At 66.8% G+C, this 56,179-nt stretch carries 60 protein-coding genes, 1 pseudogene and 1 riboswitch (1 of these 62 cut by a window edge); of the genes and pseudogenes, 8 read left to right on the top strand and 53 right to left on the bottom strand.

Translation table 11 applies throughout. The features are described from left to right. The 17 genes from RDU83_11215 to RDU83_11135 form a co-directional block, all read right to left on the bottom strand. Positions 1-1,105, bottom strand: the 5' portion of a protein-coding gene (locus RDU83_11215; protein MDQ7841579.1) for a carboxyl transferase domain-containing protein. Its footprint begins 389 nt before the window's first position; 1,105 of the gene's 1,494 nt are visible here — the first part of the coding sequence; the start codon lies at positions 1,103-1,105; the stop codon falls past the left edge of the window. A gap of 60 nt (positions 1,106-1,165) precedes the next feature. Continuing rightward, positions 1,166-2,263: a hypothetical protein gene (locus tag RDU83_11210; GenBank protein ID MDQ7841578.1), complete on the bottom strand. Its 1,098-nt coding sequence runs from the start codon at positions 2,261-2,263 to the stop codon at positions 1,166-1,168. 90 nt (positions 2,264-2,353) lie between these two features. Then, the gene (locus RDU83_11205; GenBank protein MDQ7841577.1) at positions 2,354-2,863 is read right to left on the bottom strand and encodes a GerMN domain-containing protein; all 510 of its coding nucleotides are present in this window, start codon (positions 2,861-2,863) and stop codon (positions 2,354-2,356) included. A 31-nt stretch (positions 2,864-2,894) separates the two neighbouring features. After that, on the bottom strand, positions 2,895-4,910 hold the full coding sequence (gene ligA, locus RDU83_11200; protein ID MDQ7841576.1) for an NAD-dependent DNA ligase LigA: 2,016 nt from the start codon (positions 4,908-4,910) through the stop codon (positions 2,895-2,897). Positions 4,911-4,996: 86 nt separating this feature from the next. Beyond that, positions 4,997-5,710, bottom strand: coding sequence for a creatininase family protein (locus RDU83_11195; protein ID MDQ7841575.1), 714 nt, complete (start codon positions 5,708-5,710; stop codon positions 4,997-4,999). Between the two features lie 47 nt (positions 5,711-5,757). Beyond that, the gene (locus RDU83_11190) at positions 5,758-7,053 is read right to left on the bottom strand and encodes an amidohydrolase family protein (GenBank protein MDQ7841574.1); all 1,296 of its coding nucleotides are present in this window, start codon (positions 7,051-7,053) and stop codon (positions 5,758-5,760) included. 12 nt (positions 7,054-7,065) lie between these two features. Next, positions 7,066-7,893 carry a carbohydrate ABC transporter permease gene (locus RDU83_11185; protein ID MDQ7841573.1) on the bottom strand — a complete coding sequence of 276 codons (828 nt, stop codon included), beginning with the start codon at positions 7,891-7,893 and terminating at the stop codon, positions 7,066-7,068. A 2-nt stretch (positions 7,894-7,895) separates the two neighbouring features. Further along, the gene (locus tag RDU83_11180; GenBank protein ID MDQ7841572.1) at positions 7,896-8,855 is read right to left on the bottom strand and encodes a sugar ABC transporter permease; all 960 of its coding nucleotides are present in this window, start codon (positions 8,853-8,855) and stop codon (positions 7,896-7,898) included. Continuing rightward, the gene (locus RDU83_11175; GenBank protein MDQ7841571.1) at positions 8,845-10,104 is read right to left on the bottom strand and encodes an extracellular solute-binding protein; all 1,260 of its coding nucleotides are present in this window, start codon (positions 10,102-10,104) and stop codon (positions 8,845-8,847) included. Before RDU83_11175 ends, RDU83_11180 begins: the two co-directional genes overlap by 11 nt. 70 nt (positions 10,105-10,174) lie before the next feature. Continuing rightward, positions 10,175-10,963 (bottom strand): SDR family NAD(P)-dependent oxidoreductase, encoded by a 789-nt coding sequence (locus RDU83_11170; protein MDQ7841570.1) that lies wholly within the window; start codon positions 10,961-10,963, stop codon positions 10,175-10,177. Beyond that, positions 10,953-12,440, bottom strand: a complete 1,488-nt coding sequence (locus RDU83_11165) for an FGGY family carbohydrate kinase (protein ID MDQ7841569.1) — start codon at positions 12,438-12,440, stop codon at positions 10,953-10,955. Before RDU83_11165 ends, RDU83_11170 begins: the two co-directional genes overlap by 11 nt. Positions 12,441-12,444: 4 nt before the next feature. Further along, positions 12,445-13,257 (bottom strand): BtpA/SgcQ family protein, encoded by an 813-nt coding sequence (locus RDU83_11160; GenBank protein MDQ7841568.1) that lies wholly within the window; start codon positions 13,255-13,257, stop codon positions 12,445-12,447. A gap of 2 nt (positions 13,258-13,259) precedes the next feature. Beyond that, positions 13,260-14,015, bottom strand: coding sequence for a DeoR/GlpR family DNA-binding transcription regulator (locus RDU83_11155; protein ID MDQ7841567.1), 756 nt, complete (start codon positions 14,013-14,015; stop codon positions 13,260-13,262). A 56-nt stretch (positions 14,016-14,071) separates the two neighbouring features. Further along, on the bottom strand, positions 14,072-15,367 hold the full coding sequence (locus RDU83_11150; GenBank protein MDQ7841566.1) for a hypothetical protein: 1,296 nt from the start codon (positions 15,365-15,367) through the stop codon (positions 14,072-14,074). Positions 15,368-15,386: 19 nt separating this feature from the next. After that, on the bottom strand, positions 15,387-16,241 hold the full coding sequence (gene panB / locus RDU83_11145) for a 3-methyl-2-oxobutanoate hydroxymethyltransferase (GenBank protein ID MDQ7841565.1): 855 nt from the start codon (positions 16,239-16,241) through the stop codon (positions 15,387-15,389). Positions 16,242-16,280: 39 nt separating this feature from the next. Then, complete coding sequence (locus tag RDU83_11140; protein MDQ7841564.1) at positions 16,281-17,948, bottom strand: M1 family aminopeptidase; 1,668 nt, start codon at positions 17,946-17,948, stop codon at positions 16,281-16,283. A gap of 3 nt (positions 17,949-17,951) precedes the next feature. Further along, on the bottom strand, positions 17,952-18,503 hold the full coding sequence (locus tag RDU83_11135; protein MDQ7841563.1) for a peptide deformylase: 552 nt from the start codon (positions 18,501-18,503) through the stop codon (positions 17,952-17,954). Positions 18,504-18,606: 103 nt separating this feature from the next. Here RDU83_11135 and lgt point away from each other — a divergent pair, with 103 nt between their 5' ends. Beyond that, positions 18,607-19,350: a prolipoprotein diacylglyceryl transferase gene (gene lgt / locus RDU83_11130; GenBank protein MDQ7841562.1), complete on the top strand. Its 744-nt coding sequence runs from the start codon at positions 18,607-18,609 to the stop codon at positions 19,348-19,350. Here lgt and RDU83_11125 read toward each other — a convergent pair. The 15 genes and pseudogenes from RDU83_11125 to RDU83_11055 all read right to left on the bottom strand — a co-directional run bounded on the left by RDU83_11125 (position 19,347) and on the right by RDU83_11055 (position 33,803). Next, a complete protein-coding gene (locus tag RDU83_11125) occupies positions 19,347-20,804 on the bottom strand; it encodes an NADH-quinone oxidoreductase subunit N (GenBank protein ID MDQ7841561.1) in 1,458 nt (485 codons plus the stop codon). The genes lgt and RDU83_11125 overlap by 4 nt on opposite strands. Beyond that, the gene (locus tag RDU83_11120; GenBank protein MDQ7841560.1) at positions 20,801-22,288 is read right to left on the bottom strand and encodes an NADH-quinone oxidoreductase subunit M; all 1,488 of its coding nucleotides are present in this window, start codon (positions 22,286-22,288) and stop codon (positions 20,801-20,803) included. The genes RDU83_11125 and RDU83_11120 overlap by 4 nt, the downstream gene beginning before the upstream one ends. A 4-nt stretch (positions 22,289-22,292) precedes the next feature. Then, complete coding sequence (nuoL, locus tag RDU83_11115) at positions 22,293-24,203, bottom strand: NADH-quinone oxidoreductase subunit L (GenBank protein ID MDQ7841559.1); 1,911 nt, start codon at positions 24,201-24,203, stop codon at positions 22,293-22,295. 3 nt (positions 24,204-24,206) lie between these two features. Beyond that, positions 24,207-24,509 (bottom strand): NADH-quinone oxidoreductase subunit NuoK, encoded by a 303-nt coding sequence (gene nuoK / locus RDU83_11110; protein ID MDQ7841558.1) that lies wholly within the window; start codon positions 24,507-24,509, stop codon positions 24,207-24,209. Between the two features lie 3 nt (positions 24,510-24,512). Next, on the bottom strand, positions 24,513-25,025 hold the full coding sequence (locus RDU83_11105; GenBank protein ID MDQ7841557.1) for an NADH-quinone oxidoreductase subunit J: 513 nt from the start codon (positions 25,023-25,025) through the stop codon (positions 24,513-24,515). A gap of 7 nt (positions 25,026-25,032) precedes the next feature. Continuing rightward, positions 25,033-25,506, bottom strand: a complete 474-nt coding sequence (nuoI, locus tag RDU83_11100; protein MDQ7841556.1) for an NADH-quinone oxidoreductase subunit NuoI — start codon at positions 25,504-25,506, stop codon at positions 25,033-25,035. A 3-nt stretch (positions 25,507-25,509) separates the two neighbouring features. Beyond that, positions 25,510-26,496 (bottom strand): NADH-quinone oxidoreductase subunit NuoH, encoded by a 987-nt coding sequence (gene nuoH / locus RDU83_11095; protein ID MDQ7841555.1) that lies wholly within the window; start codon positions 26,494-26,496, stop codon positions 25,510-25,512. Continuing rightward, on the bottom strand, positions 26,493-28,793 hold the full coding sequence (gene nuoG, locus RDU83_11090) for an NADH-quinone oxidoreductase subunit NuoG (GenBank protein MDQ7841554.1): 2,301 nt from the start codon (positions 28,791-28,793) through the stop codon (positions 26,493-26,495). The genes nuoH and nuoG overlap by 4 nt, the downstream gene beginning before the upstream one ends. Further along, entirely contained in the window at positions 28,783-29,994 is a 1,212-nt protein-coding gene (nuoF, locus tag RDU83_11085; GenBank protein ID MDQ7841553.1) for an NADH-quinone oxidoreductase subunit NuoF, read from the bottom strand. Before nuoF ends, nuoG begins: the two co-directional genes overlap by 11 nt. A gap of 78 nt (positions 29,995-30,072) precedes the next feature. Further along, positions 30,073-30,534 (bottom strand): NADH-quinone oxidoreductase subunit NuoE, encoded by a 462-nt coding sequence (gene nuoE / locus RDU83_11080; protein MDQ7841552.1) that lies wholly within the window; start codon positions 30,532-30,534, stop codon positions 30,073-30,075. After that, entirely contained in the window at positions 30,531-31,709 is a 1,179-nt protein-coding gene (locus RDU83_11075; GenBank protein ID MDQ7841551.1) for an NADH-quinone oxidoreductase subunit D, read from the bottom strand. Before RDU83_11075 ends, nuoE begins: the two co-directional genes overlap by 4 nt. A gap of 15 nt (positions 31,710-31,724) precedes the next feature. After that, positions 31,725-32,252, bottom strand: a complete 528-nt coding sequence (locus RDU83_11070; GenBank protein MDQ7841550.1) for an NADH-quinone oxidoreductase subunit C — start codon at positions 32,250-32,252, stop codon at positions 31,725-31,727. A gap of 2 nt (positions 32,253-32,254) precedes the next feature. Further along, positions 32,255-32,692 (bottom strand): annotated as a pseudogene (locus tag RDU83_11065) (NADH-quinone oxidoreductase subunit B family protein). 55 nt (positions 32,693-32,747) lie between these two features. Further along, positions 32,748-33,101: an NADH-quinone oxidoreductase subunit A gene (locus RDU83_11060; GenBank protein MDQ7841549.1), complete on the bottom strand. Its 354-nt coding sequence runs from the start codon at positions 33,099-33,101 to the stop codon at positions 32,748-32,750. A 102-nt stretch (positions 33,102-33,203) separates the two neighbouring features. Next, on the bottom strand, positions 33,204-33,803 hold the full coding sequence (locus tag RDU83_11055) for a CoA pyrophosphatase (protein MDQ7841548.1): 600 nt from the start codon (positions 33,801-33,803) through the stop codon (positions 33,204-33,206). Positions 33,804-33,954: 151 nt separating this feature from the next. On the opposite strand from RDU83_11055, the gene RDU83_11050 reads away from it, so the two are divergent. Together RDU83_11050 and RDU83_11045 are read left to right on the top strand one after the other, a co-directional pair. Further along, complete coding sequence (locus tag RDU83_11050; GenBank protein MDQ7841547.1) at positions 33,955-35,493, top strand: FAD-dependent thymidylate synthase; 1,539 nt, start codon at positions 33,955-33,957, stop codon at positions 35,491-35,493. After that, a complete protein-coding gene (locus RDU83_11045; protein ID MDQ7841546.1) occupies positions 35,481-36,341 on the top strand; it encodes a fumarylacetoacetate hydrolase family protein in 861 nt (286 codons plus the stop codon). Before RDU83_11050 ends, RDU83_11045 begins: the two co-directional genes overlap by 13 nt. Here RDU83_11045 and RDU83_11040 read toward each other — a convergent pair. After that, complete coding sequence (locus tag RDU83_11040; GenBank protein ID MDQ7841545.1) at positions 36,338-36,781, bottom strand: GAF domain-containing protein; 444 nt, start codon at positions 36,779-36,781, stop codon at positions 36,338-36,340. The two genes, RDU83_11045 and RDU83_11040, sit on opposite strands and share 4 nt — an antisense overlap. 123 nt (positions 36,782-36,904) lie before the next feature. Here RDU83_11040 and RDU83_11035 point away from each other — a divergent pair, with 123 nt between their 5' ends. Both RDU83_11035 and RDU83_11030 read left to right on the top strand, forming a co-directional pair. Next, positions 36,905-37,336 carry a cupredoxin domain-containing protein gene (locus RDU83_11035; protein MDQ7841544.1) on the top strand — a complete coding sequence of 144 codons (432 nt, stop codon included), beginning with the start codon at positions 36,905-36,907 and terminating at the stop codon, positions 37,334-37,336. Positions 37,337-37,426: 90 nt separating this feature from the next. Further along, positions 37,427-38,053: an exopolysaccharide biosynthesis protein gene (locus tag RDU83_11030; GenBank protein MDQ7841543.1), complete on the top strand. Its 627-nt coding sequence runs from the start codon at positions 37,427-37,429 to the stop codon at positions 38,051-38,053. A gap of 9 nt (positions 38,054-38,062) precedes the next feature. Here RDU83_11030 and RDU83_11025 read toward each other — a convergent pair whose 3' ends face one another. The 6 genes from RDU83_11025 to RDU83_11000 form a co-directional block, all read right to left on the bottom strand. Next, positions 38,063-39,040 (bottom strand): GTPase, encoded by a 978-nt coding sequence (locus RDU83_11025; protein ID MDQ7841542.1) that lies wholly within the window; start codon positions 39,038-39,040, stop codon positions 38,063-38,065. Between the two features lie 28 nt (positions 39,041-39,068). Next, positions 39,069-40,385, bottom strand: coding sequence for a hypothetical protein (locus RDU83_11020; protein MDQ7841541.1), 1,317 nt, complete (start codon positions 40,383-40,385; stop codon positions 39,069-39,071). Between the two features lie 64 nt (positions 40,386-40,449). Next, on the bottom strand, positions 40,450-41,205 hold the full coding sequence (gene cofE, locus RDU83_11015; protein ID MDQ7841540.1) for a coenzyme F420-0:L-glutamate ligase: 756 nt from the start codon (positions 41,203-41,205) through the stop codon (positions 40,450-40,452). Further along, positions 41,202-41,864 (bottom strand): NADPH-dependent F420 reductase, encoded by a 663-nt coding sequence (gene npdG / locus RDU83_11010; protein ID MDQ7841539.1) that lies wholly within the window; start codon positions 41,862-41,864, stop codon positions 41,202-41,204. The genes cofE and npdG overlap by 4 nt, the downstream gene beginning before the upstream one ends. Continuing rightward, positions 41,861-43,129 carry a pitrilysin family protein gene (locus RDU83_11005; GenBank protein MDQ7841538.1) on the bottom strand — a complete coding sequence of 423 codons (1,269 nt, stop codon included), beginning with the start codon at positions 43,127-43,129 and terminating at the stop codon, positions 41,861-41,863. Before RDU83_11005 ends, npdG begins: the two co-directional genes overlap by 4 nt. Next, positions 43,126-44,433 carry a pitrilysin family protein gene (locus RDU83_11000; protein MDQ7841537.1) on the bottom strand — a complete coding sequence of 436 codons (1,308 nt, stop codon included), beginning with the start codon at positions 44,431-44,433 and terminating at the stop codon, positions 43,126-43,128. Before RDU83_11000 ends, RDU83_11005 begins: the two co-directional genes overlap by 4 nt. Positions 44,434-44,536: 103 nt before the next feature. Here RDU83_11000 and RDU83_10995 point away from each other — a divergent pair, with 103 nt between their 5' ends. Continuing rightward, positions 44,537-45,385, top strand: a complete 849-nt coding sequence (locus tag RDU83_10995) for a crosslink repair DNA glycosylase YcaQ family protein (GenBank protein ID MDQ7841536.1) — start codon at positions 44,537-44,539, stop codon at positions 45,383-45,385. 11 nt (positions 45,386-45,396) lie between these two features. Here the strand turns inward: RDU83_10995 and RDU83_10990 are convergent, their stop codons facing one another. From RDU83_10990 to RDU83_10980, 3 genes are all read right to left on the bottom strand, one after another. Continuing rightward, on the bottom strand, positions 45,397-45,708 hold the full coding sequence (locus tag RDU83_10990; GenBank protein ID MDQ7841535.1) for a HigA family addiction module antitoxin: 312 nt from the start codon (positions 45,706-45,708) through the stop codon (positions 45,397-45,399). 15 nt (positions 45,709-45,723) lie between these two features. Further along, complete coding sequence (locus RDU83_10985; GenBank protein MDQ7841534.1) at positions 45,724-46,005, bottom strand: type II toxin-antitoxin system RelE/ParE family toxin; 282 nt, start codon at positions 46,003-46,005, stop codon at positions 45,724-45,726. 78 nt (positions 46,006-46,083) lie between these two features. After that, positions 46,084-46,707, bottom strand: coding sequence for a nitroreductase family protein (locus tag RDU83_10980; protein MDQ7841533.1), 624 nt, complete (start codon positions 46,705-46,707; stop codon positions 46,084-46,086). A gap of 479 nt (positions 46,708-47,186) precedes the next feature. Between RDU83_10980 and RDU83_10975 the strand changes: the two genes are divergently transcribed. Together RDU83_10975 and RDU83_10970 are read left to right on the top strand one after the other, a co-directional pair. Next, positions 47,187-47,486, top strand: coding sequence for a type II toxin-antitoxin system RelE/ParE family toxin (locus RDU83_10975; GenBank protein MDQ7841532.1), 300 nt, complete (start codon positions 47,187-47,189; stop codon positions 47,484-47,486). Next, positions 47,483-47,776, top strand: coding sequence for a hypothetical protein (locus RDU83_10970; GenBank protein MDQ7841531.1), 294 nt, complete (start codon positions 47,483-47,485; stop codon positions 47,774-47,776). The genes RDU83_10975 and RDU83_10970 overlap by 4 nt, the downstream gene beginning before the upstream one ends. 159 nt (positions 47,777-47,935) lie before the next feature. On the opposite strand, the gene RDU83_10965 is transcribed toward RDU83_10970, so the two are convergent. The 11 genes from RDU83_10965 to RDU83_10915 all read right to left on the bottom strand — a co-directional run bounded on the left by RDU83_10965 (position 47,936) and on the right by RDU83_10915 (position 55,868). Continuing rightward, on the bottom strand, positions 47,936-48,307 hold the full coding sequence (locus RDU83_10965) for a DUF2442 domain-containing protein (protein ID MDQ7841530.1): 372 nt from the start codon (positions 48,305-48,307) through the stop codon (positions 47,936-47,938). 92 nt (positions 48,308-48,399) lie between these two features. Then, positions 48,400-48,492 (bottom strand): hypothetical protein, encoded by a 93-nt coding sequence (locus RDU83_10960; protein MDQ7841529.1) that lies wholly within the window; start codon positions 48,490-48,492, stop codon positions 48,400-48,402. A gap of 194 nt (positions 48,493-48,686) precedes the next feature. Continuing rightward, positions 48,687-48,947, bottom strand: coding sequence for a type II toxin-antitoxin system RelE/ParE family toxin (locus RDU83_10955; GenBank protein ID MDQ7841528.1), 261 nt, complete (start codon positions 48,945-48,947; stop codon positions 48,687-48,689). Continuing rightward, entirely contained in the window at positions 48,947-49,156 is a 210-nt protein-coding gene (locus RDU83_10950; protein MDQ7841527.1) for a hypothetical protein, read from the bottom strand. Before RDU83_10950 ends, RDU83_10955 begins: the two co-directional genes overlap by 1 nt. A 121-nt stretch (positions 49,157-49,277) precedes the next feature. After that, the gene (locus RDU83_10945) at positions 49,278-50,189 is read right to left on the bottom strand and encodes a restriction endonuclease (protein ID MDQ7841526.1); all 912 of its coding nucleotides are present in this window, start codon (positions 50,187-50,189) and stop codon (positions 49,278-49,280) included. 223 nt (positions 50,190-50,412) lie between these two features. Continuing rightward, the gene (thiD, locus tag RDU83_10940) at positions 50,413-51,261 is read right to left on the bottom strand and encodes a bifunctional hydroxymethylpyrimidine kinase/phosphomethylpyrimidine kinase (GenBank protein MDQ7841525.1); all 849 of its coding nucleotides are present in this window, start codon (positions 51,259-51,261) and stop codon (positions 50,413-50,415) included. Next, positions 51,258-52,358 (bottom strand): thiamine-phosphate kinase, encoded by a 1,101-nt coding sequence (thiL, locus tag RDU83_10935; protein MDQ7841524.1) that lies wholly within the window; start codon positions 52,356-52,358, stop codon positions 51,258-51,260. Before thiL ends, thiD begins: the two co-directional genes overlap by 4 nt. After that, positions 52,342-52,989, bottom strand: a complete 648-nt coding sequence (gene thiE, locus RDU83_10930; GenBank protein MDQ7841523.1) for a thiamine phosphate synthase — start codon at positions 52,987-52,989, stop codon at positions 52,342-52,344. The genes thiL and thiE overlap by 17 nt, the downstream gene beginning before the upstream one ends. Beyond that, positions 52,989-53,852, bottom strand: coding sequence for a hydroxyethylthiazole kinase (thiM, locus tag RDU83_10925; protein MDQ7841522.1), 864 nt, complete (start codon positions 53,850-53,852; stop codon positions 52,989-52,991). The genes thiE and thiM overlap by 1 nt, the downstream gene beginning before the upstream one ends. Before the next feature lie 2 nt (positions 53,853-53,854). After that, entirely contained in the window at positions 53,855-54,358 is a 504-nt protein-coding gene (gene thiW / locus RDU83_10920) for an energy coupling factor transporter S component ThiW (GenBank protein ID MDQ7841521.1), read from the bottom strand. A 25-nt stretch (positions 54,359-54,383) separates the two neighbouring features. Further along, positions 54,384-55,868 (bottom strand): sodium:solute symporter, encoded by a 1,485-nt coding sequence (locus RDU83_10915; GenBank protein MDQ7841520.1) that lies wholly within the window; start codon positions 55,866-55,868, stop codon positions 54,384-54,386. Positions 55,869-55,936: 68 nt separating this feature from the next. Next, positions 55,937-56,060, bottom strand: a riboswitch (TPP riboswitch). Positions 56,061-56,179 lie beyond the last annotated feature (119 nt).

Genomic DNA, 56,179 nt, shown 5'->3' with positions numbered 1-56,179 from the left:
AGGCGTACAGCAACTTGGCGCCGTGCCTGATGATGCCGCCGTGCTCCTGGGCCGTGCCCGGCAGGAAGCCCGGCACGTCCACGAAGGTGAGCAGGGGGATGTTGAAGGCGTCGCAGAACCGCACGAACCGCGCGCCCTTGACCGAGGCGTCTATGTCGAGCGCGCCGGCCATGACCGCGGGCTGTTGGGCCACCACGCCCACGGGCCAGCCGTGCAGCCGGGAGAAGCCCACGATGAGGTTGCGCGCGAACGCGGCGTGGACCTCCAGGAACTCCCCATCGTCCACGATGCGTTGGATCGCCACGTGCATGTCGTAGGGCCGGGATGGGTCCTCGGGTACCAAATCGTCTAGCGCCGGATCAGCGCGGGAGGGGTCGTCGGTAGGACTCCGCCGGGGCGGGTCGTCCAGGTTGTTGGAGGGAAGGTAGCTCATCAGGCGCCGCAGGAGGAGCAGACACTCCTCGTCATCCTCGGCGACGAAGTGGGCGATGCCGCTCCGGCCCGCGTGCACGTCTGCGCCGCCCAGCTCCTCGAACGAGACCTCTTCACGTGTGACCGTTCTTACCACCTGGGGGCCGGTTACGAACATGTACGAGGTGCCCCGAACCATTACGGTGAAGTCGGTGATTGCCGGCGAGTACACAGCGCCCCCGGCGCACGGACCCATGATCGCCGAGATCTGCGGTATCACGCCGCTGGCCAGGGTGTTGCGCAGGAAGATGTCGGCGTACCCGCCGAGACTGACCACGCCCTCCTGGATACGCGCGCCGCCGGAATCGTTGAGCCCGATGACCGGCGTGCCGGTCCGGATAGCCAGGTCCATGACCTTGCAGATCTTCGCGGCGTGTCCCTCGCCCAGCGAGCCACCCAGCACGGTGAAGTCCTGCGAGAAGACGTGCACCGGCCGGCCGTCAATGGCGCCGTGACCGGTAACAACGCCGTCGGCCGGGGTTTCCACGCGGTCCAGCCCGAAGTCACGGCTGCGGGCCACGACAAATGGGTCCAGCTCTACGAACGATCCGGGATCCAGCAAGAGGTCGAGCCGCTCACGCGCGGTGAGCTTGCCTGCCTCGTGCTGGCGCCGCACGCGCTCCGGCCCCCCCATGGCCAGGAGCCGCTCACGGCGGCGACGCAACTCCTCCAGGCGGTCGGACGGCACGAACTGCTACGAAGGCGTCCCGGATTCAGGCGGCAGCGGGCCGTAGGGCCGGATGGCGATGATCCCGTGCTTGAAGACCAGCTCCTGAACCCCGTTGACCTCAACGAGAAGGCTGTACGTCCCGAACTCCTTGACCACTCCGGTGGGTATCTCGTATCCGTCGCGACACCGGATGTGAACCGGAGCACCGGTGGCTACCAGCCGGCGGTAGAAAGCGTCCTCCACCGAGGCGCGCGGCGCCGACTTGGCTGCGGACTGGGCATCACCGCGGATCTCATCATGCGTCACGATCGCAGCACCTCCCTCACGTTCCGGACGAATGTCGGCCAGTTTCTGGTCGTGGTCATGCGCCGGCTCGGTCACTCCCGCCGGCTCCCCGTCCCGGCGGATCAGCCGCTCGTAGTGCTGCCGCAGCCCCTCGATCTGATACCTGCGGTCCGGCCGGACCCCTCCTGCCCTTTCCACAGGCCGGACCGGCTTGCGGACGGCATCGAGTACTGCGCCCACCACCGCCTCGGTCTCGCTCGTGGACACCACCGCGGCGCCCACATGGAGCAAACTGGCACGCTCCGAGGCCATGCTGATCGCGGCCAGGGCGACCGTCGCGCCGGCGAATGGCATAAGGGTCAGGCCCTCCAGCGAGGGCTTGCTGCCTGACCTCTGGGCCAGTGGGCGTAGCGCCTCGATCGCGGCCGCCGCAACCGTGCGCAGGCGGTGTGCCTGGCCGGGCGGCGCCTGGGCGGCACCGATCAGGGTCTTGGACACGCCGTCGCGCTCGTAGCGCAGCTCGACCTGGGCCCGCGTGAGCGTCTCCGTTATCGTCTCTTCGAGGCGCACCAGGCGGCATTCGGGGAGGTTCTCCAACTCAGGCGTAAGCTCGAAGTGGGCGATCTGAATTCGCCACCCGTCCACCGGCAGGTTGAACTGGCTCATCAACGCCGAGGTTATGGCGCGGCGAATCGCCCCGTCGTCGCGGGCGGATTCGGTGGTCACATAGATCCGCTCTATCTCGCCCGCCTCGTTGGCCACGACGCGCGTGGCGGCAACGGCATCGAGCCGTTCCAGGAAGGTCTCTATCTCTTCGGCGAAGACCTCGCGAGGCACCCGGCAGCTCCGTTGTTGAAGGATATAGGCAGACGACTCTTCTGCGGCCCTGAAGCGCACTCCTGCCCGCGGGTCCGCCGGCGAAAGGCCTTAGAACCTTGGATAGGTCGGCGGCCTGGTGATGGGACGGTCTATAATCAGGCCTTCCCCACCCAGGGTTTGGCGTTCCTCACCCTCGATGATCAGCCGCACCTGCCGCGCGGCCGGAAGTACCGTGCCCGTGTAGACGATCTGCCAGAGCCGCCCCTGCATGCTGGATGATCCGCCACCTGAACCAACGGCCTCCGAAAGATCAACCGTGACAACGCCTTCACGGACGGAAAGGCCCCGAAGCCGCGTCCCGGCAGGGATCTCGGTCGTCAACCCCTTTGCACGTTCCTGCGCCGTCGGGCCGGCCAGCAGCGCATCAAACGCTCCGCGGAGCAACGCCTCTGCCCTGCGGCCTTGCACCGTGCGTTGGACCGGGACCACCGTACCTGCACCGTCGGCCGCCCCCACGAAGAAGACGGTGACGCGTGTCTCCTGTGGCCGAAGCTGCGTCCACCACAGGAGCGCCGCCGCAACCGCCAGAACCACGATCCAGATCAAGATCCGCCTCATGCTTCACCACCGCTCGTGCTGCGCTCGCCGTTCATGCTTCACCTATCAGCCGGGCGAACTCGCCCTCGGTCAGCACCTTCACGCCCAGGCGCCGTGCCTGCTCGATCTTGGAGCCGGGCGATGCTCCGACCACCAGGTACGCGGTCTTCTTCGTCACGCCGTCGGTCACCACCCCCCCGGCGGCCCGCGCCAGGGCCTCTGCTTCGCCGCGCGTCCACCGGTCCAGCGTGCCGGTGAAGACAATCTGCGCACCGCCCAGCGGCCCGCCGCGCACCTGGACCCGCGCCGCGCCGGAGGCGGGCCTGACCCCGGCCGCGAGCAGCCGCAGGGCAAGACGGCGGGTGGCGGGCTGTTCGAAGAAGTCAACGACGCTGGCGGCTATCGTTGGGCCAATTCCGGGAACCTCGCGCACCTCCTCAACCGAGGCGTCCATCAGGGCCTCTGGTGTGGGAAAGTGGGCGGCCAGCACATCGGCAACGTGAGATCCGACGTGCCGTATGCCCAGGGCGAACAGGAAGCGGGCGAGGGTGGTCTCGCGGCTGCGGGCGATCGCGTCCAGCACGTTCTGGGCCGACCGATCGGCCATGCGGTCCAGCGAGAGGAGCTGCTCCTTCGTCAGGTGGTAGAGGTCGGCGGGATCGCGGATCAGGCCGGCCTCCAGCATCTGGGCCAGCAGACTACCGCCCACGCCCTCGATGTTCATCGCGTCGCGCGACCCAAAATGGTACAACCGCTCCAAGACCTGCGCCGGGCACGATGGGTTTGAGCAGCGTGCCACTGCTTCGCCATCGCGACGCTCAACCGGGGTCTGGCAAACAGGGCAGCGCCCCGGCATCGTAAACGGACGCTCCTCTCCACTCCGCCGCTCGGGCAGCGGCGCCACCACCTCCGGGATCACCTCGCCAGCGCGCTGCACGATCACCCAGTCGCCTATGCGTATGTCCTTGCGTGCGATCTCGTCCTCGTTGTGCAGCGTGGCGCTGCTGACCGTGACGCCGGAGACGCGCACCGGCTCCAGCACCGCGGCCGGTGTTAGGGCGCCGGTACGGCCCACGTTTATCGTGATGTCGAGCAGCCGCGTGATTGCCTGCTCCGCCGGGAACTTGTAGGCCAAGGCCCAGCGCGGGGCCGCCGTGGTCGCCCCAAGCTCGGCCTGCTGTGCCAGATCGTCCACCTTGACCACCACGCCGTCGGTCCCGTGATCCAGCGTAGCCCGGCGCTCCGTCCAGGTCCTCAGGTACTCCTTGACCTCATCGAGCGTGCTGCACCTCTTCGCGTGGGGGTCGGTGCGGAAGCCCGCCTCGCGCAGCCACCGGAGGGTCTCCCAGTGCGTGCGCAGTTCCAACCCGTCGGTGAACCCCACGCCGTATGCGAAGATCTGGAGCGGACGGCCGGCGGTAATCTGGGGGTCGAGCTGCCGGAGCGAGCCGGCCGCGGCGTTGCGCGGGTTGGCGAAGCGCTGCTCGCCACCGGCCTCGCGCTGGGCGTTGGCCGCCTCGAAGGCCGCGCGCGGGAGATAGACCTCGCCGCGCACCTCTATCAATGCGGGCGGCTTGGTGGTGCGCAGGCGCAGGGGGATGCTGGGAATGGTACGCAGGTTGGGGGTAACGTCCTCTCCCTGCTCTCCGTCACCCCGGGTCGCTCCGGTGACGAGCCGCCCGTCCTGGTAGACAAGCGAAACTGCGGCCCCGTCAATCTTGAGTTCGCAGACATAGTGGACCGAAACCTCGCCTAAGGCGGTCCGGACCCGCCTATCCCAGGCGTCCAGCTCCGCCTCCTCAAAGGCGTTGGCCAGACTGAGCATCGGCGCCCGGTGCCGGACCGCGGCAAACGCATCGGACGGCGGCGCGCCCACGCGCTGCGTGGGTGAGTCCGGCGTGATGAGATCCGGGTAGCGTTCTTCTAGATCGCGGAGCTCGCGGACCAGCCGATCATACGCCGCGTCCGAGATCGTCGGGGCATCGAGGACGTGGTACCGATAGTTATGCTCGGCTATCTCTTTGCGCAGCTTCTCGACGCGCCGCCGCGCCTCGCTCGGGATGACCATCCCGGCCGCCTCCGGCCATCGCGGGAATGATGGACGCCTTTCTGGATTCGTCGAACGGGGTGGCCGGCCCCTGCCGTAGGAGGACGCTATCCCGGCCTGAAGGCGTGAATCGCCCGGATCTCCTGGGCCAACCGCGCGGCCAGGGATTCGAGGATCTGCCGGCCTTTCGCCGCGCTTGCGGCCCTGGCGTCTCCCACCACGCCGCTGGCAGTCAGGTCGCGCGATGACCAGGCAAATGGAATCCCGCCGTCTGGAAATCCCTCCATCAACGCGGCTGGGGGATGCTCCGTGACCGCGGCGTCAGTGCGCACGGCCTCGGGCATGATGGCCAGCATCAGGCTCGTCTCATCGTCGCCGGCGTGGAGATCGAGCCCGCTGCGGGCGGGCGTTCCCCAGATGAAGAACGGGAAGACCCACATCTCCGGATGCCGCACGTGGATGTCCCGCGCGGCAATCTCGACGATCTGCCTGTTGCCGCCGTGCGCGTTGAGCAGGGCGAGCCGGCGGAATCCCGCGCGGTGTATGCTTGCGGCCGTATCCATAAGCACGTCCAGCAACGTACCGGCTTCCAGGGATATCGTTCCGGCGAAGTCGAGGTGCTCGTTGGACTTCCCGTAGTACAGAGGGGGCAGCACGAGCGCCGGCACCGAATGGTCCAGGCGTTCCAAGGCCCCGGTGAGCACCGCGGACCCGATAGTCGAGTCCACAAGCAACGGGAGGTGCGGCCCGTGCTGCTCGGTCGAACCGATCGGTTGGATGAGCACCGCGTCGGCCTTGTCGGGCATGTCCCTGACCTCCATCCATGTCAGGAGGGCGAAGGACCGCTGGCGCGGTATGGACCCGGCGTTCACTCTCGGATCAACTCAATGTGTCGCTGCCGTGTGGTGCTCGCGACGATTCGGCCGCGGGCGATCACGTAGTTGCGATCGGCCTGCATCTGGAGAACATCGTGCAGGTTACTGCCGTCAAAGATGAGCAGGTTGGCCTCGGCGCCGACCTCGAGCCCGTACCCGGACATCCCCAGGGTTCTCGCACCGTTCCGCGTGACGATGTCGAAGGCGACCTCAAATCCCTGGGGGGTGGCCAGGTGCGCCAGGTGGACCATGAAGTTCATGGAGTCCAGCAGATCCGCGCGGCCCAAAGGATAGTAGAAGTTGTCCAGGTCGTCCTGCCCTGAGCAGACGTTTACGCCGGCGGCCATCAGCTCGTTCACTCTCGTGAGGGTCCCGAGTGCGTTGACGTTCGGGTTCGCGACGATGTTGATACGGGCCTGCCTGACCAGGTTGATGACCCTGGCGGCGTGCGCGTCCGGGTATACGCGCAGGGCGCCGTTGTGGCCCGAGGAAACCCGGCCGTGGTACTCCTCGCGGATCGTCTTCGCGGCCAGCATCTCCAGCGTACGGAAGTTGGGGTTCGGCGCGTCGTCGCACAGCATGTGCACGTCGCGGTCGTAGCGTTTCGCCAAGTCAAAGCAGTAGTCAATGTGACGCCGGGCTCCCTCGTCGTCCAGCTCGATGAAGGGGATACCGCCGACCACATCGGCACCCATATCCATCGCCTGTCGCATCAGGTCGAACGCCGCCGGATTGGTCAGCAGGCCCTCCTGGGGAAAGGCGCACACCTGGAGCGTCATGGTGCGCCCAAACCGTTCCCGCGCCAGCAGTACGCCTTCCAGCGCGCGCAGGCCTGCGAACGAGTCCACATCCACGAACATGCGCATTGCCAGCGTCCCGTGGGCGAGGGCGAGCTCGAGCGCGCGGCCGACCCTCTCGGCGACCTCGGTGGGCGTGTACTGCCGCTTGAAGGCCCATGTGTGCTCGATGGGCACCACGTTGCTGTGGAGCAGCTCGTACTCCTGCATGCCCGACCTGACCTCGCCCTCGAACAGCTCGCCCGGCCCGCTCAGCGGTTTGAGGGGGTAGTCGTACCGTCCCACGGCCTCGCCGAAGAAAGACTTGTCTATGTGGAAGTGGCAGTCCACGAACGGCTCGGTCACCAGGCGGCCCGCGGCGTCAATCTCCGCTGCCCCCTCGGAGGGAAGGCGCGTCTCAACGGCCGCGATCCTGCCGCCCGTGATGCCGATGTCGGTCAGGCCGCCGCGTTGGCGCAACTGGGCGCGGCGGATAATCAGGTCAAAGGTCATGTCGGATCCCTCCTACTCGCGGACCGCGCCCAGGGTAAGCCCTCGGACATAGTACGGCTGCAGGATATATCCCAGCAACAGCACGGGCAATATGGTAATCATCCCGATGGCGGCCATGTTGTTCCAGCCGATCTCGTAGGTGCTCATCGTCTCCAGTATTCCCAGGGTCAGCGTCCGCGTGGTGCGCCCCGACAGTAGCATCGGAAGGAGGAAGTCGTTCCAGGAGAAGGTGAAAGTGAAAATCGCCGCGGTAGCTAACCCCGGTACGGCAAGTGGCAGCGCCACGCGCCAGAACGCGCCGAACCTGGTGCAGCCGTCGGTCATCGCCGCCAGCTCCAGGTCGGCCGGTAGCGACAGGAAGTAGCCGCGCATCATCCAGGTCACGAACGTGGTGTTGAAGACGCTCTGCAGCAGAATCACCGCCAGGTACGTCCCCAGCAGGCGCATGTCCCGCATGACCAAGTAGAACGGGATCAACAGCGCCACCGGCGGCGCCATGCGGATCGCCAGCATCAGGAGCGCGGAGTTCCCGGCGGCGCGCGATGCGGTGCGGGCGAGCCCGTAGCCGGCGGGCACGCCGAGCACCAGTGACAGCGCCGTTGTCCCCAGTGCGATCGTCAGGCTGTTCTTCAAGTACGCTGCGACGGGCACCATGCTGAACACAGCGCGGAAGTTGTCCAGGATCGGACGGAAGATCCACACGGGTGGGATCGTGAACGCATCCCGTGCGGGCTTGAGCGAGGTCAACAGCAGCCACACGATCGGGAACAGGAAGAACCCCATGATCAGGGCAAGCAGCGTGTACGTGATCACGTCCGCCGCCCGTTGGTGTCGCCGCATCGTCACTGGGTAACCCCCAGTTGCCCGATGGCGCGGAAGTAGACGGCGGTAAACAGACCGATGAGCACCAGCAGTAGGTTGGACATCGCCGCCGCGTACCCCATGTCGAAAAACGTCAGGCCGGTCTTGAATATGTAGTGGTTCATCACCTCGGTGGCGTAGCCGGGCCCTCCGCCCGTGACGATATAAACCGAGTCGAAGAGCTTGAAGACGTCCATGGTCCGAATCAGCAGGGCCACAATGAGGATCGGGCGCAGCAGGGGCAGGGCCACGCACCAGAACTGCTGCCACCCCGAGGCCCCGTCGATCTGGGCCGCCTCAAAGAGATCGGCACTCTGGCTGCGCAGCCCGGCTAGAAGCATGAGGGCCACCAGCGGGGTCCACTGCCAGACGTCCACGATGACCAAAGCCACAAGCGCAGTGGACGGTTCGCCTATCGGACCGCGCCCGATGTTAACACCAAGCGCCTTGAGGTAGTAGGAGACAACCCCGTAGTCGGCGTTGTACAGCGCTCTCCAGACCAGCGCAACGACGATGGGCGTGAGGGTCAGCGGCGCCAGCAGGAACGTGCGGACCAGCGGGGTGCCGGGCCGGTCGCGGTTCAGCAGCACGGCGATGGCCAGGCCGAGCACCGTCTGGGCGCCCACGGCCAGGATCACGAACAACACCGAGTTCAAGGCGGCGACGCGGAAGGCCGGATCCGCGAACGCCTTCAGGTAGTTGGCGAGCCCGGTGAACGTCTGGGCCTGGGTCGGATCCGTCAGGCTGTAGTTGAAGAAGGAGATGTACAGAGAGTAGCCCAGAGGGTAGAAGGCAAAGCACAGCATGAACAGGAGGGCTGGGGCTGCCCAGGGGAGCAGCCCCAGCCGCTTCAGCCACTTCGCCACCGGGCGCGCGGCCGCTGCTGCCGAGCGATCCGCGGGTGCTCCGGTGTACTCGCCCACCTTGTTCTTACCGGCCAAACAGCGGCATCGCCGCGGCCTGAGCGGCGTCCAGAGCTGCCTTCGGGGACTTCTGGCCGGTGATGACCAGGTTCACCTCGAGGCCTAGGATATCCTGGATTCGAGGGTACTGCCGGATGCGCGGACGGAAGTCGCCGTCGGCGTTCTCGAAGGACTTGCCCACCATCGCAAACCACGGGAACTCGGCCAGGAGCGTGGGGTCCGACACCTCGCTGCGGCGGATGGGTTCACCGCCCAGGCGCACGAACTCCCGCCGCACACGCTGCGAGGTGATCCACTTGATAAACTCCCAGGCCGCCGGCTTGTTGGGGGAGTCGCGGTTGATGCCGATGCTCCATCCGCCCAGCGGGTAGCGCGTGGGAGCGCCCGCGGCTTGGGGCAGGGTGGTGATGTCGCTGATCGTGGCCACCCTGGACATCGCGGGATCGCGATGGGCGCGGACGCCGGTGGACCAGGCGATCTGCATCATGGCAACCCCGCTGCGGAAAGCCAGCTCGCGGTCGCCCCAGGCGTAGCTGGTGGCTCCCGGAGGCGCGTACTTGAACATGTCTGCAAAGAATGTGAGGGCGCGCACGTTGGCAGGGGTGTTGAGGGCGGGCATTCCGTCCTTGTCCAGAATGCTTCCGCCATGTATCAACATATGGTACATCCAGTCCTGCGCACACGGAGCCCCCCGGGCGCCGTTCATGACGATGCCATAGCGCCCGTCGCCGGTGAGCTTCTGGATGGCCGTGGCGAACTCGGGCACGCTCCGCGGCGGCTTGATGCCCATGTCGGTGAGGACCTTCTTGTTGTAGGCGAGCACGCCCGCGTAGGCGGCGAGGGGAAAGGCGTACTGCTTGCCCTGCCAGCCGCCCAGCTTCCACACCGCCGGGAAGATATCATCGTAGGCGATCGCGGCGCGGTCGCGCTGGATCATGGGGGTAAGGTCCACCAGGTAGCCGTTCTCCCCCCACTCCCCGGTCCAGACGATGTCCACCGTATAGAGGTCGGCTCCCCCGGTGCGGCCCACGAAATCCGCGATGGCCCGGGAGTACAGCTCGCCGTAGCTCTGGATCGTGACGTTCACCTTGATGCCCGTCTCCCGTTCGAACTCCGGCGCGAGCCGTGTGAGCGCGCCTGAGAAGCGGTCCGACATCGAGACGAGGTTCAGGGTTGACCTCGGCTGTGCCACGCTGCTCGACAGCGGCAGCAGCGCAACCACGAGGAAAACCACCAGGATGAGCCATGTTGCTCTCCATACCGTCATCCCTTGCACCTCCCATCGCGTGCGTTTGTTTTGTTCGCGTGCGACGTGCAGTCCGGGCGCGCGCCCGCTTTCAGGCGATCCATGCGCCCCCGTTCACCTCGATGGCTTCTCCGGTAATGAAATCGGCGTCGGGCCCACACAGGAATGCCACGACTCCGGCCACGTCCTCAGGGGTTTCCAGCCGCCCCAGGGGCGTGTCCTTCAGGTAGTCGCGGACCACCTCGTCGGGGGCGGTACCCCGCAGCCGCGCTTCCCAGGCCACCTCGCGATCCTGCATCGCGGTTCTGACGTAGCCGGGGTTGACCGCGTTCACGGTGATACGGTGGGGCGCCAGTTCCCGGGCCGCGGCCTGCATCAGACCCAGGGCGGCGAACTTGGAGGCCGAGTAGTGCGCCAACAATGGCGCAGCGCGCCGCGCGGCCATGGATGCCGTGAGCACGATCTTGCCGCGCAGTTCCCTGCCCGGAATCGGCCCCTGTCCCACCATCCGCCTTGCGAAGGTCTGCATGGTTAGGAACGCGCCCCTGACGTTGACGCCGAAGTTGAGGTCCCACTCCTCTTCGGTCAGATCCAGGAAGTGGTTCATGGTCGAGACTCCCGCGTTGACTATCAGCAGGTCGAGCCGGCCGGCAGTGGCGTAGACCTCCTCCGCGATGCGCTCCAGGTCGGACCGGCTTGTGACATCAAGGACACTGACTGTCGCATCGCCACCGGATGCGGTAATCTCCGCCCCTACGCGCCCGGCGCCCTCCGCGTCTACGTCCGTCACCCATACGCGCGCCCCCTCGCGGGCGAGCCGGAGGGCAATCGCCCGGCCTATGCCCGACGCGGCTCCTGTCACGAGTGCCTCAAGCCCCAACAACGTGCTCCCTCCTCAGCTTCGGGTAGAGGTCCTTCAACCTGCGATAGGTCTCTCGGTAGATTCCGTAGGTCTGCGCGTAAACGGGCACGCCGGCAGCGTCCGGCTGGGTTATCCCGGCGATCCTGACCTGATCCCTGACCCGCTGCCACGGCCACAGACCCGCGGCCACACCCGCCACGAAGGCCACGCCGTACGCACTGCCCGCGTGGCCGCCCTCCAGGTGACACACCTCCCTCCCCAGGACCGATGCGGTTATCTGGCGCCAAAGCGCGCTGCGCGCGCCGCCGTCCATGACGTAGAACCGCGCGACCGGGTGGCCCGCGGCCTCAAGCACCTCCACGTGATGACGGAACGCGAAGGCCACGCCCTCTAGAATTGCACGATAGATATGGGCAGGAGTGTGAGACAGCGTCAGCCCCAGCACCGTGCCGCGCGCCTCGGGATCGTGCAGGGGTGTCTTTTCGCCAAGGAAGTAGGGCAACAGCACGAGGCCGTCGCTCCCCGGCGGGATCCTCGACGCGGCCAGGTCGAGGTCGGCGTAGGTGGCACCGGCGTTGAACCTGTCCCTGAACCACTTCACCAGGCTCCCCGAGGTTGCCATGCAGCCGTTGATAACGAAGAGGCCCGGCAGGTCGTGGTAGTCTATGAACATCTCGCGCAGGGGTCGGAATCCGTCCACCGCGTAGAGGAAGTCCCCTGCGCCGCCGAACTTCAGAACCGCCTCGCCCTCGGCGGCCAGGCCTGCGGCCAGCGCCGCCGCGATGTGGTCGGCGCTGCCGGCCACGACCGGGGTTCCTGCCAGCAGGCCGGTCTCCTGCGCCGCGCGGCCGGTAACCTCTCCGACGATCTCGTGCGCGCGCCGGACGGGCGCGAGAGGCCCGGGCGGCAGGTCAACAAGATCGAGCACCGGCGCGAACCAGGTCTCCTCCAGCGCATCCCACATGCCCGATTCCAGCGCCCAGTTGGCTTCGGTGTAGATCGCTCCCGACAGCCGTTGCGTCAGGTGCTCGTAGCAACCGCAGATGCGGTGGGTCTTCCGCCAGGCCTCGGGCTCGTGCCGCCTGATCCACTGGAGCTTGGGCGGAATCACCTGTTGGTTCCACGTGGCGCCGGTACGCTTGAACAGATCGTCCTCGGGAAGACGCTCTTTGCAGAAGCGGATCTCGTCCACCGCGCGCGCGTCGTTCTGCTGGATGGAGCGCCGGATTGGATTCCCGTCCCCGTCGAGCAGAAGCAGCGCAGGCACCATACCAGAGATCCCAACGGCGCGCACGCCGGAGGGGTCCTGGTCGGCAAGGACCTGCCGTGTCGTAGCAACCAAACCCCGCCACCAGTCCTCGGGGTCTTCCTCCGCCCACCCGGGATGGAGGTTGACGAGATCGTGGGGATGCTCGGCCTCCGCCACGATCCGGGCGTGCTCATCCAGCAGGACCGCCTTGCACGCGGTCGTGCCGACGTCCACGCCCAGAGTCATCATCTCAGGAGAGGGCGCGCACCCCGCGCGCCAGTTCCATGAACTGCCTGGCCCGTTCGGGATCCACCGGGCTCCACGTGTCGCCGTTCACCTTGAGCGCGGTCCCTACCACGCAGCCGTCGGCCACCGCCAGGACATCGGCGACGTTATCGTGGCGAACGCCGGTGTTGGCCAGCACCGGCGTGGCCGGCAGCACGCGCTTGACCTCGCGCAGGTCTTCCAGGGGAGTCGCCTCGCCTGTGATCGGCCCGGAAACGAGAATCGCGTCCGCTACGCTGGAGAAGACCGCGCTGCGCGCCCGCTCGGCCACCGTCCGGCTGTCCAGGGGCGAGGCAAATTCCGCGGAGATATTGTAGAGCAGGAACAGGTCGCTTCGCCCAAGCCGGCGCCCGTAGCGCAGGGCCTCTGCGGCTCGGCCTTCCCAGATGCCCATGTCCGAGCCGTAAACGCCGGTGAAGATCTCCCTGGCGAACCGCGCGCCGGTGGCCACGGATAGGGCCAGGGTGCTGATGGGATCCCACAGCACGTCCACGCCGAACGGCACCCTGATCTCATCGCGGAGCCGTCCGATTGCATAGGCCATGGCCGCGGTTGAGGCGACATCCACGCGCAGTTCATAGGGCCGGTCGTTCTCGTTCCCGAACATCACCGCGTCCACACCCGCCGATTGGAGGGCGGCCAGATCCTGCCGGGCCTGGTCGATCAGCGCGCTCATCCCTCCCACATCATCGTACAGCGGGGTGCCGGGGAGCGCCTGGAAATGCACCATCGCGATTACGGGCTTGTGGGTCCCAAACAGATCGGCGAAACGCTCCATGGCTAGACGATCACCACCTTCCTGACTCGCTCACGGAGAACAGCCTCGCGGGGACCGATACCCCTGTCCGTCACCACGGCACTCAACTCGTCGAGCCGGCACACTTGGGCCAGCGCCTTGCGCCCGAACTTGCTGTGGTCCGCCAGCAGGATCACTTCCCTCGCCGCGCGGATGGCCAGTCGCTTCACCGCCGCCTCGTCCACGGCGCTGTTGGTGACCTCGTCGTCGTCCACGGCATCCGCGCCCAGGAAGAAGAGATCCCCGTGGAGTCCCCGCATGGTGTCTTCGGCCCACGGGCCAACCAGACTGTACAACCCATTGCGCACGCGCCCGCCGACCAGCAGGACCTCTGTCTGCCCGGCGGCGGCGGCCTGTGCCGCGGGCAGGTCGAGCGCGATCACGGTGATGCGCCGGCCCGCGAGCTGGCGGGCGAGCGCCAGAGCGGTGGAGCCGGAGTCGAGAATGATGGTTGAGCCGGGGGAAACCAATCGCGCCGCGCCCTTGGCGATCCGCTCCTTCTCCTCGCGCATCAGGGCGGACTTCACCGAGAAGGGCGGCTCGACCGCTGTGCCCAGCGCCCTGGGGAGGGCGCCGCCGTGGGTTCGTTCTATGAGGTCCTGCTCGGCAAGATCGTTGAGATCCCGCCTTATGGTGGCGACGGACACACCTATGGTCTGCTGCAGGTCCGAGGTGCGCAGACTCCCATGGGCCTCCAGCAACTGGAGGATGTGCTGACGCCGCTCAGCGGGGAGATCCATATTGATTGATCGTGATTGATAGTAAGCGAAAGTGATCGAGAAGTCAACGGGATCGGCTACCTACGGCCCACCTCCGGAGTATTCCCCCGGTGGAGGTTGCGGGCCGCCACGAACGCCAGCCCTTGCTCGGTCAGCGCCCGCGCCGTCTCGTTGAGCGCGGCGTGCTTGTCCAGGTAGTTGCGCTCCAGAAGCGCCATTTGACCGCTCGATTCCACCTCGGCCTTCTCCCGGAAGTAATCCAGAACATCCGAAGGGTGCTCGCGGGTCTGTTCCACCTCTGGATCGCCGCCCTCGTGCTTGGCGGAGATGTTGGCGACGCGCCCGGCGATCTCGATCAGCTCTCCCCTCCGGTTGTAGGGCTGGCGCACGATGCTCTTCCATGTCTCGGTGATGTGGTGCTCGAACCGCACCACGGTCTCGAAGTCCAGCGCGCGGCGCATGTCGGCGCACAGCTCGATCGTCTGGTTGTTCACCGAGTTGCTGAAGTTGAAGCCGATCAGGGGGCTGGTGCCGTCGGGACGCGAAAACAGCTTGGCGCCGATCAGCGTCCAGAGGACCGCGTAGGGGTTGTCGTTGCCCATAAACACCGAGATCTTGAACTCGATGTTCACCCCCAGCTTGTACAGCAGGTACCCCAGCAGCACCGTACCCGGGTTGATGTTGAGCACCTGGGAGGTGCCGTAGTTGGTGTAGTAGTACAGAAACTCGTCCACCCATTTGAGGGCGTGGGCGTTGGGCTGGCCGATGCCCCCGAAGTAGCCGGTGATGGTCTCCGGCCCGCCCAGGTGCACGTTGGAGCCGTCCGTGCCCTTGGTATCGAGCGTTTCCACGTAGCTGGCACCTATGATCTGCATAGCCGCGGCCACGGCAAGCATGTCGCCGTCGTCGGCCTCCGACTCCTTCATCCTGCGCACGCGGATAAACCGCGCCGGCATCAACTCGCCGCCGGCGATGGCCTGCCTGGCCTCAGTGATCAGCCAAGGGAAGTACTGCAGCGCGCTGATCTCCAGCGTGACGGCAAACTTCTCGGCGAAGACCCTCTTGTCCGCGTTCGGGCCCAGAATCCGGCGGCGGTAATCCGCGACGCCTATGAAAGCGCCACGATCGCGCTGCTCGGTCAGCCAGCGCAGGTCGTCCAGGTACGGTGACCGCACCGCCTCCAGCCGCGCCATCAGAGCGGGCAGAGCGCGGGCCGACTCAGCTTTGCGGTTGATCTCCTCAGGAGTCCCATAGGGACGCATCACTTCGAGCAGGGCGTTCACGACCCGGTTTCCGGGATCGAGCAGCAGCGCGTTTATGGCGTCTAGGTTGGCTTCTGAGATGCCGAGCCTGCTCCGGAGTTCCTCGGTCATGGCGCACCGCCACCTCTCGTCATTCTCCCAGGCTTCGCTTCAATTCAGCCATCTGCTCGTCGTCAATTCCAAACCCGTGTTCCGGCTGCGGGAACTGGCGGCCTGTCACCTCGGTCACGTACTGCTTGAGGCCATTCAGGATGACCTCCCCGGCGTTGCCGTATACCTTGGCCATCCTGGGCTTGAAGCGTGGGTACAGGCCGAACATGTCGTGGAAGATCAGGAGCTGGCCGTGGGCCGCCAGCCCGGAGCCGAGACTGATGATGGGGATGCTCGACCGCTCGGTGATCAGCGCGCACACCCGGTCGGGCACCATCTCCAGCAGGATGCTGAAGGCCCCGGTCTCCTCGAGCGCCCTGGCGTCGTCAACGATCTTCCTGGCGTGCGCCGCGTCTTTGCCCTGTACCCTGAAGCCGCCAAGCGCCGACACGCTCTGGGGTGTGAGCCCCAGGTGCCCCATGACAGGGATGCCTGCCCTGGTGATGCCCGCCATCCGGTCGGCCATCTCAGCTCCGCCTTCCAGCTTCACGGCGTCGCACCCGGTCTCGGCCATGAACCGGCCCGCGTTGCGGATCGCGCTCTCCACGGACGGCTGGTAGGACATGTACGGCATGTCGCCGATCAGCCAGCTGTTTGGCGTGCCGCGCCGTACTCCCTGAGTGTGCCGCATCATGTCGTCCATCGTCACGGGCAGGGTACCGGCGTAGCCGAGCATGGTCATCCCCAGGCTGTCTCCCACCAGGACGATGTCCACACCGGCCTTTTCGACCAGGTCGGCCATGGCGTAGTCGTAGCAGGTGATCATCGTGATCGGGACGCCGTCGGCCATCTTCCTCATCAGCGACGGCAGCGTAACCTTCTTGCGATCGGTCATCTCTTACTCCTCTCGGCCCGGGGTGAACCGGGGCCGCTGTTATCGGATTTCGAACCTGTCGTTCTTATAGTTCGACTGGATCAGCCATTTACCTGGATCAACCTCGACCTCCTTGATCGTAGCCGGGGTCGTAACCGCCACCGCGATCTCGCCGCCCCCGGGCACCTCGACGCGGCGCACCACCCGGCCTTCACCGGTGCCAAACGCCACCTCCACAGGCATCGTGCCGGTGCCCGTGTTGCGGATCGTCGCGGTGGTTCGGAACTCACCCTCATCCGTCCGGGTCGTGGAGGCAGAGGCCACAACGTAGTCGGGCAGTACGACCTGGGAAATCCACTGGTCGAAGAACCATTCGAGCTTCGCTCCGGAGATCTCCTCCGCCACCTCCCGGAACTCGTCCACGCGCGCCGCCCGCCCTCGGGTCCGCTGGAAGAAGGCCGCCAGCGAGCGCCGGAACGCATAGTCCCCTATCACGAACCGCAGCATGTGGAGCACCAGGCTCCCCTTGGAGTAGATCACGCGGCGCGAAGCGCGCGGCCCGTAGTTGGCGAACGTGAACGATGCGATTGACCTGTCCTCTGGCTTGCCGGCGATCACGGCGTAGTCGTCCCTCTCCTCCTGCAGCTCACGGGCAAACGCCTCCGGCCCCATCACGGCCTCTACGGCCATAAGAGCCAGGTACTCGGCGAACCCCTCCGACAGCCAGACGAACCCCACCCCCTTGGGCACGGTCCGGCTGGGCACGTAGGAGTGGGCGGCCTCGTGTGCCATCAGGAGGAAGAGCCACGAGTCACGGTTGAGCGCGCCGGGCATCGTGCCGCTGAAAGCACGGTCGTCAATCAGCAGCAGCGCAGGGTACCCTATGCCCCCGCCGACCACGATCAGCGAGACCACCTTCAGCTCGGCATACGGAAACGGGTACAGCAGCCGGCCGAAGAACTCCACGGCCTGCCCGGTGAAGCCGGCCAGCTTGTCGAGGTTGCGCTCCTCGCCCGGGATCACGTAGATCTGCATCCGCACGCCGCCGGCGGTCCGGTCCACCCGCCGGTGCCGCCTGCCTCCGGCCAGCGCGACCCACGGCACCTCGACCTCGGAGTCCCACCGCACCACGTTCCCCTCTGCGGAGACCTGCCGGCCCGTGGACACGGCCGCAAAACCCGTCGGAGCGGTGACCTGGACGCTCACCCGGCCCATGTTGGTGGAGTAATCGCCGAACGGGCTGACCAGAACCGGGTACAGGGCGTTGGTGTGCAGCAGCACAAACTCGTTGTAAAGAAAGAGAGGCTGTCCGTCGTACTCGATGGTCACGGTCTGGCGCGCCTTGGGAGACAGCGCCGGGTCAAAGGTTAGAAGCAGTTGTGAACCCGTCCGTGTGAAGGCAACCCTGGCGCCCTCGGCCTGTACCGAACGCACGGTCAGCACAGACGACAGGTCCATCCTGACCCGAGAGACCGGCTGTTCAGCCGTGATCTCCAGGGCGACCCGGGCGGTCCCGCGCAGTGTGCCCCGGCTCAGGAAACGCAGATCGCCTCCCACCATCTCCAGACTCAGGTCAACCGGCGTGATCGAAACAGCGACCTCGAACCCGCGGGCAACCACGTCCTCTAGGACGATCTGGCCGACCGCCGGCAGAGAAGACGGCCAACCGACCAACAAGACTGCCAGTACCAAAATCACCGCCTTGCGGGCACGCGCCAGGATCCCCATGTCCTAGCCCCCTATGGCGTAGTCTACCTGCGCGCGAAACAGGTCCGGGGAGGCCTCGAACGCCGCACGGCTGATGATCGAGTCGCGATCTATGGCCAGGTCAATGGCTAGAACGCCGTTCAGGTGGTCAATCTCGTGCTGCAGCAGCTCCGAGGTGGGCTGGTCGAGCCGGACCCATTCGCGTTCCTGCCCCTGCTCATCGGTGTAGCGGACCGAGATGGACAGATGACGCCGCACCCGGACCAGGAGGTAGGGAAAGCACATGCAGTCGTCCCACATGGTAAAGGTCTGCGCGCTGGCCCAGGTGATCTCGGGGTTTGCGATGACGAACGGCCCCTGCCCCAGGTTCAGGGCGATGAAGCGCCGGGCAACGCCGATTTGAGGCGCCGCTATCCCCCGCCCGAACCCGTGCCGCGCGCGGAATGCCTCAAGCGTCTCCACCAGGCGCCGGGCGTCCAGTGCGAACGATGGGTCGGTCAGGTCACCGACGCGGGCGGAGACGAGCCTGAGCCTGGGATCGCCCAACGGCAGCACATCCGGCAGCACGTCCAGCATCCCATCCCTCCGCGCTTCGCGGGTTCCTCCTCAGGCTGCCGAAACCCTGCATGGTCCCGGCGCCTTGAGCGCTCCAGGACTCGATGCTACACTGACACCGCCCATGGACCCGGTGCTCATTCAGATCGGCCCCCTGGCGATCCGGTGGTACGGCGTGATGCTGGCCGCCACGATTGCCGTCAGCATTTTCGTTGCCTACCGCGTTGGACCGCGGTTCGGAGTCTCCGCCCCGGTCCTGGATCAAACAATCGTGACCTTCGTCATCGTGGCCCTGGCCGGCGCACGCCTGGGGTATGTGCTCTCCCATCCGGCGGGATTCCGCAACCTCGTGGAGATCATCCGCCTGGACCACGGAGGGCTGACCTCGCACGGCGCGATCGTCGCGGGCCTGCTCTACCTCGCCTGGGCGGCGCGTCGCCACGGCATCTCGGTATGGTCCCTGGCCGACACCTTCGGCTGGGCGATCCCGATCGGTAACATCCTGGTGCGGTTCGGCAACTTCGCCAACGGCGAGCTCTACGGCGATCCCACGACCCTTCCCTGGGGCGTGCGGTTCCCCACAGCGCCCGACCTGCCGCGGCATCCACTTCAGATCTACGAGATGATCTTCGCCGCGGTCATCTTGCTGGCCGTCCGGAAGATCGCCTTGAACCGGCGGTTCGAAGGGCAGGTGTTCTGGACGATTGTGGTGGTTACTTCGATCGGCCGGCTCTTCCTGGATGCGCTGCGCAGCGATGTGAGGGCTGTGGGATTCCTTACCCTGGGACAGATCCCGGCCGTGCTGTTGATCGCCTGGGGAGCGTGGGTGTTGGTGCGGGGCGGTGCCAGGGCGAAGCGGGCAGCCTAGAGCCTGGAGAGCAGCGCGCCCACCTGTTGCGCAAATGAGGTAACCGCCCCCGGCAGAACGCCAGCATAGACAACGGCGGCGGCGGTGATGAGCAGCACAACGTTCACCAACGGGCTTGCGTGCAGGCGCACACCGCTGGGGGGGTCGACCTCGCCAGCGTACATCACGTAGGCCACGCGCATGTAGTAGTACACCGAGACGACGCTGGTCAGCACCCCGATCAAAGCCAGCGCCAGGCCCGCCACACTGCCGGTCTCGACCGCCGCGGCGAAGATGCCCAGCTTTGCCACGAAGCCGCCTGTCGGCGGAAGCCCTGCCAGCGAGATCAGAAACAGCGCCCCGGCCGCGGCCAGCAGAGGCGCGCGGCCTGCCAATCCCGCGTAGTCCTCGATCCGGTCGGCCTCTCCCCCGCCGCGCTCCAGCGCCACGGCCACCGCAAAGGCGCCGGTGCCCATCGCCGCGTAGATCGCCAGGTAGGTCATCACCGCCGACGCCGCGGCCGGCGTCGCGGTCGCCACGCCCACCAGCAGGTAGCCGGCGTGGGCGATGCTCGAGTACGCCAGCATCCGCTTGTAGCTGGACTGCGCCAGCGCGGCCAGATTGCCGACGATCATGGTCAGCGCGGCCAGCACTCCGAGCACCAAGGTCCACTGGTCGGCCAGTGCGCCCAGCGCCAGCGGAAACACCCGCAGCAGCGCTACGAACGCGCCGATCTTGGCGATGACCGACATGAACGCAACCGCGGGAAGCGGCGCGCCCTCGTATACGTCGGGCGCCCAGGCGTGGAACGGCACCAGCGCGGCCTTGAACCCCAGGCCTATGGTCAGCAGCCCCACACCGGCCGCGGCAGAGATGCCCGCGGGCTGCTGCGCAAGCGCGGAGGCGAGGTCGGGGAGACGGGTCGTGCCGGTCTCGCCGTAGAGCAGCGCGATTCCGTACAGGAAGAACGCACTGGCAAACGCGCCGAGCAGGAAGTACTTCATGCCGGCTTCCTGGGACCGGGCGTTGCCGCGCGCCCAGGCCGCCAGCACGTAGAGCGGGATGGAGAGCGTCTCCAACGCCAGGAACAGCATCAGCAGATCGCGGCTGGCCGCCATCAGCATCGCGCCGGCGCCTGCGGTCAGGACCAGCACGTAGTACTCTCCGCGGTTCAGGTTGTACCGCCGGAGGTACTCAGGGGCGACGAGCACGCCGAGCCCGGTCGCCGCCAGCGCCACGACCTGGCCGACGCGCGTGAGGGCATCGCGCACGTACATCCCGGCAAACGAGACCCCATCTGCTGCCCCGGCCGCGACCCAGGCCGCGGCGAGCACACCTACCAGGCTTGCCGCCACCAGGTATCCTCGGCGCTCCGGCGCCAGCCACAGATCCGCCATCAGCACCAGGAGCGCGACGCCCAGCACGATCATCTCGGGCAGGATGAGGGTCAGGTCCACAACCGGAGGGGAAATCATCGCTGCACCCTCACGACACGGTTGAGCCGCTCAAGCGCTGCCTGAACCGCGGCCTCCGACCGGTCCAGCAGCGGCTTGGGATAGACGCCGATGGCGAAGATGAGGGCGATCAGCGGCACAAACACCAGCACCTCCCGCCGGGTGAGCTCCACGAGCCGCTCGGGATGCTTCGCCACCAGCGGCCCGTGCATCACCTGCTGGTAGGCCCACAGCAGGTAGACCGCGGACAGGATCACCCCACCTACACCCAGCGCGGCCCACCAGGTCGAGGTTCGGAAGGCGCCGAGCAGTATCAGGAACTCGCCCACGAAGCCGTTGGTCCCGGGCAGCGCAGCCGAGGAGAGCAACACGATCGTAAAGATCGCGGCAAACCTGGGCATGCGCGCGGCCACGCCGCCGTAGTCGGCGATCTCGCGCGAGTGCGTCCGGTCGTATAGCACGCCCACGATGAGGAACAGTGCGCCGGTGCTGACGCCGTGGTTGACCATCTGGATGAGCGCGCCCTGGAATCCCTGCTCGTTCATCGCCGCAATCCCCAGCATCACGAACCCCAGGTGGCTGACGCTGCTGAACGCGATCAGGCGCTTCAGGTCGGTCTGCGCCCACGAGACCGCGGCGCCGTAGAGGATCCCGACTATCGCCAGAGCGGCCAGCAGGGGCGCCGACGCCACCAGGGCATCGGGGAACAGCGCCGGCCCAAACCGCATGAACCCGTAGGTTCCCATCTTCAATAGAATAGCGGCCAGGATCACGCTGCCCGCGGTCGGCGCCTCGGTGTGCGCGTCTGGAAGCCAGGTGTGCAGCGGCCAGATCGGCACCTTCACGGCGAAGGCCAGGGCGAAAGCGGCAAACAGCCATCCCTGCGTGCGGACGGGCAGCACCATCGTGGCCAGGCGCTCTATGTCGAAAGTGCGCTCCCACAGGAGCACGGCTCCCAGCACGTGCGTCGCGATAATCGCGATCAACATCAGCACGCTGGCCGCCATCGTGTACAGGAAGAACTTGATCGCGGCGTAGCGGCGGTTGGGCCCGCCCCAGAGCGCGATGAGGAACGCCATGGGGATGAGGACCGCTTCCCAGAATACGTAGAAGAGGATGAGGTCGAGACTCAGGAAAGTGCCGAGCACCGCGGTCTCCAGACCCAGGATCGCCATCGTGAATGCCTTGACACGATCGGCAATCGCCGCCCACGAGCTGAGCAGCGCGATCGGGAAGATCACGGCGGTCAGGCCGACCAGCAGCAGCGAGATCCCGTCCACTCCCACGCGGTAGCTGATCCCGAGCGCCGGCACCCACGGCGCCTGCTCCACCATCTGCATCGCGCCGGAGGACGCGTCAAACGCCTGGAACACCCTCGCCGCGGCCAGCAACACCAGGAGGCTCACGCCCAGCCCGGCCCAGCGCACGGCCCCCTCCCGCCCGCGCGGCAGCAGCGCGATACCCAGCGCGCCGGCCAGCGGAAGGAAGATCAGCATCGTCAGCATCACGCTACCTCAGGATCCAATACCCAACGATCAACACCGCGCCGATCAGCACGCTGAGCGCGTACTGCCGGGCGTAGCCGGTCTGCAGCCGGCGGGATGCGGCTCCCAGCGCCGCGAACAGACGGCCCACCCCGTTCACCGCCGCGTCAATCACTCCAAGATCCACCGGGCCGGCCATCCAGCGGCCCGTCGCGTGGCCGGGGGCGACGATGCTCCGGTCGTAGAGCGCGTCAACGTACCAGCGCTGCTCCAGCAGCGTGCCCATCGCCCCCAGGTGGGGATCGCGCCGGTTCCTGTGGACGATCCAGCCGGTCAGCACGCCCGCAAACGCCACCGCAACCGATACGCCCATCAAGATCGCGGCCGGGGGGTGCGGCGCCGCCGCGCCCTCTACCTCCGCGGCGCCGAGCAGGGGTGCCAGGAAGCGCAGGAGCGGCTCGCCGGCGGCATGCGCACCCAACGCCCCGCCGGCCACCGACAGAACCGCCAGGAGCGCCATCGGCCACAGCATGACCGGCGGGGATTCGTGGGGATGGGCGCCCGCCTCGGCGGGTGCGCCAAAGAAGGTAAGCGCCACCGCCCGCGTGATGTAGACCGCGGTCACGAAAGCGGTCAGCAGGCCCAGCGCATAGGGAATGTAGTTGCCGCTGGCCATGCCCAGCGCGAAGGCGTGCTCCAGGATCAGGTCCTTGCTGAAGAAGCCGGCGAACGGCGGGATCCCGGCCAGCGCCAGGCCGCCGATGATAAAGCCGGCCGCGGTCCAACGCACCGTCCGGGCCAGTCCGCCCAGACGCCGCATGTCAATCACGTCGTGCATCGCGTGCATCACGCTGCCGGCGGAGAGGAACAGCAGCGCCTTGAAGAACGCGTGTGTCACCAGGTGGAAGATGCCTATCGCCGGCGCGAGCGCGCCCATCGCCACGAACATGTAGCCGAGCTGGCTGATCGTGGAGTAGGCCAGCACCCGCTTGAGGTCGTGCTGCCGCAGCGCCACCGTTGCGGCGTAGAACGCCGTGAGGGCGCCGATGATGGCGATCACCGCCAGGGCATTCGGCGACGACAGGAACAACGTATCCAGGCGGGCGACCAGGAACACCCCCGCGGTCACCATGGTGGCGGCGTGGATCAGGGCCGAGACAGGGGTCGGCCCTTCCATGGCGTCGGGCAGCCAGACGTGCAGCGGGAGCTGCGCCGACTTGCCGGTGGCCCCTGCGAACAACAGCAGAGCGGCTGCCAGCCTCAGGCCGTCCGGCAACTCGCCCACGCGGTTGCGGATCTCCGGGATGTCCAGCGTGCCCAGCGCGGTGAAGAGCAGGAACAGCCCCAGCAGGAACGCAGCGTCGCCGATCCGGTTGACCACGAACGCCTTGCGCCCCGCCGCCGCCGCGGCCGGCCGCGCGAACCAGAACCCGATCAGCAGGTAGGAGCACACCCCCACCAGCTCCCAGCCCACGAACAGCACCAGCAGGTTGCCGGCCATAACCAGCAGTAGCATGGCAAAGATGAACAGGTTCAGGTAGGCGAAATACCGCGAAACGTCTGGGTCGTGCGCCATGTAGCCGATCGAGTAGACGTGGATAAGGAACCCGACACCGGAAACGACCAGCGCCATGGTCAGCGACAGGGCATCCACCTGCAGGCTGGCCTGGACCCACAGGTCGCCCGCGCCCAGCCAGGTGAACAGCGGCACAATCACCGACAGCGCCGTCTGCGATGCTCCCTCTGCCGCGGATGCAGCCTGTGCCGCCGAGGCCTGCACGTAGGCCGCCAGCGCCAGCGCCGCGGTGGCGAAGCTCGCCCCGACCGTCGCGCACGCCACCAGCCCCGAGACGGTGCGGGAGAACCGGCGGCCCGCCAGCCCGTTGACGAGCCAGCCCAGCAGCGGCCACACCAGAATCAAGGGCACGAAGCTCATCGGCTAACCCCGCAGCAGATCCACGTCGTCAATGTCCACGGTGGACCGCGACCGGAAGATCTCCACGATAAGCGCCAGCCCCACGACGACCTCCACCGCCGCGACCACCAGCACGAAGAACACGATCACCTGCCCGTCAATACCAAGGTGCTGCCTGGCAAACGCAATGAAGGCCAGGTTCACCGAGTTCAGCATCAGCTCGATGGACATGAACACGATCAGGGCGTTGCGGCGGACCAGCACCCCCACGACGCCAATGGTGAATAGCACCGCGCTGAGCGCCAGGTAGGCCGAGGTCGGTACCACGGGCTACCGCCCTCCTCTTCCGGCGGGCGGCCCTCGTTTGACCACGACCACCGCGGCGACGATGCCCACCATCAGGATCACCGACGCCATCTCGAACGGCAGCAGGTACGTCACGAACAGAGCTTCGCCCACCTGCTGAGCCGTGCCGAACCCCTCGGGTGCAGGCGCCAACGGTCTCGCCGCCGCCAGGCTGCCGGCAAGCAGGGCCGCCAGGAACAACGCCGCGAAGACCGCCGCCGCGCCGCGCTGGCGCGGCAACTTCTCAACCGGGCCCTCGCCCGACCTGGCGTGCAGCAACATGATCACGAAGAGGAACAACACCACGATCGCGCCGGCGTAGATGATCACCTGGAGTACGGCGATGAACTGCGCGGCCAGCAGCAGGTAGTTGACCGCCATCGCGGCCAGGACCACCAGAAGCGCGATCGCGCTGTGCACGGGCTGGCGCGCGGTGATCACGGCCACCCCTCCGGCGACGGCCGTCGCTGCGGCCGGGACGAAGATGACCCACTCCATCTGCCCGCTACACCTCCCGCCCCGGATCGCGGCCCGAGGCTCCGGGGTAGGGCTCGGTCAGCATCGGCTTCGTGTAGATCAGCGAGGCGCGCGAGTAGCCGGCCAGCTCGTAGTCCTGCCCCAGCACGATGGAGCCGGTGGGACAGGCCTCCTCGCAGAAGCCGCAGAAGATGCACCGCAGCATGTTGATCTGGAACTGGTCGGCGTGGCGCTCGCCCTTGCTGATCTGGCGTTCGGGCGTGTTCTCCGCGGCCCTCACGTAGATCGCCTGGGACGGGCAGACTATCACGCAGAGCTCGCACCCCACACAGCGCTCAACGCCGTCGGCATAGAGCGTCAACCAGTGCCGCCCCTTGAACCGCGGCGCGACCCGAGTCTTGACCTCCGGGTACAGAATGGTCACCGGAGGCCGGAACAGGTACCGGCCGGTAATCAGGAGGCCCCGCAGGAGCGCGATGGACTGCCTGAACAGGCCCGGCACCGACTACCCTCCCACCAGCGCTACGATCACGGCCGTGGCGACGACGTTCAGCAGGCCGAGCGGGACCAGTACCTTCCAACCGAAGGCCATCAACTGATCGTGGCGAACCCGCGGCATCGTTGCCCGAATCCAGATGAACAGGCACACGAATGCGAAGGTCTTGATCGCCACCCATAGGGGGCCGGGCAGCAGCGGCCCGTGCCACCCACCGAGGAACAGCGTGGTGACAAGCAGACTCATCGTGATGACGCCGACGTACTCGCCGGCGTAGAACATCGCGAACTTGAAGCCGCCGTATTCCGTGTGGAACCCGGCGATCAGTTCCTGCTCTGCCTCGGGCAGGTCGAACGGCGCGCGATTCGTTTCGGCGAGCGCGCCTATGAAGAAGATCAGGAACCCCACCGGCTGGAAAGCCACGAACCAGAGCCGCTGCTGCGCGTTCACGATGTCCACCAGACTGAGCGATCCCGCGGTCAAGACCACGGAAACCACGGCCAGCCCGATGGCCAGCTCGTAGCTGATCAACTGGGCGCCCGACCGGAGACAGCCCAGCAGCGCATACTTGTTGTTGGACGACCAGCCGCCCAGGATTACGCCGTACACGCCGATGGACGAGGCGCCGAGCACCAGCAGGATGCCCACATTGACGTCGGCGACGTAGAGCGGCACCGTGGTTCCGAAGAAGCGGATATCCGGCCCGATGGGGATCACGGCGTAGACGAACAGCGCGGCGACCATCGAGATGGTGGGTGCGAGCCAGTAGACGAACCGGTCGGCGGCCGCCGGCACAAAGTTCTCCTTGAAGATCAGCTTGATCCCGTCGGCAATGGGCTGGAACAGCCCGAACGGGCCGACCCGGTTGGGGCCGTGGCGCAGCTGGAAGCGGGCGAGCAGCCGCCTCTCCAGCAGGGTCGCGTACGCAAATCCGGCCAGCACCGTTGCCAGGATAAGGACGCTCTTGATCGCGGCAACTAGAACGACCGAGATCACGGCGTCTCCCCTTCTGGCGGCGCCACCGGCCGTATCTCAACGCCGGTCGGCGCAGGAGACCAGCGCACCATCGTGTGCACCGGGGCGCCGTCGTAGCCGCGGTACACCAGGACCTGACCTGGGAGCGTGACACCGCTCACGCGGGCCTGCACGACCACCGAAGCGTGCTCGGTAACAAGCTCTACCAGGCCGAGGTCTTTCACGTCGGCTCGGGCCGCATCGGTAGGGTGGATCAAACAGTGAGCAGTGCCGGCTAGGTCGTTCAGGCCACGGCACCGACCGGTCATGCTTCCCTGGGTGAAGAGGCGGTCGGCGACCACCAGGATGAGTGACGGCGAGGCGCCTCCCCCGGCCGCGGCCGGTTCGAGCGCGGCCGGCGAGATCCGCGCGGCCGTGCGGTGGCCGCGCACCACGCCCATCCTTGCGCCCAGCAGATCGAAGATCTCCCCGTCGGCGCGGGCCTGCCCCGGGCCTTTCACCGCCGCCCGCAACGCCAGGGTCCTGCCTTCCAGGTTGGTCACCGTGCCGTCCTTCTCAGGCAGCACCAGTACCGGCAGCACAACGTCGGCCGACTGGGCCGTCTCCGATAGGAACGCTTCGTGCACCACCAGGAACCCGACCCCACGGCGTGCCGAATCCCATGCTGCGCCGTCGGTCACCGCCGTGGCAGGATCGCTTCCTGCCACGTAGAGGAGATCGAACGCGCCCGCGGCTGCTCCCCGGAGAATCCCGGGCGCGTCCATCCCTCCCTCTCCGGGCATGAGGCCGAACCGCTGCGCTCCGAAGTCGTTGCCCCGCCCGCGCGCAATGTGCAGCGTGCCGCTTACCCGCCGGGCCAAGCCGTCCGCCGATCGTAGTAGATCCCTTCCATCAGGCCCGTCCAGCACCAGCCTTCCCAGCAGCACGTGGACGCGCTCGCCGGACGCGATCGTCGCGGCCGCCGCTGCCAGATCACCGCTCTCCGCGCCCGCTCCCAGCGCTGCTACCAGCGGGGCGAGCCGATCGTGGCGGTCGAGAAGCTCGCACCGCGCATGGCGCCGGATCTCAATCCGCTTGGCATGAACGATCACCAGCCGCGCGCCCCGGTCAATGGCCGCCTTGATCCGCAGCCACATCACCGGATACTCCTCGGTGATGTCGCATCCCACCAGCACAAACACGTCGCCCCGGCCCAGATCGTCGAGTGATGTGCGCAGCCCCCAACTCACTCCCAGGCTTGCGCCGTCAGGCGAGACGTCCACGCGGTGATCGAGGTGGGGCGTACCCACCACGTCGCGGAAGAACCCTGCGGCGGCAGCGGCGTCCTCGTTGGACAACCGCCTGCCGCCGAGGAACGCCACCCGGCCCGGCCCTCGCTCGCGTGAGACGCGCAGCCGCTCGGCCACCAGGCCGAGCGCCTCGTCCCAGGAAGCCTCCCGCAGACGGCCCTCCCGCCGCACGAGCGGGGTGGTCAAACGATCTCCCGCGGCAACGTAGCCGTGCCCGAAGAACCCCAGGTCGCACAACCAGACGTCGTTGATCTCCGGTTCCTCGCGCGCCCGCGTGCGGAGGATCTCACCACCGCGCACGTCCATCCAGACCGAGCAGCCAACCCCGCAGTGGGTGCACGTGGAGGCAACCGGCTGAACGTCCCAGGGCCTGGCCCTGAACCGGTAGGTCCGGCTGGTCAAAGCACCCACCGGACAGATCGCGATGGTGTTGCCGATGAACTTGGACTCCACCGGGAGGGCCCGCGGCGTACCGACCTCGCTGGTGAAGCCGCGCTCGAAGCCCTTGAGCGCGTCGTCGCCGGCGATGATCTCACCGAACCGCACGCACCGCCAGCACAGGATGCACCGCTCGCGATCCAAAACCAACAACGGGCCCAGCGATATCGGTTTGGCGTAGTCGCGCTTGGCCTCTATGAACCTGCTGCGGCCCGGGCCGTACCGATACGCCTGATCCTGGAGCGGGCACTCACCGCCCTTATCGCAGATCGGGCAATCAAGGGGGTGGTTAATCAGCAGGAACTCCAGGATGCTCTCCTGGGCCGCCCTGACCGCCGGGCTGGTTGTGCTGACCACCATGCCCTCGGATGCCTCCAGCGTGCAGGCGGTCTGCAGCTTGGGCATCTTCTGCACCTCTACCAGGCACATGCGACACGCGCCCAGCGGCGGCATACGGTCGTGATAGCAGAAGATGGGGATGTCTATCCCCGCCGAGCGGGCCGCCTGATAGACGGTGGTGCCCTTGGGCGCCATTACTGCCCGACCGTCAATCACCAGCGTTACCGTCGCGCGCCGAGCTTCAACGGCCATCGGGCGTCCCCACAGCGATGCGGCGCTCGTACTCGTCCCGAAACAGGCGCAGCGACGCCACCAGGCCGGGCGGCACGCTCTCTCCCAGCGGACAGAAGCAGGTACCGGTCATCCCCTTCGCTACGCTCTCAAGCAGAGCCAGATCCTCAATACGGCCGCGGCCGTGTAGGATACGCTCGAAGATCTGCGCGATCCAGACGGTCCCCTCCCGACACGGAGTGCACTTGCCGCACGACTCGTCGCGATAGAACTCCACCGCGCGCGCCATAACCTCGACCATGTCGGCGGAATCGTCAATCACGATCACCGCGGCCGAGCCTAGCATGGTGCCGGCCTGGCGCAGGCTCTCGTGGTCCATCCTCACGTCCAATTCCGTCTCGGTCAAAAAGACCGATGAAGAGCCCCCTGGGAACGCCGCCTTGAATCGCCTTCCGGGGCGCAGGCCTCCGGCGTGCTCGAAGATGAGCGACCGCAGCGTAACGCCGAGCGGCGCCTCGTACACCCCGGGACGAACAACCATCCCGCTCACCGAGAACAACGCCGGTGGGCCCAACTCCCTATATCGCTCCGGTCCCAGGCCGAGGATCACTGGTACGTGACAGAGCGTCTCGACGTTCTGGACCAGTGTTGGCTTCCCATAGAGACCGGCCAGGGCCGGAAACGGCGGGCGCTGCCTGGGAAACGCGCGTCGGCCCTCCAGCGATTCCAGCAGTGCCGTCTCCTCCCCGGCTATGTAGGCGCCCGCGCCCGAGTGCACTACAATCTCAACGGAGTGATCGCTCCCGAAGATTCGTTCTCCCACGAATCCCGCCTCACGGGCCTGTGCGATCGCGGATTCAAGCAACCGGCGGCCCCGATAGAACTCCCGGCGCAGGTAGATGTACACCTTGCGCGCGCCGATGGTCACCGCGGCGATCAGGATGCCCTCCACGAGCAGGTGCGGGCACCCCTCGATCAGGGTCCGGTCCTTGAAGGTCCCTGGTTCGCCCTCGTCACCGTTCACCACGATGTACTTCAGTGGGGCCTCTAGTGGGATGAACTTCCATTTCTGCATCTGCGCGGTTGGGAATCCGGCACCGCCCTTTCCACGCAGCCCAGAGGCGGCGACCATATCGATGACCTGTTCGGGGGTCAGCTCCGTGGCCGCGCGGCGCGCAGCGTTGTAGCCGCCGGCGGCGCGGTATTGCTCGATCTGCGCCATGCCCTCGGTCCGGACCCACCGGAGCAGTACCGATTCAGGCACGACCGCTTCCGTCGCCATCTCCTCCGCCCCTGCCCCCTACCGGTACCGATCCAGCATCGTCTCGAGGTCCTCCGGCGATACCGCGGCCCACCGATCCTCGTCCACGAGCACCGCCGGAGCTTCCTCGCACGCTGCCAGGCATTCCGCCGTGCGCAGTGAAAACCGCCCGTCCGGCGTGGTCTCGCCCGGACGAATGCCCATTACCTCCTGCAGGCGGCTCAACACACGCTGGCACCCGTTGAGCATGCATGACAGGTTGGTGCACACGTGCACCACGTGCCTGCCCACGGGCTCGAGGTAGAACAGGCCGTAGAACGATGCGACCGAGGTTACCTCCGTCACCGGGAGTTCCAGCGCCTCGGCCACCGACTCCAGAGCCGCCGGGCTCAGGTATCCGGCCTCCTGCTGTGCTACGAAGAGCGCGGGAAGAAGGGCGGACCGGCGGTGCTCGTAGAGGCCCGCCAGGCGGCGAATCTCCTCCAGCGCGGCTTCCTTCACCGGTCCACGTCTCCCAGCACGACGTCAAGACTCGCGATCGCCACGACCACGTCCGCTATGAACCCCCTGTACACCATTGCCGGCAGCGCCTGCAGGTTGTTGAACGTTGCCGCCCGGACCCTCACCCTGGCGGGCCGGTTGCTCCCGTCGCTGACCAGGTAATAGCCCTTCTCTCCCCGAGGGGACTCCACCGCCGCGTACACCTCGCCCACCGGGGGATGCAACCCTTCGCTGACCAGCTTGAACTGGTGGATGACCGCCTCCATGCTGCGGACGAGCTCGCCGCGGGGCGGCAGCGCGACCTTGCGGTCGTCCACCAATACAGGACCGCCGGGAAGTCGATCGAGCGCCTGCAGGATGATCCGGCGGCTCTGCCGCATCTCCTCCAGCCGGACAATGTAACGGTCGAAGGCATCACCGTTCCTGCCCAGCGGCACATCAAACTCGAACTGTTCGTACCCGCCGTACGGAAACGCCTTGCGCACATCGTAGTTCACGCCCGAGCCGCGCAGTATCGGCCCGGTGCAGCCGTAGGCCAGCGCGGTCTGCGGGGTGAGCACCGCCACCCCCTCGAGGCGCCTGCGCCAGATCAGGTTGTCGGTCAGCAGCGAGTCGTACTCGTCCAACCGGGTGGTCAGGCCCTCGGCAAACTGCCTGACGCGCGCCTCGAACCCCTCGGGCAGATCCTGATGGAGTCCGCCTAAGCGAAAGTACCCGTGCATCATGCGCTGGCCGGAGACCATCTCCAAGATGTCAAGGATCCCCTCGCGATCTTGGAGGCAATACATGAAGCCGCTGGTCACGTTGACGTCAATGGCGCTGGATCCCAACCACATCAGGTGGCTGGCGATACGGGACAGCTCCGCCAGGATTACCCTTGCGACCTGCGCCCGGGGAGGCGGCGTGACATCCAGAAGCTTCTCAACCGCAGTGACGTAAGCCATTTCCTCGATGAAGGTTGCCAGGTACTCAATGCGGGCGGGGAAGACGATGTTCTGGTGATAAGTGCGGTTCTCCATCTCCTTCTCGAACCCGGTGTGGAGGTACCCGATGATCGGCTTTGTGCCGACGATCACCTCGCCCTCGAGTTCGAGGAGCAGCCGCAGCACCCCGTGGGTGGCCGGGTGCTGGGGGCCCATGTTGATCATCTGGGTTTCGGTTTGCGGCTCGGGCATCGTGCGCTCGCAGTCCTAGCGCCGCGGCGGCGACTTTGGAATGATGGTGCTGGGCACCTTCGGCGTGTGGCCGTAAAACTGCACCGGTTCCTCGGTAAGAGGGAAGTCCTTGCGGAGAGGATGGCCCTCCCATTCGTCGGGCATCAGGATGCGCGTTAGGTCCGGGTGACCTTCGAACCGGATGCCGAACATGTCGTACACCTCACGCTCCAGCCAGTTTGCTCCCGGCCACAGGCCGGTCACGCTGGCGATCACCGGCGCCTCGCCCGGCAGGCGAGCCTTGACCCGCAGGCGCACCGGCGGCGCGTACCCGGTCAGCAGGTACACCACCTCGAAGCGCGGTTCGGAGGGGAACCGGTCAATCGCGGTGAGGTCCGTAAGAACAGGAGTCCAACCCGGAGCATCGCGCAGTACTCGGAGCGCCTCAGAGACCCGCGCCTCCGGGACGACAAAGGTCACCTCGCCACGGAACTCAACGACCTCGAGCTCGAGTTCGGGAAGCCTTTCCCGGAGCAGCGCGACGAGCGCCCCTGCGCTGCTCAACGCCGGCCACCGGTGGCGCCGATCTTCTCCCGCAGCATGAGGAACCCGTGCATGAGTGCCTCCGGGCAGGGCGGGCAGCCTGCCACGTACACGTCCACCGGCACGATCTTGTCCACGCCCTGCACCAGGGCGTAGTTGTTGAAAACGCCGCCGCACGAGGCGCAGTCGCCCATGGCGATGACCCACTTCGGATCGAGCATCTGGTCGTAGATGTGCCGGAGAACAGGAGCCATCTTCTGTGAGACGCGGCCGGAGACGATCATGAGATCGGCCTGCCGCGGCGAGGCGCGAAACAACTCGCTGCCGAACCGCGCCAGGTCAAACCGCGCGGCCGCGGTGCTCATCATCTCGATCGCGCAGCAGGCCAGCCCGAACGATGCGGGCCAGACGCTGCTCTTTCGCGCCCAGGCGACCATGCGCTCGACCGTCGTGGTGAGCACGCGCCGCTCGGGTCCGGCCCCTTCGCGCTCAGCGCTCCAGGGGCTCACTTTGTCCTCACTCCCACTCCAGGGCTCCGCGCTTCCACGCGTAGACCAGCCCGGAACCCAACACAGCGACGAACACCAGCATCTCGATGAGGCCAAAGGTCCCAAGGCGACGGTACACCACGGCCCACGGGAACAAGAAGATTATCTCTATGTCGAACAGTATGAACAGCATAGCTATCAGGTAGTAGCGGACGGGCACGCGCTCGCGGGTGGACCCTATCGTCCAGACTCCCGACTCGTAGGGTTCCATCTTGGGAGGGGTGGGACGGCTGCCGCCCAGGATGGCGTGGATCACCGGCAGCGTCGCGGTCAATACGACTACGATTACGAGGTGAACGAGGATGGGAATGTAGTCTAGCAAGGGGTCACCGCCAGGTGCACGAAACCACATCCCGCTTGCGGTGCAAACTCGCGCGTATCATGGCAAGGAACCACCAGGGTGTCAAAGACGGGCGTCGGCGGTCTATCGTTCACCTCCAGGCGGCGACTCTGGGGCCAGCAACTCCACCAACCCTTTGATAATACGTGCGGTCGCTCCCCACACCAGGTGGGGAATATTCTCGTAGTATACCAGCTCGACCGACCTGCCCTCGCGTAAGACGTGCTCCACCCGCAGGTTGGCCGGATCGAGAAAGGAGGCAAGCGGCACGGCCACGATCTCGGCGATCTCGTCGGGGTTTGGCCTCAGGCCCACGGGCGGGGGAACCAGGCCTACGAACGGGGTGACCGCGAACCCTGACGCGATGACCTCGATCTCGTCCAGGCGACCCCAAACCTCGACCGCCGACGGCGCGAGACCAATCTCCTCGTGCGTCTCGCGCAGCGCGGTCTCGAGCAGATCTGCGTCGCCGTCTTCCTGACGGCCGCCGGGGAACGATATCTGGCCCTTGTGATACTCAACCTTCTCGGTCCGCTTCGTCAGGAGCAGGTACGCGGCGCCACCGGACTCGAACAACGGCACCAGCACCGCGGCGCGGCGAAAAGAGCTCGGCGGGGAGTCGCTCGGAAGGTCGCGCGGGACCGCGGTCCGCAGGCGAGATCGCAGCAGTACCAGGGTATCCACACCGTGCTGTTGGATGCCGGAGAGGCGCTCTCCTCCCTGGGGGCCCCACGAGATCTGGTGGTGGGCCGCGCCCGGATCCCAACATGTTGTGTGCGCCGGCAGGAGTTCAGCCCGGTACAGGGAATAACCCCGAGACCCTGGGGGGAAGGCCGTGCATCTTCAGTTCGCCTCCGTAGATGGCTCTCCATCGCTGCGCCGACGCGAAATATACCTCCTTAGCCCTAGGCTCCTTCCCCCCGAGGTCATTGCGGTCGCGTTCGCCAAGACCTCCCGCAGCCCCAGACCGTTCCGCGAGATCGCGGAGGAGTTGACCGAAGAACGCTCCAGCGAGTTCCACGAGAAGTGGGTCGTCGGCTACGGCCATGCCTCGGTTGCCGAGCACGCGGTCCTGCACTTGGCGCTGGAGAACCTGTCGCGGCTTGCCATCGAGAGCCTGGAGAGCAACCGGCTCTGCTCCTACACGGAGAAGTCCACCCGGTATCAGATCTTTGATGCGTTCTTCTTACCTCCGGCTATCGCGGCGTCTCCGCACGCGGAGCTGTACGAAGCGACCTGCCGCGGTCTCTTCCGGGTCTACCAGGAGAGTCTTGACCCGGTCCGGGAAGTCATGGAGGCCCGTCATCCGCGTGGCGCCGAAGAGCCCGCATCCGCCTACGAGGCGCGCATCCGCTCCAGGTACATTGACGTCTGCCGGTTCCTGCTGCCCTGCGCCACAGTCGCGAACGTCGGCATGACCGCCAACGCAAGGGCGCTGGAGCACGCGATCACGAAGATGCTCTCACACCCCCTCGACGAGGTTCGGGCCGTCGGCGCTGAGATCAAGCGGGTCGCTTGTGCCGAGGTGCCTACGCTGGTCAAGTACGCGGGCCCCAGCGCGTACCTCGCTGAGACGGCCGCCGCGCTGGAGGCCACGGCGCGGTCGGTCGCCGAACAGGAAGCAGCCGCGCTGGATGTCGCCGCAGGGAGCCAAGGAGTAGACCCACCTGCCGGAGTCCGCATGGTTCACCATGACCGTGACGCGGAGGCGAGGGTTGTGGCCGCGTGCCTCTACCGCCACGGCAGGTCGGCGTATGCCGAGGCCTGGGCACGGGCCTGCGCCATGAGCGCACCCGAGCGGCGCGCGGTGATCGAGCAGGCCCTTGGGCGCCTGGGCCGCCACGACGCGCCGATCCGCGAGATCGAGCACACGACCTACACCTTTGACATAGTGTGCGACCAGGGCGCGTACTTCGATCTCAAGCGGCACCGCATGATGACGCAGAGCCCGCAGGCGCCCACGGTGGAACTGGGATACGCGGTCCCGCGTGCGATGGATGAGGCCGGATTCGGGCGGCGCTATCGCGACGCCGTGGAGCAGGCTACCGACGCATACCGTGGGGTCGCGCGCGATTTCCCCAGCGAGGCGGCGTATCTGGTAACCAACGCCCACAACAGGCGCTTCCTTGCAACGATGAACCTGCGCGAGTTCTACAGTCTCGTGCCGCTGCGCGCCCGCGAGGCCGGCCACTTCTCCTACCGGCGCGTAGCGCTGTTGATCTATGAGGCCGTGCGTGCGGTTCATCCGGACCTGGTGGCGCACGTCCGGTTTGGTTACGACGCGCCCGAGGCGGCAACTCTGGAGGCGAGGTTCTTCTCGGAGATCTCGGCCGCGGGCGGTTTGGAGCAGGGAGGTGGGCCGTGCGATTTGTAACGGTGCGCTGGGGCGGACGGCCCAGATTGGGGGTAGTGGACGGGGAGCACGTCCACCTGTTCGGAGACGACCTTCTGTCGTTCATCGAGCGCGGCAGCCTGGTCCCCGCGCGCGCGGCCCTGGCCCAGGGCCGACGCCGGATGCAGGCGCGCCGGAAGCACGGCGATGTAATCCCGCTGGATGGGGCGCGCCTCCTTGCGCCGATCCCGCGCCCCCGGAAGAACATCTTCTGCGTGGGCCGCAACTACGCGGAGCATGCCAGGGAAAGCGGGAGCCCGATCCCGGAGGTACCGGTGTTCTTCACCAAGCCGCCCACGTGCGTCGTGGGACCCGAAGCGCCGGTCGTGCACCACGCCGCAACCCAACAGCTGGATTACGAGGTCGAGCTGGCCGTGGTCATTGGAAAACGCGGGCGCGACATTCCGGTCGAACGCGCGCTCGGCCACGTGTTCGGCTACACGATCATGAACGACGTCACCGCGCGCGACCTGCAACGCCGGCACCAACAGTGGTTCAAGGGCAAGTCCCTGGACAGTTTCGCACCCATGGGTCCGGCGGTCGTCCACCGCTCCGCGATCCCCAACCCCCAGAACCTGCGCCTGCGGATGCGCGTCAACGGCGAGGTGCGGCAGGATGCGTCCACGGCCGGCATGATCTTCTCCGTGGCCCGACTCATCGCGGCGCTGTCGGCGGGAATGACCCTCGAGCCCGGCGACATCCTGGCCACGGGCACGCCGGAAGGCGTGGCCATGGGACGCACGCCGCCGGTCTGGCTCCAGGTGGGTGACGTGGTTGAAGCAGAGATAGAAGGGATCGGAACTCTGCGAAACCGGATCGTGGCTCCCTAGGAGCCCGGCGCCAGCGGCGCCAGCAGCTCGGCCACTCCCTCCAGAAACCGCTGATCTCCCTTTGAGAACGCGTTGATCTGGTCACCGTCAATGTCAATCTCTCCGACGACGCGGCCGTATGCGAAGATCGGAACCACGATCTCCGAGCGGGTGTGCGCGAAGCAGGCCAGGTAGCGGGAATCCTGGCTGACGTCCGGCACGATCTCGGTCTGCCCCGACCGAGCCGCGGCGCCGCACACACCGGTCCCGATCGGGATGCGCGTGTGCTCCGTTGCCTGCGGACCCTTCCAGGGGCCCAGCACCAGGTCATTCCCGTCAACCCAGTAGATCCCCACCCATGAGTAGTGGGGGAACCGCTCGTGCAGGAAATCCACGATCCCGGCAGCGTCTCCCTGAACGGCCAGCGCACGCACCTCATCTAGGGCTCGATCGAAATCCATTCCTACCTCCTCCAGTGGCGGTCTCCCGACATTATAGCGCCGGGAATAGCCCTCGGGGCGCCGCGCGTTCCCCTCAACAGGATGGCCTGATCTTCCTGAGGGCCTGCCCGTGGAGGAGACACTATGATACGCAGGTTGCGGTTGCTTGGTCTGCTGGTGATTGTGGCGATGCTGTTGGTGCCGACCGCGGCACCCGCGCAGGCAACGCGCAAGGTCGTTGAGATCACGATGACATCGTTCAAGTTCGAGCCGAACCTGATCCGGTTTCAGGAAGGCGACACCGTCGTCCTGCGGCTCATCAACGCCGACCAGTCCGGACGCGCGCACGATCTGGCCGCGGCCTACCTGCTCGACATCCCCCTGACCATCCGCGGGGACGGCCGCGAGAGCGTCAGCGAGGGCCGCAAGCGTATCTTCGTAGATGCCGGCAAGCGGGCCGAGGTCGAGTTCGTGGCCAAGGGGCGCGGATCGTTCGCGTACATCTGCAGTCTGTTCGCTCACGCGGCACAGGGCATGACCGGTGCGTTCATAGTAGGGCCGGCGAGCTCTCCGTAGAGCCGCAATTTTACCGACCGGGCGCGCCCAATGGAGGGAACCTCCGGGGCGCGCCGTACTATTGTGGCAGCCATCGGATGCGTGGGTGCCATGGGATTGAACGATAACAAGATAGAGACCCCTCTCTCAACGGTTCTTGAAGCGATACTCGAAAGTGCGGGGACGCATCCCCTGCACCTGGGAGAGCTGGTGGACCGGACCGCCGAGCGGGGCTTTGGGGTTCTTCTGTTCGTGCTCGGCCTGCCGATGTTGATTCCGATCCTGCCGCCCGGGTCTTCCACGATCGTCGGCCCGATCTATGCGGCGTTCGCCGTACAGATGCTGTCCGGCTCCCGACACCCCTGGCTGCCTCACCGATTCAGGGATTGGGTGCTCAGTCGGAAGACTACCGAGATGCTGCGCCGTAGGGGGGTCCCGCTGATACGCGCCGCGGAGCGACTCTCGAGACCAAGGGGCCTCTGGCTCCGCGAGGGGGTTGTTCTCCGGCTGGCCGGTGCCATGGTGTTCCTGATGGGGTTACTACTCCTGAGCCCGCTGCCCTTCCTGAACACGGCGCCGGCCTTCTCGGTGATGCTGATCGGGATGGGACTCCTCAACCGGGACGCGGTGTTCATGGCCGCCGGGATGCTCATGGGAGGAGCTTCCCTGGCAATGATCGGGCTCTCTGCCGGTATGATCCTGGTGCTGATCCAGCGGGTCCGCTCCGCGATTCCCTGATCCGCGGCCCTAGGCGTGTAGCTCCAGGACGTCGCCGTCTTCCAGGGGATGTTCGCGTCCGATCATCTGCCCGTCCAGGTGTCCTTTGCGCCACAGGCGAGCGAAGCGCAGGCCCTGGGCGAAGTCCTTGTGGACCACCGCCGCGGCCTCGATTACCGTAGTGCCTCGCCGCAGGACATAGGGGACTTCCAGGTCGGGCTTCTTGCCCGGCTTCTTACTGTACACCCTGATGATGCCCAGCATCGAAAACATCGTCAGGCGCAGTTCCGCCAGGTTGACGTCCTGCTCGGCTGAAACGGGCAGCACTGGAAGACGACCGCCGTAGAACTCCCGGAACACCTCGAGGACCTCCGCGGCGCCGGGGGCATCGAGCTTGGTCGCGACGAACAGCGCCGGCACCTCGTTGGCCGCACCGGAGGTGCCGGGTGGGATCAAGGTGATGGTCGCGGCGGCCAGCAGCGCCAGGACCTGCTCGGTGGAGGCCGGAAGGTCCTGGTCTGCCAGGTCCGCGAGCACGAGCGCGCCGTCCGCACCGCGGATGAGGCCGAACAGCCATCCCTCCGCGAACTCCTCGCTCACCGGCGGCAGGTCCACCAACTGTATCTGCACGTTCTCGAAGACCGCCATCCCGGCCTGGGGCCCCCGGGTCGTGAATGGGTAGGCGGCTATGTCCGGAACGGCGTTGGTCAGCGCGGCCAGAAGCGAAGACTTGCCCGAGTTAGGCGCGCCTATCAGCACAATCTGCCCGGCGCCCTCGCGCTCGATCTGGTAAAGCTGGCGGCTGCGGGTCGCACCTTTCTTGCGCTGGGATTCGCTGCGGAACTTGGCGATGCGGCGTTTGAGATCGGCCTGCATCTTCTCGGTGCCCTTGTGCTTGGGGATCGTCGAAAGCATCTCCTCCAGCGCGGCCATCTTCTGCTGAGGAGTGGTGGCCTCCTTGAACTTCCGGTCGGCGGCGCGGTAGTCGGGCGTGAGGTTGGCAGGCATCGTAGTACCCGGTCCGGAGCCGGAGCCGCTAGCTTCCCACTGCCGTCAGTTCCGCTAGGAGCGCGTCGCCTGCGCGGTGCATGAACGCGGCGATCTCGTCCGGGGTTGCGGGGTCGGCCTCCCCCGGCGCCGGCGTCCGCACCCCGGTCGCGTAGAACTCCATGAACGGGGACATGCTCTTGTGGGGGTAGAGGATGTAGACCTTCTTGCCTGTCGTGTGCGCGTGGATCATCTCCGAGAGAACCCCAAACGACATCTGGCTGGTAGGGTAGAACACCACGTTCATGTCCGACTGATCAATCAGGCGAAGATCACGAACCACCGTGGCGCGCGCGAGCTGCAGCCGCGTGTGATCGTCCAGCGTCCTCCCCCACGATCGCACTGCCTCCAGCGATCCGGCCCACGCCAGGATCTCGGCGCGCTGCTCGGCCGAGAACTGCTGCTCGAACTCCTCGTCGCCGATCGTGGAGAACGCGGCTGCCTCCTCGTCCTTGACCGAGAGGGGGTCGAAGACCACGAAGTGTTCGCGCAGCCGCTGCCCAAACTCGCGCGCCATCTCTATCAACTGCGCCTGCCCTTCCCGGCGCAGGTTGGTGATGGGATAGCCTAGGTAGACCCTAGGTCTTTTAAAGCAGATGAGATCGAAGAAGGTCTGTGTCGGCTCGTCGTGCGCTATCAGGAAGTGCGGCACCCGCTCGTAGGCCGCGAGCATCTTGGAGATGAACACTTCCTGTTCCTGCCAGGCGATGATCTCCCCGGGTCTGAGGCGCCCGCGCCACTGTTCGCTCTCCTCGAGCCGTCGTTGTATCTGGTAGACGCTGTCCACCTGCGTCACGTAAAAGATGCCTTCCGGCTGGACCGGCGGCGACAGGCGCAGGCCGGGCAGCGGCTCCTGCACGGCGGCCGCCTCCGGGCTGGGCGTGCGGCGGCGGGTCTCGTCGAACAGCAGCTTGAGGTAGTGGGTGTCGAGCCCTGGGATCAGGCGGCCCTTCCACCAGAAACAGGCGTGGGTAACCAGGATGGTGCACTGGTCCGGCTCCCACAGCGTCGGGTCGTTGACAACCTCTGTGAACGCGATGGCCCGCAGCTCGTGGAGCGCCTCAGGCGCCATGTCGAGGATCGTCTCGGTGCGCACGACCATGCCGAGATCGCGGGCCCGATCCAGCATCAGCCGTCCCATGTCGATGTAGCGCAGCCGCTTGATGGGGGAGGTCCACCTGCCCTCGCGCTGCTCCTGCTTGATGCGCGCAGCACCCTCCTCGATCATGCGCACGACGTGACCGGGCCCTCCGCCCGCTTCCGAGAGCCTTCCGCTGCCTGAGACACCGGTCGCAATAACGATCATCGCCGCACCCCGCTTCTCACAGAGAGTATACGCTACGGCAGCGACCCCGTTGGCGAAGACCCATCTACCTGAAGAGGTCTTCCGCCTCGCCGCGGACCAGGTCAGCGGCGCGCTCGCTCCCGGGATGCTCCACTCCGCGGATGAGCACCAGCGGCGTTCCTTCCGCGGCCTGGCCCTGCAGGAGGTTGGCCATCGCCGCGAGCTCGTCGGCCACGGCCTCCACCGACACCCGCAGCACGTAACCGTACCGGTCTTCCTCGCCGATGTAAGAGCGGAGCACCCGGAGCCCTGCTGCGCCGATCGCGGCGCCTGTCGTGCCCTGGCGGAACGGCCGGCCGTGGCTGTCGTTGATGATCACGCCCACCTCCGCGCCAAAGGACTCGCGCAGGCGGGAGCGGAGGCCTTCTGCCGAGGCATCGGGATCGGCGGGCAGAACGGCCATCACATCGTCGCCGAGCCCCACGTTCGAGTGGTCCACACCGGCGTTGGCGCAGACGAAGCCCAGCCGGTGCTCGGCGATAATCAACCCTGGGCGGACGCGCCTGATCGCCCTCGACTCGCGCAGGATCACCTCAACCAACCGCGGATCCTTGCCGGTGTCCGTTGCCAGTGCGACCGCATCCGGACTCGGAACGACCGTGCGCAGGTCCACGACACTCCCTTCGGCTTTCGAGACGACCTTGTGGGCCACCACAACGACATCTCCGTCCTGGGGGTCCAGACCGGCACCCCGCAACACCGCGATGATTGCTGCTCCGAGGTCGTCTCCGGGACGGATCTCGGGAAACGGCTCCGGCGCCCAGGCAAGCAGCGCCTTCATCGGGGCCGGGCGTCCGGCGGCAGATGCGCGATGCGGAAGCCCAGGTGGCGCCGCTTGTAGCGCACGTTCAGGCCGATGAGAAGCACGGCCATGCCCTCGATCGTAGCAGCGGCGGCGAGCCCCCCGGCATCCACCCCGCGGGCGCCGATGGCGGTCGCCAGTGCGAGCACCTCGGCGCGGGCATCGGGGTCGTCCCCGCACACCAGGACATCTTGGTCCAGCGGCCGGGTCAGGTCGGCGAGCAGGCGCGCCGAGAGGGTGTGAAATGCCGCCACCACGCGCGCGCACGGCGCCAGGTCCTGGGTCTCGGCCGCGGCCGATCCTGCCGGAGGCGGCACAAATGTGAACCCGGGGCCCAGGGGCACAGTGGCGTCCACGACGATCTTCCCGGACAGCGGTCCTGCGAACCCCTCGACAAACGCGGCATGACCCTCAAGGGGGATCGCCAGCACGACGATCTCCGCCGCACCTACCGCATCGGCGTTCGCTGCCCCGCGCACGCTAGGAAGCCCGAGCCGCGCGGCGGCCTCGTGCGCGCGGCCGGCGTCCCGTGAGCCGATCACAACCTCACGTCCGGCTGTACCCAGGCGCGCCGCAAGGCCGCGGCCCAGATCGCCCGTACCGCCGAGGATGGCCACAGGTCCCAAGATGCTAATCACCCCTCTCGCTTTGGTCCGGCGATCGCCAGCGCGTAGCCCTCTGTGGGGAATCGCCGGATCGCTTCCACGATGGCCTCCCTGCTGATGCCAGCGATGATCTGTGGATACCGTTCGATGTAGTCCAGGCCCAGCCCAAACAGCTCAATGTCCGCCAGCGTCTGAGCGATCCCCTGGTTGGTCTCAAGGCGAACGGCCAGGGAGCCGACCAGGTAGGTCCTGGCATCAGCCAGTTCGTCGCCGGTAGGGCCGTCCCGCTGCAGTAGCTCGATCTCGTGTGTGATCGCGGCGATCGCGCGGTCCAGGTTGGATGGATGGACGCCTGCGCGCACCCACCAGGGACCCGCGAGCAGGCCGGCGCGTAGATCGCTGTAGGCGTAGTAGGCCATCCCCTGCCGCTCGCGGACATTCTCGCCGATCCGCCCCATCATTCCCAACTGCCCCAGCAGCAGATTGGCCAGCATCACCGCGTAGTAGTCGGGGTCGGTGCGGGCGATCCCGTGCGTACCCAGAACGAGATCGGCCTGGCTCTTGCCTGGCAGCACCGACTCTTCGCGCCGGATACCACCGGGTGAGGACGGTGCCGGGAAGCCGGGGATCACCCATGCCCCGCGGGCAGACCACCTCCCGAACGAAGCGGCCATAAGGTCGGTCAAGCGGCCGGGATCCACATCACCGACCACCACCACGGCGGCCGCCTCCGGGCGCACCTGCTCCGAGTGAAACGCCCGCAGATCATCCGGGATCAGCGACGCCAGGACGGCTTCGTCGCCGTCGGGGTTGTGGCTGTGCGGATGCCCGGTGGGATAGGCAATCCGGCGAAAGACGCGCTCGGAGGTCGCCCGTGTGTCCAGCGAGTTCACCCTGGCCGAGGTGATGAGCTCTCCGCGCACCCGCTCAACCTCATCGTCGGGAAAGGCGGGCTCGGCCAGCACCTCGGCGGCGGCGTCCAGGAGTGCCGGCGCATCGTCTGCCAGGGCCTTGCCCGATAGAATCACGATTTCAAGTCCCGGCGCGACCGCCAGGCCTGCGCCGATCGCGTCCAGGTCCTCGGCAAGTTGCGGTCCGCTGCGCCGGAGGGTTCCGCGCATCAGCGTCGAGCCGACGAACCTGGCCAGCCCCGGCCGGTCCCGGTCAAAGACCGCGCCGGCCTTCACGAATCCGTGCATCGCCACGGCGCCCGAGTCCGGGGAAGGCATGACCAGGCAGGTCAGCCCATTGGGCAGCACCGTTCGCACCACCCGGCCGGCGGTGATGGGCGGGGTCATGAGACCACCTCCGCCGCGCCGCCTTCGGGGCCGTCTTCGGGAATGTAGTGCCCCACCGTGCGCCGTCGGTCGGAAAGGTAGGTGCGCGCGACCCGCGTTACGTCCACTGAAGAGATCCCCTCCACGCTCTCAATCAGAGATTGGGTCGTCTGCGGCCATTCCACCGCCTCAAACATACCCAGCGCCATCGCGCGGCGGAAGACCCCATCGCGCAGGTACACGAACTGGGCCTGTGCCTGACGCTTGACCCTGGCCAGCTCGGCGCCGTCTGCGGGTTCATCGTGCAGCCGCGCGATCTCTCGGTTCACCGCCGCCTCGAGCGCGCCTGCCGCCACGCCGCTGCGCGCCGTGGCGCCGATTCGGAACAGCGTGGGGTCTACGCTCGGCGTGAGCCCTGATCCGACCTCGGTGGCCAGGCCGCCGTCCACAAGAGCCCGGTACAGGCGGCTGCTGCGGCCGCCGGTGCCGCCGTCGAACGGGACCACGCCCTTGAAACCGGAGAGGAAACCATCCAGAACCAGGAGTGCCGGCACGTCCGGATGCCCGGCCCGCGGCACGTGGAAAGCCATCTGCAGCAGGGCCGTGGCGCCGCCCGGCCGCCGCAGGACCACGCGGCGCTCGCCCTCCTGCTCGGGCTCCTCCGCGCGCACCGCGGGGATCGGACCGCCCGGCGCGACGGGCCCAAAGGCCTCCGCTATGAGGACGGCCATCTGCGCGGGGTCGAAATCCCCCACGGCCACGGCAATGGCGTTCGACGGGCGGTAGTAGGTACGGTAGTGGTGGTAGAGATCGTCACGGGTGATGGCGCGCAGGTCGCCCTTCCAGCCGATGACCGGCTGGCGGTAAGGGTGCACCTTGAACGCCAGCGCCTCCACCTCCTCGCGCAGGTAGTAGGCCGGGTAGTTCTCGGCGCCCTCCCTCTCCGAGATGATCACCGTCCGCTCGCCGGCAACCACCTCGGGATCGAAGATCGTGTTCTGCATCCGGTCGGCCTCCAGGCGCACGGCAACCCCAATGTGCTCAACCGGCATCACCTCGAAGTACGCGGTGTAGTCCTTCCAGGTGAAGGCGTTCCAACGGCCTCCCAGCCGGTCTATGAGCCGTGTCAGCGTTCCCGACGGATGCGCCGGCGTCCCCTTGAAGAGCATGTGCTCGACCCAGTGCGAGATACCGGTGTAGCCGGAGGGCTCGTTGCGGCTGCCCACCCGGTACCAGATCCAGAACGTGGCCACGGGTGCCGCGTGCGACTCCTGGATGAACACCTGCAGTCCGTTGGGCAGCGTTGTCGCGTGCACGTCGTGCATCCTGTCACTCCTCACCGATGAGCGGCCCGGGGCGAACCAGAGGCGCGGGGCCGTCCTACTTTCGCCCGCGGCCGCGCGCTCCCCTGCCGGGACCAGGAGCCGAGTGCCGCGATCGCGTATCCCGCAGGAGATGCCTGCCATCAGTCCCGCGGCCATCGCCCGCCACCGGCGCGCCGTCCTGCGCCCCCACCGTGTCCGCGACCGTCGGGGCGCGCTGCGCTTCATCAACGACCTGGGTTTCTGCTTCGCCTTCACCGGCGGGCCGGGCGGCCTGCCCGGGCTATTTGACGTGTTGGCCACGCGCAGCACCGACCGCATGTGGTCCTGGGCATGGCGCTGGAAGGACGAACTGGCCACCGGCAGGAGAGCCTACTACGGCAAGGCCATCCGCCGCAAGCCTTCATACATCTCACTGGAGATGTTGCCGGCGTTCTATGCCCTCTCCGGCAACACGGGCGAGCCAGACGACCACCTGCAGGCATACCGCGAAGGCCGGCTCAGCCTGCTGGCCAAGACCCTGTGCGAGGCGATCTCGGCAGAGGGACCGGTTTCCACATGGATGCTGCGCCGCAGGTTCGTGGCGCGGGGAGAGAGCGGGGCCCGGTTTCACAGGGCGCTGGACGATCTCCAGGAGCGCTTCCTCATCGTGAAGGCGGCCGAGGTGGAAGGCCGGGGCGGGTACGCCTTCATCTGGGACGCCTTCCACAGGTGGATGCCGGAGGTAGTGGAAGCGGCGGGGAGCATGGCGTCGGAGGACGCGGCGGCGGCGGTGCTGGAACGGTACGTCAGGATTGTCGGGGCGGCCTCGGAGGGCGACATCGCGGCGATGTTCGGATGGAGTCCGCGGCTGGTAGGTAGGGCCGCGGCGCGGGCTGTCGCCCGATGCGGACTCGCGCCCGTGGACACCGACGGAGGGGAGCGCTGGGCCGTCCCAGGCCTCTGTCCGGGTTAGCTATCGCCAATTCACGTGCGCTGGAGCGACGCATACGTCCGGACTTCTCGGTCAAGGCGACTGCCGATCTCATCCATCGCCACATCCAGCTCATAGTCCTTCTGTAGCCCCAGCCAGAACTCGGCTGTCGTTCCGAAGAACCGTGCAAGCCTCAGCGCCGTATCCGCCGAGATGCCCCTCTTCTTCAGAACTATCTCGTTGATCCGGCGCGGATGCACCCCGACCGCGAGCGCCAAGCGATTCTGGCTCAGGACCATTGGCCTGAGGAACTCCTCCATGAGCACCTCGCCAGGATGGACAGGGTTCAACCTCTGCGCCTTCATTCTTGCGCTCCTCTCCTAATGATAATCGACGATCTCCACTTCATGTGCATCGCTCTCTCTCCACTCAAAGCAGATCCGCCAGCGGTCATTGATGCGGATGCTGTATCGGTCTTCCCGGTCGCCTTTCAATTTCTCTTGACGGTTGGACGGGGGGGCGCGGAGGTCGGATAGTGCATGCGCGTTGTTGAGCATTCGCAGCTTCCGGTACGCGATCTGCTGAATCTCAGCAGGGAGCCGTCGAGAGAACTCGCGGCGAAACACCCTCTCTGTCTCTCGCCCCCTGATGGATTTGATCACAACAAGAGGATATAACGCGTTGCGCTAAGCGTCAAGCGCCGCAACGGCAGAGCGGGGTCTCGACACCATTGCGGACACTCACCTCAGAATCAACTCGTCGAGCGCGTTCCGTTGCTGCTCGGCCATTTCGCGTTCCTTGAGTCCCGCTGGCAGTTGATCCGGATCGCCAAGGTAGCCAACCGCAATCATGGTCGCGGGTTCGATTTCGGATGGGAGGTTGAACAGCTGCCTCGCCTTCTCCACTGAGAACCCGCCCATGCTGTGCACGTACAGATCGAGCGCTGATGCTTGGGTGGTGAGGTTGCCGATGGCCAGTCCCAGATCGTGAAGAGCCCACCTGTTTGGCTTGTTGTTGCGCTCGAGCTGCGTCTTGACCAGCGTCATGATCAACACCGGTGCGGCCTTTGCCCACACTTGGTTGCCTTCATTCAGACATTCAAACAGCTCGCCGTAGCGCTCAGCTTGTTCTTTGGTGGCATAAATGAAGCGCCACGGTTGCTCATTGGCGGACGATGCGGCCCAGCGCGCCGCCTCGAGAAGCGTCATGACCTTCTCCTGTTCAACCGGCTGTGAAGAGAATGCGCGCGGGCTCCAGCGTTTCTGAATCAGTTCGTGCACTGGATGTGCGAAATGTGGTTTGGGCTTCATGAGGATCTCCTTGGCGACAACGACCTTGATGAGAGCAACCTGCCCGCGCCACAAGTCTATCGGCCTCAGACCCGCGAAGGAATCCCAGGACCGCAGCGGGTCCGACGTAACGTCGTTGTGTGCGGCAAACCGGCGGATCGCTACCCTTTGGGCGTCAAGACCATGATCGGGATGTTGCGCCCGCCGGTGCGGTCCTTCTCTGCGCCAGTTGCCTTATGCGCAAGGTACTTCCCTGTGTGACCCGGTCGAGAAAGTTCCGCTTCCGGATGAGCGCATAGGTTGGAGTACCACCCCGGATGCTGGATCTGTCCCAAATGGGATATCCCCTTGCGGGCATGTCGTGGTCCCGATGTCGGCCGCTGCGCTAGTAGCGCGCCGGAAGTGCATACCCTCGACCAGGTGAAAGACGCACGTGCTATCCCCAGGCGGCACGCGCGACCTCCATCGGGCGGCGCGGGCTGGGATCAGCCCAGTGCGGATCGATAGCCGCAATCTCGGCTGCTCCGGCCCGATTGACTGTGGGGGGGGGCGGCTTGACGTATCGCGTTGAGTACTCGCCGGACGCGGTGAAGCATCTGCGAATCCTGAATGCCCGGCAGCGGGCGACCATCCTCGATGTCGCCGCCGGTCAGCTCGCGCAGCACCCCACGGTGGAAACCGGGAATCGCAGGCGGATGCGGCCGAACCCACTCGCCCCCTGGGCACTCAGGGTTGGTAATCTCAGGGTATACTATGATGTGCAGCACTCCCCCGACGCGGTCGTCTTCATCCTGGCGATCGGGGTGAAGAGACGGAATGTGCTCTATGTTGGTGAGGAGGCCATTCTGCTGTGAAGACTCTCGAAATGACGCTGGCGACTGCTCCTCTCAGGGACTACGCGCGGGGGGTCCGGAAGGAACCCGTGATCCTGACCCGTGGAGGCAAACCGGTCGCGGCACTGCTGGCGATCTCCGGCGTCGACAGGGAAACGCTGGCGCTCAGCACCCACCCGGCGTTTCTCGCCATCATCGAGCGCTCGCGCGCACACCTTCGATCAGCCAGAGGAGTACCTAACTCACAGATGCGCCGCCAGCTCGGGGCAACAACGAAAGGGCGCAGGAGTCGGCCTGACTCCAAGCGGTAGACACGCCTCAGCACCCGAACCTCGCCCGGTCAACCCAGACCGTGGCGAGGCGTCACGAGGTGGCAGCGCTCGAATCCGGCGTCGGGACGGTGGGGTGTTCGGTCGTACGCGAGAGTCGGCGTCGTTCAGTTGCTGTGGGCCTGCCCAACGACATGAGGATCAGCCGCGCGCCGTGCCCCGCCTCGTCTGGGCACGGCGCCTCTCACGCGTTGGCTGCGTGCGCTTGTTAGCCAGCGAACCCCTGGACTTCAACCAGCGCTGCAACGAGTCCTGGGACTCACCGGACGGACGCCCGGCAAGGAGGTCTTCGACAGCGATGTCTTCGTCAAGGTCCGGCCAGTGAATACCCTCTCCTCGCCCGATCAAGCGCCATTTACGCCGCTCCGCATGGTTGCCGTGGGCTAGCCGCGGGTACCATAGGAGAGGGACAGTAACAGTTCGGCCATCCATGAGATCCACCACCAGGTCATCGCCCGTGATACGAACCGCCTGGGCCTGAGCGGGGCGGACCCCAGTCACCGAAGAACTCATGCCATCCTCCCAGCAACCGCTGCTCGCGCCTCTCGATCAGCACCCGCAACCGGTTGATCTCGGACCGGCTGAACCTGCCACTTTCGTGCAGACTAATAGGGTTCAACCAGAACTTCTGCCCGCTTCGCTTCTCGTTCCACGTGGATGTGAAGCGGCTCCCCGCGATCCGCCGAGTAGAAGAACATGCGATATGCCCCGAACCGGAGAACCGTGGGCATCCCGTGTGAGTACACGCCTAGTTAGCCACGCTCGGCATCTCCCCGGCTTTACGCTGTCTAACGACTCGGGCTCAGCTGCGGCGGGCGCATTTCAGTTCGCCACGCTTCCCGTTTGCCCCCGCGCACGCCGGCAGGTATATCGGCATGTTAACCGCCGACCCTTACCGATACGCGTCGCTGCGGTGGCGGACCGCCACGACATCCACGACGCGCTTCTCGTCATCAACGCTGTAGATGACACGGTAGTCACCAATTCGGATGCGGTAGAGTGCGCCCCGGCTCTGGAGCTTGCGACAGCCCGCGGGCCGAGGTGATATCCCCAAAGACTCGATTCGCGTCACGACCCTCGTGACAACTGACCGGGGGAATCCCTCAAGCTCTCGGCGCGCCGACAGTGCGAAGGTGACGGCGTACTCAACCATCACTTGGGGAGCTTACCGAGTCTGCGTAGCCTGGCTTTGACCGCCTGGAGGGATACACGCGGCTCCCTCACCCGCCGGCGTGCGACCGCCCTGTCGTAGATGTCTTCCCAGAGCTCGGCGTTGTCCTTGAGGTCGATGACGACCCCGGTCGTCTCACCCTTGTCGTCCACGATGAACCTGACGCCTTTGAGAATCGCTGTTCCGGCCATCCCCTGAGTCTCCTTCGTAATCCTCTTCAGTATACGGCAACCCTGTCGCCGTTTGGCTAGCGTTCGCGCTCACTGGCTGCGAGCGTAGCGAGCAGTCCGGTGCAGCGCGTTGTTCGACAGCCTACCCCTCATCAAAGTAGTCTGAATCGACTCGCTTCACGTGGTAGGTCCGGGCCGTAGTGACGCCGACATCGAAGTCGATCATAAGCTCGGCGAGACGTCGACCGTCAATGAGAACCACCTTCGGATCGATATGCTCAACATAGGCAGCCGCGTCCGCAGTGAAGGCACCCGTCGTGATGAACACGCCCTTCTTCGCGCGCTTCCCGTGCAGCGCACCCACGAACTTCTGGATCTCCGGGCGCCCAACGGTGCCATCCCACCTCTTTGCCTGCAGGTAGACGACCTCCAAGCCCAGCCTGTCCTGGCTGATGATGCCGTCGATCCCTTCGTCGCCGGGCTTGCCGACGGCCTGACCGGCGTCGCTGCGCGAGCTACCGTAGCCCATCCTAAGCAGCAATTCCACGACGAGCCGCTCGAAGAACTTGTCGGAGCCTGCCTTCACTCGCCCCAAGACTTCGGACACCAGACCGGCTCTCGTCTTCAGGTGGGCCGTTTCGAGGGCTTCCTCCGGCGTCTCGAGATCCGTCTCAGTCGGAGGTGCCTGCGACTCTTTTCCACCCTCACCCCTCCTGGTGCGAAACTCGGCGAACTCCGGGTACCGCTCAAGGAACTTAATGTCTATCCGCTCTGGAGGAGTCTTGAGAATCTCTCGCCCACGATCGGAAATCTGAAAGTGACCGCGCCGTGGTAAAAGCAGAAGGCCAGCCTGTTGGAGATAGACTTTTGCCCAGGCCACGCGGTTGCCGAAACGGGATTGCCGACCGCTGGGCAGTAACTCGTCGCGATCCGCCGAGCTGAGTTCGAACTCCTCAGAGAGCAGATCTCGCGCCTCCGCAAGCGAGTGCTCCTTGCCGTCCGCAGCCACCCGGAGGAGCGGAAGCATCAGCGATTGGAAATCAGGAACCCCCAACTTTGCACTCCCTTGTCTGTCGAACTACAAATGGACGGAACTGCCTAACGCCCCAGACACAGACGGCCGTCGCAGCCTATCGCGCCAACGGTTCGGTGACCCGAAGGCTCGGTCCTCCTGATCCGATGCCAACCAGGCCCGAGACCACGCATCACGCCGGCCGCCAGGGAGTTTCGAAACAGCGGTGACCAGAGGTCCCCTGGCCGAGGGTTGGCTTTCGGGACTACACGGGGTCCGGCGGGTGAGCGGTAGCGCTCGGAGGCCGCCGCAGCGCCGCAGCCGGATCGGCAGGCCCATGTCCTCTTCCGATCGGTAGGCCGGCCGTGATCGCGGCGGTGATGACTTCCTTGGCCCGGGCCACCGCCTCTGGCACAGCCAGTCCTTTCGCCAGACAGGCGGCGATGGCCGCGGAGAAAACACACCCGGTGCCGTGGGTGTGTCGCGTGGCCGCCCTGGGCGCGGCGAACTGATGAAACTCCGCGCCGTCGTACAGCAGGTCCACGGACCGGTCGCTGTCTTCCAGGTGCCCTCCCTTAATCACAACGTACCTGGGCCCCATCGCGCCGATCGCGCGCGCGGCCTCCTCCATCTCAGCAATGGTACAGACAGGCCGGCCGACCAGCACGCCTGCTTCGTGCAGGTTGGGCGTCACCACCATTGACAGCGGGAGCAGTAGATTGCGCAGGGCCTCCGTTGCCTCGGGCCGCAGCAGCGGCGCGCCGCTCTTGGAGATCATCACCGGGTCCACAACCAAGCGCGTTAGGCCCCACCGCCGCACCGCGCCCGCCACCGCCTCGATGATCGCGGCGTTCGAGAGCATCCCGGTCTTGGCGGCATCTGTACCGATGTCGCTCATGATCGCGTCTATCTGCTGAACCACGAACTCCGGCGCCATCTCCACAACTCCGGTCACACCCGTCGTGTTCTGAGCGGTCAGCGCGGTGATCGCCGATGTGCCGAAGACGCCGAGCACCGTGAAGGTCTTCAGGTCGGCCTGGATGCCTGCGCCCCCGCCCGAGTCGGAGCCGGCTATGGTCATCGCGCGCGGAACTGTCATCAGCGGAGATGTCATAGGAGGTCCTCCTTGAAGTGCGTCCAGCCGCCGGGATCCAGCGACCGCACCTGCCCGTCCTCATCAACAATGGTGCGGCTCGTGCCGCGCCCGGTGAACTCGCCGATCAACGTCGCGGGCGTGCCGGTCTCCTCGACCAGGCCGTGCAGCACCCGGTCGGCGTCCTCCAGCGCCACCGCGAAGAGGAGTTCGTAATCCTCGCCTCCGGCAAGCGCCAGGTCGAGCGTGGGGCGGGATCCCTCCCCAACGCCACCTGTGGCTATGGCCACGACTGCGGCGACGCCGGGATCCACCGGCACCCGCCCAGCATCCAGACGCACTCCCAGATCACCGGCCTCGCACATCCGCCAGAGGTCGAGCAGCAGGCCATCGGAGATGTCAATCATGGCCCGCACCGCGCCGGTCTCTGCCAGGGCGACACCCTCACGCAACCGCGGCCTGGGACGGCGCTGCGCGGCCAGGAGTCGGCCGAGCGCAGGATTGTCCGGCGCGGCCCCGGGTCCACCGGGCGGTCCGCCCGGCGTGCCGCCGCGCGACTCCAGCATGACCAACCCGGCAGCCGCCCTGCCCAGCGTACCCGTAACCGCCAGCAGGTCGCCGGGTCGCGCGCCGGTGCGGCGCACCAGCCGGTCGGGCGCGACCTCACCCAGCAGCGTCACGTCAACCACGATCACCGACGCCTGCGCCAGGTTGCCGCCGACGATGGCAACGCCCGCCTCCCCTGCCATCTCCAGCAGTCCGTCGTACAACCCATCCACCCAGGCGGCGTCCAGATCGCCGGGCAGCATGAGCGAGATCACCGCGTATCTGGGAATCCCGCCCATCGCCGCGATGTCGCTGGCGTTGATGGCCAGCGCCTTCCAGCCGATGTCGGCCGATGCGCTGGTGGCGCGCCGGAAGTGCACTCCCTCGACCAGTGCATCGGTGGTCGCCAGAACCAGCGCGCCGGGCATCCACCGCAACGCGGCGGTGTCGTCGCCGATGCCCAGCACAACGTCGCGAGGATGCGGACCGGCACACGCGACACGCGCGGCGATGCGATCCAACAGCGCCAGCTCGCCCAGGTCGGCGACGCGCGGGCTACCCCCGGGCGGCACGCACGGCCTCCATCAGGCGGCGCGTTGCACCGGCCACGTCGTCCGCGCCGATCACCGCCGAGATCACCGCAACCCCGTCGGCGCCCGCGCGGACCGCCAGGGCGGCATTTGCATGGGTTATCCCGCCGATCGCCACCACCGCGATCCCCACCGCGGCCTTGATCCGGGTCAGGGGCTCGATCCCTATTGCCTGGCCGGCGTCGGGCTTGGAACCGGTCGGGAAGACGCTGCCCACCCCAACGTAATTGGCGCCCTCGGCCTGCGCCGCCAGCGCCTCCTCGACCGTTGCTGCTGAGGCGCCGATGATCTTCTCCGGCCCGAGCAGGAGGCGCGCGTCACCCACCGGCAGATCGTCCGGCCCCAGGTGCACACCGTCGGCGCCGACGGCCAGCGCGATGTCGGCGCGGTCGTTTACGATCAGCGGCACGCCGGCCCTGCGCGTGATCTCGAGTAGCCGGCGCCCGGCCTCAACCACCCTTCCGGCAGACCACTTCTTCTCGCGCAGTTGAACCATGGTCGCGCCGCCGGCCACGGCCGCGGTGACGAGGTCCTCCAGCGGGCGGCAACGGCCGAAGGCGCGATCGGCTATCACGTACACGCTCGGATCGAAACGCATCGGATCGAATCGCATCAGATCTCCCTCACCCGCGCCGCCTGCCGCAGTTGCTCAGGGGTCAGATGGTAGAGCGCGTCCAGCAGCGCCGGGGCCAGCGTGCCCGGGCCGCGCGCGTGGCCCGCGGCGATCTCTGCCGCCACGCCGAAGCACACCAGCGCCGACGCGGCAGCCAGCAGAGATCCTGCGCCGTCCGCCACGGAGCGGGCGGCCGCGCAGAAAGCCCCGATCACACCGGTGACCATGCACCCGGCCCCCGGGATTACGGCCAGCCAAGGGTGCCCGTTCTCGACCACAAGGACGCGGTCGGCGTCGGCGACGTGGTCACACGCACCGCTCACCGCCGCGACGCAGCCGCGCTCGCGGGCAAGCGTTGAGGCCAGGGCGGCCGCGTCACCCGCGCCCGCCGATTCCACCGCCGACCCCGCCACAGATTCCCCAGCACCCACGGATTCCACCCCGCGGACGAACCCACTCCGGCCCAGGAGCGCGGCGGCCTCACCGGGGTTGGCGCGCACCACGGTCACCCGCAACTTATCGAGCAGGCGGCCGGCTGCGACCGTGCGGTAGCGCGTCGCGCCTGCGCCCACGGGATCCAGCACTATGGGAATGCCCCGCACCGTCGCCACGCGCCCCGCGGCAAACATCACCTCAAGGCGCTCCGGCGTGGGTGTCCCCAGGTTCAGCACCAACGCATCCGCGGCAGCAGCCACTTCTTCCGCGTCATCTCCTGCCATCGCCATCACCGGCAGAGCGCCCACCGCCCGCGTGGCGCTGGCCACCGCCTGCATCGTGACGAAGTTGGCCAGGTGGTGCACCAGCGGACGCTGCTCGCGCACGGCTGCCAGGAGCACGGCGGCGTGGTCGCCCAGGTGTGCCATCGCTATCCCGACGACCTCCCGGCCAGCGCGGCCACGCCTGCGCGCTCCAGGGCCCGCAGGATCACAACCCCGAGGATCGCGCCCGGAATGCTGCTCGCCAGGAACAGGTAGGCGAGCGTCCCCAGCGGGATGGCCTTCTCCATAAGGGACGGCGCCACCAGCAAGGCGCCAACCGTGGCTCCGACCACCACGGTTCCGACCGGTTCGAGCAGGCCGACCCAGGACCGGCGCCAGAGCATGTGGGCGAACCCTACGACCAGCGCGCCGGGGATGCCTCCCGGAAACGCCAGCAGAGTGCCGACGCCAAACTGGTTGCGCAAGATCGCGGCGACGGTGGCGGCAAGCGCGGCATACCAGGGCCCTAGCAGGACCCCGGCGATCGCATTGGTCATGTGTTGCCAGGGCAGCAGCTTGGCGCCGGCCACGGGGATGGACCCGGGCACGAACGAGAGCACCACGGGCAGCGCCGCGAAGAAGGCGGCGAGAACCAGCTTGCGTGTGGACACCTCTTTCCCTCCTTCGTCTATCCTGTCATGGATCGGGCCGGACTGCGATCTCGGCGCCGGACGGCCCGGCAAGCGGCCGCACCAGCGTCCGCAGCCGCTCCAAGTCGAACGGCCGGCCGGTAGAAGCCAGCGCAGCCGTGATCACCGCCGGCACGAACGCGGCAAGCGCAAACGAGGTCAGCAGGTGGCCGCGCGTGAACCCTGGGTCCGGGAAGAACGCGACGCCGGCGGCCAGACCGGCCAGCGTGCTGACCATCGCCGCCGCCCCAGAGAAGCGCGGCGCGTACAGGCCCGCGAAGACCGGCACCATCGCCGCGGCGCAGACCAGGTCCGCCACCAGGAACAGGTAGAGGACGCTGTACCCGCGCGAGGCCACCGCGATCGCCGCTACGGCCAGCGCAACGGTGAACAGGCGCGACCAGCGCAGGAGCCTCCTGTCTCCTCCGGCCGGGCGCAGCCTAGCCAGGTCCGAGGTGAACACGGCGGCCAGCCCATTGAGCAGCGTGTCAATGCTGCTCATCGCCAGCGCCACGGCCAGCACCAGGACGGTGAGCACCAACCAGGCCGGCGCCACGCCCAGCATTAGGTTGAAGAACGCGACCGACGGCACTTCTGCGCGGCCTCCGGCCACGGCGACGATGCCCAGCATCCCGGGCAGCACGACGATCGGCACCACCACGGCCGCTGCGGCAAGGAGCGAGCGGCGCAGGACCCGGCCGTCCCTGGCGATGTAGACCCGCTGCCAGTAGCCCTGGTGGAAGAGGTTGGCGGCCAGGATCGCGATCACGAATGTTACCGCGGCCTCGATGCCCGGGCGGTGCCCCAGCGAGAGCAGCGCGGGCGCGCCGCTGCGCACCTGCTCGATCACGGCTCCGCCGCCGCCCATCGCCACTACCACGCCCGCGACGGCCACCACGAGCAGCGGTATGATCACCGCGGCCTGAATCCGGTCGGTGAAGATGGTGGACGGCAGCCCGCCGTAGGCAGTGTACGCAACGGTGGCCAGGCCGATCAGAGCCGCGGTCAACGGAAGCGGCGCCTGCGCCACCAGCCTCACCGCCAGCGCGATCCCGGTTGTCTCGGCGGCCAGGAATACGAACATGTAGAAGAGCATTACCCCCAGGATCAGGGCGTACATTCCTCTTCCGTACCGCACCCACACGAACTCGGTCAGGGAGTGCCCGTTGGGCACCAACGCCCGCATCCGCCTCCCCAGCGGGATGAGCGCCAGCATCGGCGCCGCGCTCCCGAGGCCGTAGCCGATCAGCGCCGTCAGACCGCCCCAGGTACCTGCCTCAGCAGGGCTGTAGAGAATCCATGCGCCCATCGCCGAGGCCACGAGCGTCGCCGTCGTTGCGCTCGTGCCGGTCGAGTACCGGGCGCTGATGTAGTCCTCCACCGAGAGGCGCTGAGTGCGTGCATGGGCGATGCGCGCGTGGACGATGCCGGCGAGCGCGAAACCCAGCGCCGCTGCGATGACCACTGCTATGGCGACAATCCCACCCGACATCCTGCACCCCCGCGAGAACCGCCCGCACAAACCGCGCGGCCGCCTTCCCTATCCAGGGCTGGCGGCCACGGCTTCCTGCCCTACTTCCCCACGCCAGCATTATCTGGATCGGGTGTTTGGGGTCTGCGACAGCGCCACGTGCGGGAGGTCGCACTCTCAGCCCGGCTCGCCCGAGCTCCCCCAGAGGATCGCTATTGAACTGCTACCTCTTAGTATAGCCCGGGCGCCCTTCCTGGGCAATCTCGGTGATCTTCTAGAGACTGTCAAGCCCAGGGTAGCACTTCCCTTGGCCTATGATGTTGGTGTTCGAC

This window comes from bacterium (genome assembly GCA_031082185.1).
Classification (GTDB): Bacteria; Sysuimicrobiota; Sysuimicrobiia; order Sysuimicrobiales; family Humicultoraceae; genus VGFA01.
This window is presented reverse-complemented; position numbering and strand designations above follow the sequence as displayed.

Excerpts from the sequence above, each read along its gene's own strand:
- RDU83_11165 (MDQ7841569.1), bottom strand. The coding sequence starts at position 12,440 with ATGACTCTGGGCGTGGACGTCGGCACGACCGCGTGCAAGGCGGTCCTG.
- RDU83_11140 (MDQ7841564.1), bottom strand. The coding sequence starts at position 17,948 with ATGGGGATCCTGGCGCGTGCCCGCAAGGCGGTGATTTTGGTACTGGCA.
- RDU83_11025 (MDQ7841542.1), bottom strand. The coding sequence starts at position 39,040 with ATGCCTGCCAACCTCACGCCCGACTACCGCGCCGCCGACCGGAAGTTC.
- RDU83_11105 (MDQ7841557.1), bottom strand. The coding sequence starts at position 25,025 with ATGGAGTGGGTCATCTTCGTCCCGGCCGCAGCGACGGCCGTCGCCGGA.
- RDU83_11135 (MDQ7841563.1), bottom strand. The coding sequence starts at position 18,503 with ATGCTGGACGTGCTGCCGGATGTGCTGCCGTTGGGCGATCCCAGGCTC.
- lgt (MDQ7841562.1), top strand. The coding sequence starts at position 18,607 with ATGGACCCGGTGCTCATTCAGATCGGCCCCCTGGCGATCCGGTGGTAC.
- RDU83_11205 (MDQ7841577.1), bottom strand. The coding sequence starts at position 2,863 with ATGAGGCGGATCTTGATCTGGATCGTGGTTCTGGCGGTTGCGGCGGCG.
- RDU83_11075 (MDQ7841551.1), bottom strand. The coding sequence starts at position 31,709 with ATGCCCGAGCCGCAAACCGAAACCCAGATGATCAACATGGGCCCCCAG.
- RDU83_10965 (MDQ7841530.1), bottom strand. The coding sequence starts at position 48,307 with ATGAGTTCTTCGGTGACTGGGGTCCGCCCCGCTCAGGCCCAGGCGGTT.
- RDU83_11120 (MDQ7841560.1), bottom strand. The coding sequence starts at position 22,288 with ATGCTGACGATGCTGATCTTCCTTCCGCTGGCCGGCGCGCTGGGTATC.
- RDU83_10915 (MDQ7841520.1), bottom strand. The coding sequence starts at position 55,868 with ATGTCGGGTGGGATTGTCGCCATAGCAGTGGTCATCGCAGCGGCGCTG.
- RDU83_11040 (MDQ7841545.1), bottom strand. The coding sequence starts at position 36,781 with ATGGATTTCGATCGAGCCCTAGATGAGGTGCGTGCGCTGGCCGTTCAG.
- RDU83_11160 (MDQ7841568.1), bottom strand. The coding sequence starts at position 13,257 with ATGGAGCGTTTCGCCGATCTGTTTGGGACCCACAAGCCCGTAATCGCG.
- RDU83_10955 (MDQ7841528.1), bottom strand. The coding sequence starts at position 48,947 with ATGGTTGAGTACGCCGTCACCTTCGCACTGTCGGCGCGCCGAGAGCTT.
- nuoG (MDQ7841554.1), bottom strand. The coding sequence starts at position 28,793 with ATGGCCGTTGAAGCTCGGCGCGCGACGGTAACGCTGGTGATTGACGGT.
- RDU83_11185 (MDQ7841573.1), bottom strand. The coding sequence starts at position 7,893 with ATGCGGCGACACCAACGGGCGGCGGACGTGATCACGTACACGCTGCTT.
- RDU83_10950 (MDQ7841527.1), bottom strand. The coding sequence starts at position 49,156 with ATGGCCGGAACAGCGATTCTCAAAGGCGTCAGGTTCATCGTGGACGAC.
- RDU83_11125 (MDQ7841561.1), bottom strand. The coding sequence starts at position 20,804 with ATGATTTCCCCTCCGGTTGTGGACCTGACCCTCATCCTGCCCGAGATG.
- RDU83_11035 (MDQ7841544.1), top strand. The coding sequence starts at position 36,905 with ATGATACGCAGGTTGCGGTTGCTTGGTCTGCTGGTGATTGTGGCGATG.
- RDU83_11195 (MDQ7841575.1), bottom strand. The coding sequence starts at position 5,710 with ATGGAGGTCAGGGACATGCCCGACAAGGCCGACGCGGTGCTCATCCAA.
- panB (MDQ7841565.1), bottom strand. The coding sequence starts at position 16,241 with ATGACCGATCGCAAGAAGGTTACGCTGCCGTCGCTGATGAGGAAGATG.
- RDU83_11150 (MDQ7841566.1), bottom strand. The coding sequence starts at position 15,367 with ATGACCGAGGAACTCCGGAGCAGGCTCGGCATCTCAGAAGCCAACCTA.
- thiM (MDQ7841522.1), bottom strand. The coding sequence starts at position 53,852 with ATGGCACACCTGGGCGACCACGCCGCCGTGCTCCTGGCAGCCGTGCGC.
- nuoF (MDQ7841553.1), bottom strand. The coding sequence starts at position 29,994 with ATGGCGCAGATCGAGCAATACCGCGCCGCCGGCGGCTACAACGCTGCG.
- nuoL (MDQ7841559.1), bottom strand. The coding sequence starts at position 24,203 with ATGAGCTTCGTGCCCTTGATTCTGGTGTGGCCGCTGCTGGGCTGGCTC.
- ligA (MDQ7841576.1), bottom strand. The coding sequence starts at position 4,910 with ATGGTCATCCCGAGCGAGGCGCGGCGGCGCGTCGAGAAGCTGCGCAAA.
- RDU83_10990 (MDQ7841535.1), bottom strand. The coding sequence starts at position 45,708 with ATGAAGGCGCAGAGGTTGAACCCTGTCCATCCTGGCGAGGTGCTCATG.
- RDU83_11030 (MDQ7841543.1), top strand. The coding sequence starts at position 37,427 with ATGGGATTGAACGATAACAAGATAGAGACCCCTCTCTCAACGGTTCTT.
- RDU83_10960 (MDQ7841529.1), bottom strand. The coding sequence starts at position 48,492 with ATGTTCTTCTACTCGGCGGATCGCGGGGAGCCGCTTCACATCCACGTG.
- RDU83_11000 (MDQ7841537.1), bottom strand. The coding sequence starts at position 44,433 with ATGCACGACGTGCACGCGACAACGCTGCCCAACGGACTGCAGGTGTTC.
- RDU83_11020 (MDQ7841541.1), bottom strand. The coding sequence starts at position 40,385 with ATGATCGTTATTGCGACCGGTGTCTCAGGCAGCGGAAGGCTCTCGGAA.
- RDU83_11155 (MDQ7841567.1), bottom strand. The coding sequence starts at position 14,015 with ATGGATCTCCCCGCTGAGCGGCGTCAGCACATCCTCCAGTTGCTGGAG.
- cofE (MDQ7841540.1), bottom strand. The coding sequence starts at position 41,205 with ATGAAGGCGCTGCTTGCCTGGGCGCCGGAGCCGTTTCCCGAGATCCGT.
- RDU83_11190 (MDQ7841574.1), bottom strand. The coding sequence starts at position 7,053 with ATGACCTTTGACCTGATTATCCGCCGCGCCCAGTTGCGCCAACGCGGC.
- RDU83_11005 (MDQ7841538.1), bottom strand. The coding sequence starts at position 43,129 with ATGACCCCGCCCATCACCGCCGGCCGGGTGGTGCGAACGGTGCTGCCC.
- thiE (MDQ7841523.1), bottom strand. The coding sequence starts at position 52,989 with ATGCGATTCGATCCGATGCGTTTCGATCCGAGCGTGTACGTGATAGCC.
- thiD (MDQ7841525.1), bottom strand. The coding sequence starts at position 51,261 with ATGACATCTCCGCTGATGACAGTTCCGCGCGCGATGACCATAGCCGGC.
- RDU83_11175 (MDQ7841571.1), bottom strand. The coding sequence starts at position 10,104 with ATGACGGTATGGAGAGCAACATGGCTCATCCTGGTGGTTTTCCTCGTG.